53 protein-coding genes, 7 tRNA genes and 1 pseudogene (2 of these 61 only partly in view) are annotated in these 55,008 nt (G+C 72.5%); 20 read left to right on the top strand and 41 right to left on the bottom strand.

Annotated features, from left to right (window positions below):
• The 6 genes from pdxT to pgsA form a co-directional block, all read right to left on the bottom strand.
• Positions 1-430, bottom strand: the 5' portion of a protein-coding gene (pdxT, locus tag ACH4MY_RS23030; protein ID WP_398005586.1) for a pyridoxal 5'-phosphate synthase glutaminase subunit PdxT. 161 nt of this gene lie to the left of the window's left edge; 430 of the gene's 591 nt are visible here — the first part of the coding sequence; its start codon is at positions 428-430; its stop codon lies beyond the left edge, outside the window.
• A gap of 6 nt (positions 431-436) precedes the next feature.
• A complete protein-coding gene (gene pdxS / locus ACH4MY_RS23025; RefSeq protein ID WP_317874515.1) occupies positions 437-1,351 on the bottom strand; it encodes a pyridoxal 5'-phosphate synthase lyase subunit PdxS in 915 nt (304 codons plus the stop codon).
• Between the two features lie 113 nt (positions 1,352-1,464).
• Positions 1,465-2,007 carry a hypothetical protein gene (locus ACH4MY_RS23020; protein ID WP_398005585.1) on the bottom strand — a complete coding sequence of 181 codons (543 nt, stop codon included), beginning with the start codon at positions 2,005-2,007 and terminating at the stop codon, positions 1,465-1,467.
• Between the two features lie 180 nt (positions 2,008-2,187).
• On the bottom strand, positions 2,188-3,339 hold the full coding sequence (locus ACH4MY_RS23015; protein ID WP_398005584.1) for a glycosyltransferase family 4 protein: 1,152 nt from the start codon (positions 3,337-3,339) through the stop codon (positions 2,188-2,190).
• Positions 3,336-4,280, bottom strand: a complete 945-nt coding sequence (locus tag ACH4MY_RS23010) for a phosphatidylinositol mannoside acyltransferase (RefSeq protein WP_398005583.1) — start codon at positions 4,278-4,280, stop codon at positions 3,336-3,338. The genes ACH4MY_RS23015 and ACH4MY_RS23010 overlap by 4 nt, the downstream gene beginning before the upstream one ends.
• Positions 4,277-4,939: a phosphatidylinositol phosphate synthase gene (pgsA, locus tag ACH4MY_RS23005; RefSeq protein WP_398005582.1), complete on the bottom strand. Its 663-nt coding sequence runs from the start codon at positions 4,937-4,939 to the stop codon at positions 4,277-4,279. Before pgsA ends, ACH4MY_RS23010 begins: the two co-directional genes overlap by 4 nt.
• Before the next feature lie 313 nt (positions 4,940-5,252).
• Between pgsA and ACH4MY_RS23000 the strand changes: the two genes are divergently transcribed.
• The gene (locus ACH4MY_RS23000) at positions 5,253-7,448 is read left to right on the top strand and encodes an elongation factor G-like protein EF-G2 (protein ID WP_398005581.1); all 2,196 of its coding nucleotides are present in this window, start codon (positions 5,253-5,255) and stop codon (positions 7,446-7,448) included.
• 187 nt (positions 7,449-7,635) lie between these two features.
• On the top strand, positions 7,636-9,294 hold the full coding sequence (locus ACH4MY_RS22995; protein WP_398005580.1) for a hypothetical protein: 1,659 nt from the start codon (positions 7,636-7,638) through the stop codon (positions 9,292-9,294).
• Between the two features lie 91 nt (positions 9,295-9,385).
• Here ACH4MY_RS22995 and ACH4MY_RS22990 read toward each other — a convergent pair whose 3' ends face one another.
• Positions 9,386-9,949, bottom strand: coding sequence for an HIT family protein (locus ACH4MY_RS22990; protein ID WP_398005579.1), 564 nt, complete (start codon positions 9,947-9,949; stop codon positions 9,386-9,388).
• A gap of 65 nt (positions 9,950-10,014) precedes the next feature.
• Here ACH4MY_RS22990 and ACH4MY_RS22985 point away from each other — a divergent pair, with 65 nt between their 5' ends.
• A complete protein-coding gene (locus tag ACH4MY_RS22985) occupies positions 10,015-10,692 on the top strand; it encodes an ion channel (protein WP_329276779.1) in 678 nt (225 codons plus the stop codon).
• Between the two features lie 18 nt (positions 10,693-10,710).
• Here the strand turns inward: ACH4MY_RS22985 and thrS are convergent, their stop codons facing one another.
• From thrS to ACH4MY_RS22970, 3 genes are all read right to left on the bottom strand, one after another.
• Entirely contained in the window at positions 10,711-12,687 is a 1,977-nt protein-coding gene (gene thrS / locus ACH4MY_RS22980; RefSeq protein WP_398005578.1) for a threonine--tRNA ligase, read from the bottom strand.
• A gap of 149 nt (positions 12,688-12,836) precedes the next feature.
• A complete protein-coding gene (locus ACH4MY_RS22975; protein ID WP_398005577.1) occupies positions 12,837-14,156 on the bottom strand; it encodes a hypothetical protein in 1,320 nt (439 codons plus the stop codon).
• Complete coding sequence (locus tag ACH4MY_RS22970) at positions 14,156-14,722, bottom strand: DUF4365 domain-containing protein (protein ID WP_398005576.1); 567 nt, start codon at positions 14,720-14,722, stop codon at positions 14,156-14,158. The genes ACH4MY_RS22975 and ACH4MY_RS22970 overlap by 1 nt, the downstream gene beginning before the upstream one ends.
• A 121-nt stretch (positions 14,723-14,843) precedes the next feature.
• On the opposite strand from ACH4MY_RS22970, the gene ACH4MY_RS22965 reads away from it, so the two are divergent.
• The gene (locus ACH4MY_RS22965; protein WP_398005575.1) at positions 14,844-15,572 is read left to right on the top strand and encodes a 3'-5' exonuclease; all 729 of its coding nucleotides are present in this window, start codon (positions 14,844-14,846) and stop codon (positions 15,570-15,572) included.
• Positions 15,573-15,620: 48 nt separating this feature from the next.
• Here the strand turns inward: ACH4MY_RS22965 and ACH4MY_RS22960 are convergent.
• Both ACH4MY_RS22960 and ACH4MY_RS22955 read right to left on the bottom strand, forming a co-directional pair.
• Positions 15,621-15,692: transfer RNA gene (locus tag ACH4MY_RS22960), tRNA-Val, on the bottom strand.
• A 39-nt stretch (positions 15,693-15,731) separates the two neighbouring features.
• Positions 15,732-16,178, bottom strand: a complete 447-nt coding sequence (locus ACH4MY_RS22955) for an SRPBCC family protein (protein WP_398005574.1) — start codon at positions 16,176-16,178, stop codon at positions 15,732-15,734.
• A gap of 92 nt (positions 16,179-16,270) precedes the next feature.
• Here ACH4MY_RS22955 and ACH4MY_RS22950 point away from each other — a divergent pair, with 92 nt between their 5' ends.
• Positions 16,271-18,946 (top strand): SCO7613 C-terminal domain-containing membrane protein, encoded by a 2,676-nt coding sequence (locus tag ACH4MY_RS22950; protein WP_398005573.1) that lies wholly within the window; start codon positions 16,271-16,273, stop codon positions 18,944-18,946.
• 50 nt (positions 18,947-18,996) lie between these two features.
• Here the strand turns inward: ACH4MY_RS22950 and ACH4MY_RS22945 are convergent.
• Positions 18,997-19,071: transfer RNA gene (locus ACH4MY_RS22945), tRNA-Val, on the bottom strand.
• A 54-nt stretch (positions 19,072-19,125) separates the two neighbouring features.
• Positions 19,126-19,548 (bottom strand): TIGR02611 family protein, encoded by a 423-nt coding sequence (locus tag ACH4MY_RS22940; protein WP_398005572.1) that lies wholly within the window; start codon positions 19,546-19,548, stop codon positions 19,126-19,128.
• Positions 19,549-19,738: 190 nt separating this feature from the next.
• Between ACH4MY_RS22940 and ACH4MY_RS22935 the strand changes: the two genes are divergently transcribed.
• Both ACH4MY_RS22935 and ACH4MY_RS22930 read left to right on the top strand, forming a co-directional pair.
• Positions 19,739-20,152 carry an SsgA family sporulation/cell division regulator gene (locus ACH4MY_RS22935; RefSeq protein ID WP_015032345.1) on the top strand — a complete coding sequence of 138 codons (414 nt, stop codon included), beginning with the start codon at positions 19,739-19,741 and terminating at the stop codon, positions 20,150-20,152.
• A 191-nt stretch (positions 20,153-20,343) separates the two neighbouring features.
• Complete coding sequence (locus ACH4MY_RS22930; RefSeq protein ID WP_398005571.1) at positions 20,344-20,901, top strand: CGNR zinc finger domain-containing protein; 558 nt, start codon at positions 20,344-20,346, stop codon at positions 20,899-20,901.
• Positions 20,902-20,957: 56 nt separating this feature from the next.
• Here ACH4MY_RS22930 and ACH4MY_RS22925 read toward each other — a convergent pair whose 3' ends face one another.
• Both ACH4MY_RS22925 and ACH4MY_RS22920 read right to left on the bottom strand, forming a co-directional pair.
• Positions 20,958-21,122, bottom strand: coding sequence for a hypothetical protein (locus tag ACH4MY_RS22925; RefSeq protein ID WP_398005570.1), 165 nt, complete (start codon positions 21,120-21,122; stop codon positions 20,958-20,960).
• 111 nt (positions 21,123-21,233) lie between these two features.
• Positions 21,234-21,647 (bottom strand): hypothetical protein, encoded by a 414-nt coding sequence (locus tag ACH4MY_RS22920; RefSeq protein ID WP_398005569.1) that lies wholly within the window; start codon positions 21,645-21,647, stop codon positions 21,234-21,236.
• Between the two features lie 173 nt (positions 21,648-21,820).
• On the opposite strand from ACH4MY_RS22920, the gene ACH4MY_RS22915 reads away from it, so the two are divergent.
• Positions 21,821-22,336, top strand: a complete 516-nt coding sequence (locus ACH4MY_RS22915; RefSeq protein WP_398005568.1) for a DsbA family protein — start codon at positions 21,821-21,823, stop codon at positions 22,334-22,336.
• 22 nt (positions 22,337-22,358) lie between these two features.
• Here ACH4MY_RS22915 and ACH4MY_RS22910 read toward each other — a convergent pair whose 3' ends face one another.
• Genes ACH4MY_RS22910 through ACH4MY_RS22900 form a run of 3 tightly spaced genes read right to left on the bottom strand, consistent with a single transcriptional unit; the run spans position 22,359 to position 25,135 of the window.
• Positions 22,359-23,198, bottom strand: a complete 840-nt coding sequence (locus tag ACH4MY_RS22910; RefSeq protein WP_398005567.1) for a GNAT family N-acetyltransferase — start codon at positions 23,196-23,198, stop codon at positions 22,359-22,361.
• A 42-nt stretch (positions 23,199-23,240) separates the two neighbouring features.
• Positions 23,241-24,071 (bottom strand): aminotransferase class IV, encoded by an 831-nt coding sequence (locus ACH4MY_RS22905; RefSeq protein WP_398005566.1) that lies wholly within the window; start codon positions 24,069-24,071, stop codon positions 23,241-23,243.
• Positions 24,068-25,135: a chorismate-binding protein gene (locus tag ACH4MY_RS22900; protein ID WP_398005565.1), complete on the bottom strand. Its 1,068-nt coding sequence runs from the start codon at positions 25,133-25,135 to the stop codon at positions 24,068-24,070. The genes ACH4MY_RS22905 and ACH4MY_RS22900 overlap by 4 nt, the downstream gene beginning before the upstream one ends.
• 231 nt (positions 25,136-25,366) lie before the next feature.
• On the opposite strand from ACH4MY_RS22900, the gene ACH4MY_RS22895 reads away from it, so the two are divergent.
• The 5 genes from ACH4MY_RS22895 (at position 25,367) to ACH4MY_RS22875 (ending at position 25,854) form a co-directional block, all read left to right on the top strand.
• Positions 25,367-25,439 (top strand) — tRNA-Gly (locus tag ACH4MY_RS22895).
• Positions 25,440-25,478: 39 nt separating this feature from the next.
• Positions 25,479-25,552, top strand: a tRNA-Cys gene (locus ACH4MY_RS22890).
• Between the two features lies 1 nt (position 25,553).
• Positions 25,554-25,625 (top strand) — tRNA-Val (locus tag ACH4MY_RS22885).
• 39 nt (positions 25,626-25,664) lie between these two features.
• Positions 25,665-25,736, top strand: a tRNA-Val gene (locus ACH4MY_RS22880).
• A 43-nt stretch (positions 25,737-25,779) separates the two neighbouring features.
• Positions 25,780-25,854 (top strand) — tRNA-Val (locus ACH4MY_RS22875).
• Between the two features lie 96 nt (positions 25,855-25,950).
• On the opposite strand, the gene ACH4MY_RS22870 is transcribed toward ACH4MY_RS22875, so the two are convergent.
• The 3 genes from ACH4MY_RS22870 to ACH4MY_RS22860 all read right to left on the bottom strand — a co-directional run bounded on the left by ACH4MY_RS22870 (position 25,951) and on the right by ACH4MY_RS22860 (position 27,650).
• A complete protein-coding gene (locus ACH4MY_RS22870; protein ID WP_398005564.1) occupies positions 25,951-26,247 on the bottom strand; it encodes a zf-TFIIB domain-containing protein in 297 nt (98 codons plus the stop codon).
• 45 nt (positions 26,248-26,292) lie between these two features.
• A complete protein-coding gene (locus ACH4MY_RS22865) occupies positions 26,293-27,333 on the bottom strand; it encodes a phosphotransferase family protein (protein WP_398005563.1) in 1,041 nt (346 codons plus the stop codon).
• A gap of 149 nt (positions 27,334-27,482) precedes the next feature.
• Positions 27,483-27,650, bottom strand: a complete 168-nt coding sequence (locus tag ACH4MY_RS22860; protein ID WP_398005562.1) for a hypothetical protein — start codon at positions 27,648-27,650, stop codon at positions 27,483-27,485.
• A gap of 502 nt (positions 27,651-28,152) precedes the next feature.
• On the opposite strand from ACH4MY_RS22860, the gene ACH4MY_RS22855 reads away from it, so the two are divergent.
• Entirely contained in the window at positions 28,153-29,310 is a 1,158-nt protein-coding gene (locus tag ACH4MY_RS22855; protein ID WP_398005561.1) for a serine/threonine-protein kinase, read from the top strand.
• Positions 29,311-29,331: 21 nt separating this feature from the next.
• On the opposite strand, the gene ACH4MY_RS22850 is transcribed toward ACH4MY_RS22855, so the two are convergent.
• The 8 genes from ACH4MY_RS22850 to ACH4MY_RS22815 form a co-directional block, all read right to left on the bottom strand.
• The gene (locus ACH4MY_RS22850; RefSeq protein ID WP_398005560.1) at positions 29,332-30,150 is read right to left on the bottom strand and encodes a TrmH family RNA methyltransferase; all 819 of its coding nucleotides are present in this window, start codon (positions 30,148-30,150) and stop codon (positions 29,332-29,334) included.
• Between the two features lie 146 nt (positions 30,151-30,296).
• Entirely contained in the window at positions 30,297-31,550 is a 1,254-nt protein-coding gene (cobA, locus tag ACH4MY_RS22845) for a uroporphyrinogen-III C-methyltransferase (protein WP_398005559.1), read from the bottom strand.
• A 325-nt stretch (positions 31,551-31,875) separates the two neighbouring features.
• Positions 31,876-35,487: a nicotinate-nucleotide--dimethylbenzimidazole phosphoribosyltransferase gene (gene cobT / locus ACH4MY_RS22840; RefSeq protein WP_398005558.1), complete on the bottom strand. Its 3,612-nt coding sequence runs from the start codon at positions 35,485-35,487 to the stop codon at positions 31,876-31,878.
• 325 nt (positions 35,488-35,812) lie between these two features.
• On the bottom strand, positions 35,813-37,060 hold the full coding sequence (gene cbiE / locus ACH4MY_RS22835) for a precorrin-6y C5,15-methyltransferase (decarboxylating) subunit CbiE (RefSeq protein ID WP_398005557.1): 1,248 nt from the start codon (positions 37,058-37,060) through the stop codon (positions 35,813-35,815).
• 70 nt (positions 37,061-37,130) lie between these two features.
• Positions 37,131-37,766: a GNAT family N-acetyltransferase gene (locus ACH4MY_RS22830; protein WP_398005556.1), complete on the bottom strand. Its 636-nt coding sequence runs from the start codon at positions 37,764-37,766 to the stop codon at positions 37,131-37,133.
• A gap of 195 nt (positions 37,767-37,961) precedes the next feature.
• On the bottom strand, positions 37,962-38,819 hold the full coding sequence (locus ACH4MY_RS22825) for a MetQ/NlpA family ABC transporter substrate-binding protein (RefSeq protein ID WP_398005555.1): 858 nt from the start codon (positions 38,817-38,819) through the stop codon (positions 37,962-37,964).
• A gap of 93 nt (positions 38,820-38,912) precedes the next feature.
• Complete coding sequence (locus ACH4MY_RS22820; protein WP_266964063.1) at positions 38,913-39,581, bottom strand: methionine ABC transporter permease; 669 nt, start codon at positions 39,579-39,581, stop codon at positions 38,913-38,915.
• Positions 39,578-40,645, bottom strand: a complete 1,068-nt coding sequence (locus tag ACH4MY_RS22815) for a methionine ABC transporter ATP-binding protein (protein ID WP_398005554.1) — start codon at positions 40,643-40,645, stop codon at positions 39,578-39,580. The genes ACH4MY_RS22820 and ACH4MY_RS22815 overlap by 4 nt, the downstream gene beginning before the upstream one ends.
• Before the next feature lie 574 nt (positions 40,646-41,219).
• On the opposite strand from ACH4MY_RS22815, the gene ACH4MY_RS22810 reads away from it, so the two are divergent.
• Together ACH4MY_RS22810 and ACH4MY_RS22805 are read left to right on the top strand one after the other, a co-directional pair.
• Positions 41,220-41,582, top strand: a complete 363-nt coding sequence (locus tag ACH4MY_RS22810) for a hypothetical protein (RefSeq protein ID WP_398005553.1) — start codon at positions 41,220-41,222, stop codon at positions 41,580-41,582.
• 2 nt (positions 41,583-41,584) lie between these two features.
• Positions 41,585-42,037, top strand: a complete 453-nt coding sequence (locus tag ACH4MY_RS22805) for a hypothetical protein (RefSeq protein ID WP_398005552.1) — start codon at positions 41,585-41,587, stop codon at positions 42,035-42,037.
• Position 42,038: 1 nt separating this feature from the next.
• Here the strand turns inward: ACH4MY_RS22805 and ACH4MY_RS22800 are convergent, their stop codons facing one another.
• The 3 genes from ACH4MY_RS22800 to ACH4MY_RS22790 all read right to left on the bottom strand — a co-directional run bounded on the left by ACH4MY_RS22800 (position 42,039) and on the right by ACH4MY_RS22790 (position 44,453).
• Positions 42,039-42,533: a GNAT family N-acetyltransferase gene (locus tag ACH4MY_RS22800; RefSeq protein ID WP_398005551.1), complete on the bottom strand. Its 495-nt coding sequence runs from the start codon at positions 42,531-42,533 to the stop codon at positions 42,039-42,041.
• 37 nt (positions 42,534-42,570) lie between these two features.
• On the bottom strand, positions 42,571-43,167 hold the full coding sequence (locus tag ACH4MY_RS22795) for a sigma-70 family RNA polymerase sigma factor (protein WP_398005550.1): 597 nt from the start codon (positions 43,165-43,167) through the stop codon (positions 42,571-42,573).
• Between the two features lie 107 nt (positions 43,168-43,274).
• Complete coding sequence (locus tag ACH4MY_RS22790) at positions 43,275-44,453, bottom strand: glycerophosphodiester phosphodiesterase (RefSeq protein ID WP_398005549.1); 1,179 nt, start codon at positions 44,451-44,453, stop codon at positions 43,275-43,277.
• Between the two features lie 220 nt (positions 44,454-44,673).
• Here ACH4MY_RS22790 and ACH4MY_RS22785 point away from each other — a divergent pair, with 220 nt between their 5' ends.
• Positions 44,674-45,345: a lysophospholipid acyltransferase family protein gene (locus tag ACH4MY_RS22785; RefSeq protein ID WP_398005548.1), complete on the top strand. Its 672-nt coding sequence runs from the start codon at positions 44,674-44,676 to the stop codon at positions 45,343-45,345.
• A gap of 80 nt (positions 45,346-45,425) precedes the next feature.
• On the opposite strand, the gene ACH4MY_RS22780 is transcribed toward ACH4MY_RS22785, so the two are convergent.
• Complete coding sequence (locus ACH4MY_RS22780) at positions 45,426-46,970, bottom strand: MFS transporter (protein ID WP_398005547.1); 1,545 nt, start codon at positions 46,968-46,970, stop codon at positions 45,426-45,428.
• Positions 46,967-47,518: a TetR/AcrR family transcriptional regulator gene (locus ACH4MY_RS22775; RefSeq protein ID WP_398005546.1), complete on the bottom strand. Its 552-nt coding sequence runs from the start codon at positions 47,516-47,518 to the stop codon at positions 46,967-46,969. Before ACH4MY_RS22775 ends, ACH4MY_RS22780 begins: the two co-directional genes overlap by 4 nt.
• 43 nt (positions 47,519-47,561) lie before the next feature.
• Between ACH4MY_RS22775 and ACH4MY_RS22770 the strand changes: the two are divergent.
• Positions 47,562-47,903 (top strand): annotated as a pseudogene (locus tag ACH4MY_RS22770) (hypothetical protein); the annotation flags it as partial.
• A gap of 28 nt (positions 47,904-47,931) precedes the next feature.
• Here the strand turns inward: ACH4MY_RS22770 and argH are convergent.
• Entirely contained in the window at positions 47,932-49,359 is a 1,428-nt protein-coding gene (gene argH, locus ACH4MY_RS22765; protein WP_398005545.1) for an argininosuccinate lyase, read from the bottom strand.
• Positions 49,360-49,726: 367 nt separating this feature from the next.
• Here argH and ACH4MY_RS22760 point away from each other — a divergent pair, with 367 nt between their 5' ends.
• Positions 49,727-50,326: a pyridoxamine 5'-phosphate oxidase family protein gene (locus ACH4MY_RS22760; protein ID WP_398005544.1), complete on the top strand. Its 600-nt coding sequence runs from the start codon at positions 49,727-49,729 to the stop codon at positions 50,324-50,326.
• 64 nt (positions 50,327-50,390) lie between these two features.
• A complete protein-coding gene (locus tag ACH4MY_RS22755) occupies positions 50,391-51,080 on the top strand; it encodes a L,D-transpeptidase (protein WP_398005543.1) in 690 nt (229 codons plus the stop codon).
• A 10-nt stretch (positions 51,081-51,090) separates the two neighbouring features.
• On the opposite strand, the gene ACH4MY_RS22750 is transcribed toward ACH4MY_RS22755, so the two are convergent.
• The 5 genes in view from ACH4MY_RS22750 to argC are tightly spaced (at most 7 nt apart) and all read right to left on the bottom strand, a layout consistent with a single transcriptional unit that may run on beyond the window.
• Positions 51,091-51,621, bottom strand: coding sequence for an arginine repressor (locus tag ACH4MY_RS22750; RefSeq protein WP_189832391.1), 531 nt, complete (start codon positions 51,619-51,621; stop codon positions 51,091-51,093).
• Between the two features lie 7 nt (positions 51,622-51,628).
• Positions 51,629-52,843, bottom strand: coding sequence for an acetylornithine transaminase (locus ACH4MY_RS22745; protein ID WP_398005542.1), 1,215 nt, complete (start codon positions 52,841-52,843; stop codon positions 51,629-51,631).
• Entirely contained in the window at positions 52,843-53,790 is a 948-nt protein-coding gene (argB, locus tag ACH4MY_RS22740) for an acetylglutamate kinase (RefSeq protein WP_398005541.1), read from the bottom strand. The genes ACH4MY_RS22745 and argB overlap by 1 nt, the downstream gene beginning before the upstream one ends.
• Positions 53,787-54,953, bottom strand: coding sequence for a bifunctional glutamate N-acetyltransferase/amino-acid acetyltransferase ArgJ (argJ, locus tag ACH4MY_RS22735; RefSeq protein ID WP_398005540.1), 1,167 nt, complete (start codon positions 54,951-54,953; stop codon positions 53,787-53,789). The genes argB and argJ overlap by 4 nt, the downstream gene beginning before the upstream one ends.
• A protein-coding gene (argC, locus tag ACH4MY_RS22730; RefSeq protein WP_398005539.1) for an N-acetyl-gamma-glutamyl-phosphate reductase crosses the window boundary here: on the bottom strand, positions 54,950-55,008 show its end. 970 nt of this gene lie beyond the right edge of the window; 59 of the gene's 1,029 nt are visible here — the last part of the coding sequence; the start codon falls outside the window, past its right edge; its stop codon occupies positions 54,950-54,952. Before argC ends, argJ begins: the two co-directional genes overlap by 4 nt.

Raw genomic sequence — 55,008 nt, 5'->3', positions numbered from 1 at the left:
CCCAGGGGGCCCGGATGAAGACGCCCTCGACGGGTCCGTCCTCGATGCCCGCGACGGTGACGCCGGCCTCGAAGGACTCGTTCTGCCGCCCGAAGGCGTTACGGCGGACGATCATGTCGATGCCGCCGAAGGTCTCCTGGCCCGAACGCGGGTCGAGGATCTTCTCGGCGAGCATGATCAGACCGGCGCAGGTGCCGTAGACCGGCAGGCCGGCGGCGATGCGCTCGCGCAGCGGCTCCGTCATGCCGAACAGCTCGGCCAGCTTGGAGATGGTGGTGGACTCCCCACCGGGGATGACCAGACCGTCGATCTCGGCCAGCTCCTCGGGGCGCCGGACCGGCCTGGCCACGGCGTCAGCCGCGGCCAGGGCGATCAGGTGCTCCCGTACGTCGCCCTGGAGTGCCAGGACACCGATCACGGGTGTGCTCATGTGTGACTACCAGCCGCGGTTGGCGTAGCGCTCGGACTCGGGGAGGGTGTCGCAGTTGATGCCGACCATGGCCTCGCCCAGGTTGCGGGAGGCGTCCGCGATGATCTTCGGGTCGTCGTAGAAGGTGGTGGCCTTCACGATGGCGGCGGCGCGCTTGGCCGGGTCGCCCGACTTGAAGATGCCGGAGCCGACGAAGACGCCCTCGGCGCCGAGCTGGCGCATGAGCGCGGCGTCGGCGGGGGTGGCGACGCCACCGGCGGAGAACAGCACGACGGGGAGCTTGCCGAGCTCGGCGACTTCCTTGACGAGCTCGTACGGGGCGCGGAGGTCCTTCGCCGCGGCGAACAGCTCGTTGTTGTCGAAGCCGCGCAGGCGGGCGATCTCGTTCTTGATCTGACGCAGGTGGCGGACCGCCTCGACGACGTTGCCGGTGCCGGCCTCGCCCTTGGAGCGGATCATGGCCGCGCCCTCGGCGATGCGGCGCAGGGCCTCGCCCAGGTTGGTGGCACCACAGACGAAGGGGGTCGTGAAGGCCCACTTGTCGGAGTGGTTGACCTCGTCGGCCGGGGTGAGGACCTCGGACTCGTCGATGTAGTCGACACCGAGGGACTGCAGGACCTGGGCCTCGACGAAGTGGCCGATACGGGACTTGGCCATGACCGGGATGGACACCGCGCCGATGATCTCTTCGATCATGTTCGGGTCGGACATGCGGGCCACGCCGCCGTCCTTGCGGATGTCCGCGGGGACCCGCTCCAGGGCCATGACGGCCACGGCGCCGGCGTCCTCGGCGATCTTCGCCTGCTCGGCGTTGACCACGTCCATGATCACGCCGCCCTTGAGCTGCTCGGCCATGCCGCGCTTCACACGGGCGGTGCCGGTCTCGGGGGACTGGGGGGAGGGGGAAGGCGTGGTGGACACGGGTACCTCACTCGTGACAACGGGTTGACGACTACGTCGAGGAAACAGTCCACCCGCGGTCCACAGCAAGGGCCAATGTGGACCCGGTGGATCGTTTTCGCAGGCCGTGGGTGTCACGCCGGACGATCAGCAAGGGCCACCGGCGGCTCGTCGTCCATTTCGAAGGCCAGCGGGAAGGACGCGTGGCCCGCGAGCCGGAACCAGCGGACCGTGCGGTGACGGCGCAGGGCGCGGGCGGCCCGTACGGCGTCGTTGTGGAAACGGCGGGCCATCGGCACCCGTCGGACGGCCTGCGCCAGCTCCCCGGCGGCCTCCTCGCCCCCGGGCGCCTCCCGTACGAGCTCCACCTGCTCCGGCTCGCCGAACACGGCCCGCAGCGCCTGGCTGAGCTCGCTCTCGGCGACCTCCCGATGGTCCTCCTCGGCCTGCCGGGCCGCGTGCGCGGCCTCGTACAGCACGATCGAGGCGGCCGGATCCAGAACACCGGAGGTGGCCAGCTCCTGGGTGACCGAGGCCCGGCGCAGCAGCTGCGCGTCCAGGGCCGCTCGGGCGGCGTCGATACGGGAGTGCAGCCGGTCGAGCCGTCCGGCGGTCCAGCTGAGATAGACGCCGATGAGGATCAGCGCGACGACGGTCCAGATCAGGGTTTCGGTCACGGGCGCAAAGGCTACCGGGGCGGCGGCGACGCCCCTTCCCGAAGGTCACGGTCCTGGGCGAACAGGACGCGCGCGGGACGGCGCCCTTGGCGGCGCGGCCGCCCCCGGTGCGCCTGACCCGCACCACCAGTGCGTCGCACAAGGGGTGCGGGTCAGGGCACGGAAGGCCTGGGCCCGCCCCTACAGGCCCAACCGTGCCCTCAGCCTCACGCGTTCGTCCGTGTCCACCGCCGCCGCGCCGTCCGTCACCGTCTCGTAGACCGCGAGGATGTCCGCGCCGACGGTCGTCCAGTCGAAGCGGCGCACATGGGCCGAGCCCCGCGCGCTCAGTCCCGCCCGGCGCTCCTCGTCGCCGAGGAGGCGGATCGCCGCGTCGGCGAGCGCGCCGGCGTCCTCGTTGGTGAAGAGATCGCCCGCCGCGCCCTGGTCGAGGACCTGCGCGAAGGCGTCCAGGTCGGAGGCGAGGACCGGCGCGCCGGCCGACAGCGCCTCGACGAGGATGATGCCGAAGCTCTCACCGCCGGTGTTGGGCGCCACGTACACGTCGACGCTCCGCAGCAGCCGCGCCTTGTCCTCGTCGCTGACCATGCCGAGGAACTCCACCCGGGAGCGCATCTCGCGCGGCAGCGAGGCCACCGCCTCCTCCTCGTCCCCGCGCCCGGCGACGAGGAGCCGGGCTCCGGGCCGCTCGGCGAAGATCCTGGGCAGCGCCCGCATGAGGACGGGCAGGCCCTTCCTCGGCTCGTCGATCCGGCCGATGAAGCCGAGGGTCTCGCCCTGCCACTCCTTCTTCGGCTCGGCGCGCGCGAAGAAGTCGACGTCGACCCCGTTGGGGATGACGACGGCGTCTCCGCCGAGGTGCTCGACGAGCGTGCGGCGCGCGTACTCGCTGACCGCGATCCGGGCGCTGATCTTCTCCAGGGCGGGCTGGAGGATCGGGTACGCGGCGATCATGGCCCGGGAGCGCGGGTTCGAGGTGTGGAAGGTGGCGACGAGCGGCCCCTGCGCCGCCCAGCACGTCAGCAGCCCAAGGGAGGGCGAGGTCGGCTCGTGGATGTGGACGACGTCGAAGGTGCCGTCGTGCAGCCAGCGGCGGACCCGCGCGGCCGAGAGGAAGCCGAAGTTGAGCCGCGCCACGGAGCCGTTGTACGGCACGGGGACGGCCCGGCCGGCCGAGACCACATAGGGCGGCAGCGGGGTCTCGTCGTCGGCGGGGGCGAGGACGGAGACCTCGTGGCCGAGCCTGATGAGGTGCTCGGCGAGGTCGCGGATGTGGAACTGGACGCCGCCCGGCACGTCCCACGAGTACGGGCAGACGATCCCGATCTTCACTCGCCGCGCTCCCCGCCCCGCTCGGCACCCACCGCGGGTTCCGGGCGCTCGTCGAGATCCGCGAGCCACAGTCGTTGCAGCATGTGCCAGTCCTCCGGGTGGTCCGCGATGCCGCCGGCGAACGCGTCGGCCAGCGCCTGTGTCATCACGGACGTCTTCTCGGCCCGCGTACCTGACTCGGGTACGTCGACGGGGCCGTGGATGCGCCCCCGCATGACCGCCGTGTCGTCGTACCAGAGCGTCACCGGCAGCAGCAGCGCGCCGGTCTGCTGGGCGAGGATCGCGGGTCCGGCCGGCATTCGCGCGGTGTCGCCGAAGAACGTGACCTCGGTGCCGGAGGCCGACAGGTCGCGGTCGGCGACCAGGCAGATCAGGCCGCCCGCCCGGAGCCGTCGCGCCAGTGTGCCGAAGGCGGAGCCCCCGGTGTGCGGGAGTACCTCCATGCCGAGGGACTCGCGGTAGGCGACGAACCGGTCGTACAGCGTCTCCGGCTTGAGCCGCTCCGCGACCGTCGTGAACGGCACGCCGAGGCAGCGGGTCACCCACACCCCGGCCAGGTCCCAGTTCGCCAGGTGCGGCAGCGCCAGGATGACGCCGCGCCCGGCGGCGAGGCCTTCCCGCAGGTGGTGGGCGTCCTTGATGTCCACCCCGTGCTCGACCTTCTCCGTGCTCCAGGTCGGCAGCCGGAAGGACTCCATCCAGTACCGCATGTACGAGCGCATGCCGGCCCGCGATAGCTCGGCGAGCCGCTCGGGCGTGGCGTCCGGCACCACGCGCGCGAGGTTGGCCTCCAGGCGCAGGACGCTCTTGCCGCGCCGCTTCCACGCGAAGTCGGCGATCCGCCGGCCGAGGCCCGCGGCCACCGGCTCGGGGAGCTTCTTGACGGTCGCCCAGCCGGCGCCGTACAGCCCGTCGCTCAGTCTGTCCTTGAACGTGCTCACGACGTCGCCCCGCTCCCACCGGCCGCGGCGGCGTCCGCCTCGGCCGATTCACGTCGTACGGTCACCACGCGCTGCCCCAGGGTCACGGCGCTGCCGACCGCCACGATCCACAGGGCGATCGGGAGCAGGATCTGGATCCCGGGCACCCCGAAGGTGTGGAGGCCGGCGAGTCCGGCGGCGACCAGTGAGATCACGAGCCGTTCGGCGCGTTCGATCAGACCGTTGACGGCGACGGGCAGGCCAATCGATTCGCCTCGGGCCTTGGTGTACGACACGACCTGGCCGCTCGCCAGGCAGAAGATCGCCACGGCGCACAGCACGTTGTCGTCGCCCTTGCCCGCGTACCAGAGCGCGAAGCCGCCGAAGATCGCTCCGTCGGCGACCCGGTCGAGCGTCGAGTCGAGGAAGGCGCCCCAGCGGCTGGAGATCCCCGCCTGCCGGGCCATGTTGCCGTCGACGAGGTCGGAGAAGACGAAGAGGGTGATGACGATGGTGCCCCAGAAGAATTCCCCGCGGGGGAAGAAGACCAGCGCACCGGCCATCACTCCCGCCGTGCCGATGAGCGTGACCGCGTCGGGACTGACGCCCCTGCGGAGCAGAAACGCGGCGAACGGTGTGAGGACACGCGTAAAAAATGCACGCGCGTACTTGTTCAGCATGGCCTTCCCGAGGTTCGGTGGGCCGCGCGGCCCCAACGACCACCGGCTCACCCATCGTAGCCACGCGCGCCCCGGCGTACGGGCGGGCACCCGCCTCGCCGCGTCGGCGTCCCCCCGAGGGCCCTCCCCCGGAGGACGGATGGACGTGCCGGGACGCCCGAGGCGACCCGGCACCGTACGACGTATGGACGGGTCCTGGTGTCGGTGCAAAGCTCGAAGAACACCGCGGGCACCGCCGGAGCCGTACCGCGAGACACCACTCCCCCACGCCCGCGTCCCCGCCGCACCGTGCGAGCAGTCGGGAGGACACATCATGGGTGACAAGGCGAACACGGCCGCCGGGGCCGCCGGCAGGGCTTTGACGGCCGACCGGCCCACGGCCGTACGGAACGTGGTGCTGGTCGGCCACAGCGGATCCGGCAAGACGACGCTGGTGGAGGCGCTCGCGCAGACCGCAGGGGCGCTGAACCGGGCGGGCCGGGTCGAGGACGGCGGCACCGTCTCCGACTACGACGAGATCGAGCACCGCCAGCATCGCTCCGTACAGCTCTCCCTCGTTCCGGTCGGCTGGGACGGGTACAAGATCAACCTCCTCGACACCCCCGGGTACGCCGACTTCGTCGGGGAGCTGAGGGCCGGTCTGCGTGCCGCGGACGCGGCCCTCTTCGTCGTCTCGGCCGCCCAGGAGGCCGACGCGATCGCCGCCTCCACCCGGATGGTCTGGGAGGAGTGCGCCGCCGTCGGCATGCCCCGCGCCATCGTCGTCACCCACCTCGACACCGCCCGCACCGACTTCGACGAGCTCGTCGCCGTCTGCGCCGACCTCTTCGGCCATGACGATCCGGACGCCGTCCTGCCCCTCTACCTTCCGGTGCGCGGCGACGAGGGCGCCGACGGGCACGCGCCCGTCACCGGTCTGGTCGGCCTGCTCTCGGAGCGGGTCTTCGACTACTCCACAGGGGTGCGGCGGGAGGGCCCGCCCGACGAGGGCCGGCGGGAGCCGATCGCCGAGGCCCGCGCCCGGCTGATCGAGGGGATCATCGCCGAGAGCGAGGACGAGACCCTGATGGACCGCTACCTCGGCGGCGAGACGATCGACGTGAAGACGCTCGTCGACGATCTGGAGAAGGCCGTCGCCCGGGGCGCCTTCCACCCGGTCCTCGCGGCCGCCCCCGCCGCCGCCGGAGGCACCCAGGGGCTGGGCACCTTGGAACTCCTGGAGCTGGTCACCGGCGGCTTCCCGTCGCCCCTGGAGCACGAGCCGCCCTCCGTGACCACCCCGGAGGGGCAGCCCCGGCCCGCGATCACCTGCGACCCCGAGGGCCCCCTGGTGGCCGAGGTCGTCAAGACCACCTCCGACCCCTACGTGGGCCGGGTCTCCCTGGTCAGGGTCTTCTCCGGCACCCTGCGCCCCGACGAGACCGTGCACGTCTCCGGCCACGGGCTGGCCGACCGGGGCCACCAGGACCATGACGTCGACGAGCGGCTCGGCGGCCTCACCTCCCCCTTCGGCAAGCAGCAGCGCCCCATGGCGCACTGCATCGCGGGGGACCTCGCCTGTGTGGCCAGGCTCGGCCGCGCCGAGACCGGCGACACCCTCTCCGCGAAGGACGATCCGCTGCTGATCGCGCCGTGGCCGATGCCGGAGCCCCTGCTGCCGCTCGCCGTCCAGGCCCACGGCAAGGCCGACGAGGACCGGCTCTCGCAGGGCCTGGCACGGCTGGTCGCCGAGGACCCGACCCTGCGTCTCGAACAGAACCAGGACACCCGGCAGGTGGTGCTGTGGTGCCTGGGCGAGGCCCACCAGGACGTCGTCCTCGAACGCCTCCGGGGCCGGTACGGCGTGCAGGTCGACGCCGTGCCGTACAAGGTGGCGCTGCGCGAGACCTTCGGCGGCGCCTCGGCGGGCCGGGGCCGGCACGTCAAGCAGTCCGGGGGCCACGGCCAGTACGCCATCTGCGAGATCGAGGTGGAGCCGCTCCCGCCGGGCAGCGGCATCGAGTTCGTCGACAAGGTCGTCGGCGGGGCGGTCCCCCGCCAGTTCGTGCCCTCCGTCGAGAAGGGCGTACGGGCCCAGGCCGCGCGGGGCGTGGCCGCGGGCTATCCGCTCGTGGACGTCCGGGTCACCCTGAGGGACGGCAAGGCCCATTCGGTGGACTCCTCCGACGCCGCCTTCCAGACGGCCGGGGCGCTCGCGCTCCGGGAGGCGGCCGCCGAGGTCGCCGTCCAGCTCCTGGAGCCGGTCGCCGAGGTCCAGGTCCTGGTGCCGGACGAGTACGTCGGTCCCGTGATGAGCGATCTGTCGGGGCGGCGGGGCCGGGTCGTCGGCACCGACCAGGCCGGTCCCGGTAGGACCCTGGTCCGGGCGGAGGTGCCGGAGATCGAGATCGGGCGGTACGCGATCGACCTGCGGTCGGTCTCGCACGGCACCGGCCGGTTCGACCGTTCGTACGTACGCCACGAGCCGATGCCCGCGCATCTCGCCGGGAAGGTCCGTGAACAGGCCTGAAAGGGACGCCGGTTGACGGAGTGACAGGGGTGGCGGTCCGCCCGGCACATGGCGGGCGGATGTCATTCGGCCGCGATATCCACAGGCGGTGACGCACACGACGGTCCCCGGTTACGCTGTGGTGCCCAGCTCAGAAGGTGTGCGGGGCGCGGCAGTTGGGAACAGCCCGCACAGGTACTCGCGCGCGATGGGGGCGGCAGTGGCGATCGATGGCTTCGGACCCGGGGCGCAGGTCCCCCTCATGGGTACGGGTGGTGGTACGGGCGCGACGAACGCGCTCGCGTCCGCCGCGTACCGGGACAGCCCGCTCAAGACGATTCAGGAGGCCGACAACGACCTCTACAAGACGGCCGTCAAGGAGGGGAAGTGGGAGAAGCTCTTCCGTCCCGACCTCGGTGAGGCCTTCTCCCGTGCCGTGCAGGTCCGGATGCTCGGCGGCGGCCGCAAGGCCCTCATCCAGTCCTTCGGCGCCGAACCCCAGCCCGTGGTCGAGCACTGTCTCGCGGCCACCCACATCCGCCGGCAGCGCGACGCCCGGCTGACCCTGGTCACCTTCGTCTGCGGTGTCCTCTTCCTGCCCGGCATGCTGCTCTGGCTCGGCGTCATCCACCTCCGTCGTATCGCCGCCGGCTCCGAGAACAAGCGGACCAGCCTCATCGGTACCGTCCTGCTGTGGGCGGCCGTGATCCTGGCCGCTCTCGTCGTGCTCAAGCTGCCCTTCGACGGAATCCTGCCGAACTACGTGCGCGCCATGATCGTGGCCCCGGTCGTCGGCTGGTTCCTCGCCCGCAGGATCTGCGAGACCTCCGCCGTCGATCTGCGCGCGCGCTGGACCGCCCTGCTCAGTGGGGGCGGCGTGGGCCCCCAGGTTCCCAAGTCCGTTCCCCAGGACCCGGGCGAGAAGTCGGCGGAGGAGCTCCGGCTGAATCTGGAGAAGCTCTCCGCCGAGCAGCAGTCCAACATCGCCTTCTACGCCGGCAGCAAGGGAATCCTCGGTCTCGGCACCCGTTGGGGCAGCTGGACCCTGGCCGAGGAGCTCATCCCCCAGGCCGGCCGGGAGATCCACGACTTCCGTGCCTGGGACGTCATCCGCAAGATCCACGACCAGCTCGCGCTGCTCGAGCGCGGCTCCCTCAAGACCGGTTTCCCGAAGCCGACCGTCAAGCACTGGATCGTCTCCGCGGTCGGCGAGGGTGCCGACGAGGTCACCCGCCCCGAGGGCGACAGCATCGTCCACTTCCAGGTCAAGCCGCACGAGATACAGCGCATCTGCAACGACCAGCAGTTCGGTGCGGGCAATCGTCACTATCTCGGCGTGCAGTTCACCCTCTGGGACGGGAACCTCGTCCTCACCATGATGGTGACGGTGACCTCGCTCCACCACACGCTCAGGATCGAGGTCACCGGTCACGCGCTCGGCCCCGTGCACGGCCTCTTCACGGCGAAGCCGAAGGCCAAGACGAAGGAGGTCTCCAAGACCGTCCGCTTCTGGGAGACCCGGGAGATCCAGCAGCCGGTGCTGGAGACCGACGACATCGTGCGGCTCGCGGTGCGCGCCCCGCTCACCTGGTACCCGCCGGTCCTGGAGTTCCTCGGCGGCAAGATGGTCCTGCCCGAGCCCTTCGGCCTGCGGCACGTCTGGGCCGGTCCGCTCTGGAAGAACCGCTTCATGGCCGACGACGCCATAAGGATGGCGACGCCGGTCCTCCGCGCGGTCCACTCCGCCACGCTCAAGATGCTCGACGAGCACGGCGTGGACACGGAGCGCTTCACCAACCGCTCGCTGATCCTCGGCGGCGGCGTCCAGGAGCCGGGCCCCAAGAAGGCCGACGTCTACGACGCCTGACGGGGACCCGCGCGGTACGACAGAGCCGTACGACGAGGGGCCCGGGCCACGATCGTGGCCCGGGCCCCTCGTCGTACGGAGCGCAGACGGATCAGACGGTGGCCGGCCAGGCGTCGGCCAGCATCTTCCGGGTGTCGGCGAGGAGCTGGGGCAGCACCTTGGTGTGCCCGACGACCGGCATGAAGTTGGTGTCCCCGCCCCAGCGCGGCACCACGTGCTGGTGCAGATGGGCGGCGATGCCGGCGCCCGCGACGGCACCCTGGTTCATGCCGATGTTGAAGCCGTGGGCACCGGAGGCGGCCCGCAGGGCGACCATCGCGCGCTTGGTGAAGTCGGCGAGCTCCGCCGTCTCCGCCGCGTCGAGATCCGTGTAGTCGGCGACATGACGGTAGGGGACGACCATGAGGTGACCGCCGTTGTACGGGTACAGGTTGAGCACGGTGTACACGCTCTCGCCCCGCGCGACGACCAGACCGTCCTCGTCCGACTTCGACGGAATCGAGCAGAACGGACAGCCGTCCTCGGCGCCCGGCCCGGTCGGCTTGTTCTCGCCCTGGATGTACGCCATTCGATGAGGCGTCCACAGGCGCTGGAACGCGTCCCGCGTCCCGACTCCGATCTGCTGCTCCGGCTCAGTCGTCATGCTGTGCAGCATATTGCGTCGCCCGTTCGGAACGTGTCGCCGGGGCGGAAGATCCATGCAGCGGCCATGCTGATCCGATGGACGTGAGACCCGAGAAGCAGGAGCGCTGGGACCGTCGCATGGAGAAGCCGCTCGCGGTGGCGTCCCTGCTCTTCCTCGCCGGGTACACGGTACGGGTGCTCGCCCACGGCATGGACCAGGTCTGGCTGGACCTCTGCCTGGCGGTCACGCTCGGGTCGTGGGGCGTCTTCGTCCTCGACTACGTGGTGCGGCTCCGGCTCAGTGGCCTCGGTCCCCTGCGCTTCCTCCGCGCGCATCTCCTGGGCACCGTCGTGCTGCTGCTGCCGCTGCTGAGGCCGTTGCAGATGGTGAAGATCTACGAGCAGATCCAGCGCCGCCACGACAAGCCGCGCCTGACCCTCTACGCCCGCGTCATGGCCTACTCCAGCCTCACGGTCGCGCTGCTCGGCTTCGCGGGCGCGCTCGCCGTCTACCAGCACGAGCGCGGCGCCCCGGGGGCCACGATCCGCACGTTCGGCGACGCCCTCTGGTGGGCGGCCGAGACGCTGACGACGGTGGGATACGGGGACGTGACCCCGGTGACCGCGATGGGCCGGTTCATCGCGGTGGGCATGATGGCGTGCGGAGTCGCCCTGATCGGGGCCGTCACGGGTTCGTTCTCGTCCTGGCTGATCCAGACGTTCAGGCGGGAGGACGAGAAGAGGCCCCCGGGGGGTACCCCGGGGGCCTCCTGAGTCCGTGCGACCGGCGGATCAGACCTGGACGCGGTCCTCGACGACCTTGGCGATCTTGGCGATGGCCTCGTCGACGGGGATGCCGTTCTCCTGCGAACCGTCGCGGTAACGGAAGGAGACGGCGCCGGCGGCCATGTCCTCGTCACCCGCGATGATCATGAACGGGACCTTCTGCTTCTGCGCGTTGCGGATCTTCTTCTGCATCCGGTCCGAGGAGGAGTCGACCTCCACCCGCAGGCCCTGCTTCTTCGCCTTGACGGCGAACTCGTGCAGGTAGTCCACGTGCGCGTCGCCGATCGGGATGCCGGTCGCCTGGACGGGCGCCAGCCACGGCGGCATCGCACCCGCGTAGTGCTCAAGGAGCACCGCGAAGAAGCGCTCGATCGAGCCGAACAGCGCGCGGTGGATCATGACCGGGCGCTGCTTGGTGCCGTCCGGGGAGGTGTACTCCAGGTCGAAGCGCTCGGGCAGGTTGAAGTCGAGCTGCACGGTCGACATCTGCCAGGTCCGGCCGATGGCGTCGCGCGCCTGCACCGAGATCTTCGGGCCGTAGAACGCGGCGCCGCCCGGGTCGGGGGTGAGCGGGAGGCCCTGCTTCTCGGCGACCTGCTGGAGGACCGCGGTGGCCTCCTCCCAGATCTCGTCCGAGCCGACGAACTTCTCCGGGTCCTTGGTGGACAGCTCCAGGTAGAAGTCGGTCAGGCCGTAGTCGCGCAGCAGGTTCAGGACGAAGGTGAGGGTCTTGTCGAGCTCCTCCGCCATCTGCTCCTTGGTGCAGTAGATGTGCGCGTCGTCCTGGGTGAAGCCGCGGGCACGGGTCAGGCCGTGCACGACGCCCGACTTCTCGTACCGGTACACGGTGCCGAACTCGAAGAGGCGCAGCGGCAGTTCACGGTACGAACGGCCGCGCGCGTCGAAGATCAGGTTGTGCATCGGGCAGTTCATGGGCTTGAGGTAGTAGTCCACGCCCTCGTCGAGCTGCATGGGGGGGTACATGCCCTCGGCGTACCAGTCGAGGTGACCGGACTTCTCGAACAGCTTGCCCTTGGTGGCGTGCGGCGAGTAGACGAACTCGTAGCCCTCCTCCTCGTGGCGCTTGCGCGAGTAGTCCTCCATGACCCGGCGGATGATGCCGCCCTTGGGGTGGAAGACCGCGAGGCCGGAGCCGATCTCGTCCGGGATGGAGAAGAGGTCGAGCTCGTTGCCCAGCTTGCGGTGGTCGCGCTTCTCGGCCTCGGCGAGGAAGTCGAGGTGGGCCTTCAGCTCCTCCTTCGACGGCCAGGCGGTGCCGTAGATGCGCTGGAGCATCGGGTTCTTCTCGCTGCCGCGCCAGTAGGCGGCGGCGTTGCGCATCAGCTTGAACGCCGGGATGTTCCGGGTGGTGGGCAGGTGAGGACCGCGGCAGAGGTCCTTCCAGCACAGGTCACCGGTCTTGGCGTCCAGGTTGTCGTAGATGGTCAGCTCGCCGCCGCCCACCTCGACGCTGGCGCCGTCGTCGGTCGACGCCGAACCCTTGATGCCGATGAGCTCCAGCTTGTACGGCTCGTCCGCCAGCTCGGCGCGGGCGTCCTCGTCGGTCACCACACGGCGGGCGAAACGCTGGCCGCGCTTCTGGATCTCCTGCATCTTCTTCTCGATGACCTTGAGGTCCTCGGGAGTGAAGGGCTTCTCGACGTCGAAGTCGTAGTAGAAGCCGTCGCGGACCGGCGGGCCGATGCCCAGCTTGGCCTCGGGGAAGAGCTCCTGCACGGCCTGGGCCATGACATGGGCGGTCGAGTGGCGCAGGATGTCGAGACCGTCCGGGGAGGAGATCTCGACGCCCTCGACGAGATCGCCGTCGGCGAGCTCGTACGACAGGTCCTTCAGCTCGCCGCCGACGCGGGCGGCGACGATGGTGCGGTCGTCGGCGAACAGGGCGCCGGCGGTGGTGCCCGCGCTCACCGCCCTCTCCTCTGCTTCCGAGGCGGACTGGACGGTCACACGGACATCAGACACGGGTACTCCGTACATAGGGGCGCAAGCAGACACGAGGTGCCGGCGCCGGCGGTGCGCGACAGAGACGAGGTGCCGCGCACCGCTGATCCTACCGAGGCGACCGACCCGCCCGCGAAACGGTTTCTCCCAGCTCGCCGCCGGTGCCGCCGCTATCCCTCGTCCGGGCCGCACGCCTCCTCGAAGAAGTCGAGGTTCTCCTGGAGCGCCTTCATCAGCCGGTCCCTCTCCGTCTCGTCGACCTGCACGGGGACGACCCCGGACGCGTCGGTGAGACGGCGGAAGCCGCCCCGGCTCTCCAGCCGCCCCACCACCCGGATCGGGAGGCCGACGAGATGGGCGTGCCCGGCCGTGCGGTACGCCTCCTCGTCCAGGCTGACGCGGACGTGCGGGACCTCCGCCCCGCCGAGCACCCGGAGGCGTACGGTGCCCTCGCCGCGCGGCCCGGAGCGGCGCATGCGGACGACGGCGCCGGTGAGCCGGACCGGTACGGAGGGCTCGTCGGTCAGGTAGCGGGCGCTCGCCTCGCGCAGGGCGGGCAGGTCGCCGGGTGAGAACTCGACCGGTTCGGGCCGGGTGGCGCAGCCCTCGGGCGCCCCGGCGGACGGGGCCCAGGCCAGAGCGATCCGGGCGCCCTCGGTGCCGCGGACGAGCGCGACGAGGGCCTCGGTGAGTTCGCGGCTGACGCCCGCCCCGACGGCGGCGTCGAAGGCCTCCATGCCGCCGGTGGCCCGCTGGTAGTCGGTGGCCTCGCGGGCCGCGTGGAGTGCGTGGTAGAGCCGGACGGCGATCGGACGTCCGGGTTCGACGGGCAGGAAGGCGGTGAGGCCGCGCCCGCCGGGTGCCGCGGCGACGACGACGGTCTCCAGGGAGGCCTGGGCGGGGCGCCGGTGCCGGGCCCCGTAGTAGCCGGCCCGGCCCCGTACGGCGAGGGCGCCGGCGAGGAGGAGCTGGCGGGCGGCGGATCTGAGCTGTTCCTGCACGGTCCAGGGGACGGTGCCGGCGGGGCCCGGGGGCACGTCGCGCCACCAGCGGATCTCGTCGCTGGGCACGGCGAGGCCGGTGAGGACCTCACGGGCGGAGGGCGTGGCGCTGCGGGCGAGGGCGGTGAGCGCCTCGCCGATCAGGTCCTCGCAGTCCGGGAAGGCGCGGCTCTCCGGGACGAGGAGGCTGGTTCCGGTGCCGCTGCCGGGCGGGGTCCAGCGGCTGTAGCGGCCGGCCGCCCCGCCTTGCCGGCGCCATCCGTGGCGGGCGAGGAGGGCGCCGAGGACGCGCGGGTCGACCCTGCCGGGGTCGGGTGCTCCCTGGCTCTCGGCCCAGGGGCCGATGGGCGGGGCGGGCACCCCCGTCCAGTGGCCGGGGGTGTCGCCGGGTGCCGGATGGGGCCGGTAGGGCGGAGGAACGGGGGCGGGGCCGCGCCCGGCCCCGCCCCTCTCGTCCCCGAACCCCGGTTCGTCGATCGGTCGGTGCATCAAGGTCTCCCTCCCACGCCGACCCGGGTCATGATCTCGCAGAGCGCCCGGTCGTCGAAGATCCGCGTCGTCGGGATGCGCACGGTGGTCCGGCGCCGTCCCGTGACCGGGTGTCCGGCCAGGTTGGTCCAGTAGCAGCAGTGCCGCAGGTCGAGCCGGTCGTGGTCCGCTCTCAGCCAGTCGTCCTGCGACCTCGGGACGAGCATCACGACCAGGATCTTGTGCACGGACACCGGGGACCTGGCGAGTTTCACCAGGTGGTCGTTGTCGAGGGTGAACGAGAAGGTGCTTCCGGGCGGGCGCGGCGGGATCTGGTAGGTGCATTTGAGCTGCACCTTGATGGTCACCTCGTCGTCGACCGTGTGGCCGGGAGAGCCGTGGCTCACGTGCCAGTCGATGCCGTTGTCCGGAAAGGGCTGGGACAGCGAGCAGCCGGCCGCGGCGGCGACGGCGTGCAGGTATCCCACCTGAAGGGTCTCCATGCAGGCGGTGGTGGCGAGTGAGCCGCGCGTCGGTGCCAGCCGCTGGGGCGGCAGCCCTCCCGACTCGGGCTGGGCGAGCGCCATGTCGATTTCCTTCCCCGTCCCTTCTGTTGTGACCGGTCCGCGTACGGCGCAAACAGTCCGGGTATCACCGTTTCGGGGCAGGGGGTTGGCCATCTGCCGCACGTGTGCAGGGAGTTCAGGGATGACGATGCACTGGTACGAAGGGCCCCTGGCCGCTTTCGACACGGAGACCACGGGAGTCGACGTCGAGGGCGACCGGATCGTGTCCGCCGCCCTCGTCGTACAGGACACGGCCGGGGCACGGCCGCGAGTGACGCGTTGGCTGGTCAACCCGGGCATACCGGTGCCCGAGGGGGCCACCGCCGTGCACGGGCTGACGGACGATCACCTCCAGCGCAACGGCCGGTGGCCGGCTCCGGTGATGGAGGAGCTGGCGCGCGCGCTGGCGGAGCAGACCGCGGCGGGGCGCCCGCTGGTGGTGATGAACGCGCCGTTCGATCTGACGATCCTCGACCGCGAGCTGCGCAGACACCGGGCGTCCACGCTCGGCGACTATCTGGCGAGCTCTCCGCTGTGCGTCCTCGACCCGCGGGTCCTGGACAAGCACCTGGACCGCTACCGGAAGGGCCGTCGGACGCTGACGGACCTGTGCGCGCACTACGAGGTGGAGCTGGCGGGGGCGCACGACGCGGCGGCGGACGCGACGGCGGCGCTCGATGTCGTACGGGCGGTGGCGCGGCGTTTCTCGTCCCGGCTCGAACGGCTGACGCCGGCGGAGCTCCACACGCTGCAGTCGGTGTGGCACGCGGCGCAGGCGCGGGGGCTCCAGGCGTGGTTCACCCGGCAGGGGACGCCGGAGACGGTGGATCCGTCGTGGCCGCTGCGGCCGGAACTGGGCACGGCGGCCTGACACATGACAGAGGCCGGTCCGTCTTTCGACGGACCGGCCTCTACCCGGTGGGCGATACTGGGATCGAACCAGTGACCCCTTCGGTGTGAACGAAGTGCTCTCCCGCTGAGCTAATCGCCCGGGAACGGGTTGAACCATACAGGCCGTCGCGCCGTTCGTTCAAACCGATCGCAGGAGGGCGGCGAGCCCCCGCCGGCCGCCGCGCATCATCAGGGCGTGGTTGGCGCGGAAGACGGGCCGCCCCGGGACGGCGAGCGCCCGCAGGAGACGGGCGCGGACCTCGACCTCCTGCTCGTACACCGCGCGGCTGCCGGCGCCCTCCGGCATGACGGTCCAGCGGGCCCAGCCCTCCAGGTCCCCGCCGAGCCCGACCTCCAGGACCCGGTCCACGGGGTCGCGGCGCAGGGCGCGGGCGGTGACGACGATGTCGTACGGGAGCAGGGAGCGGAAGCGGGCGGTGCCGGTGGTGTCGTCGACGGGGACGACCTCGCGAACCTGCCGCCACCAGCGGGGATACTCCTCGGCGCGTTCGAGGACGGCGTAGACGGCGTCCGGCGGGGCGGCGAGACGCCAGACGCTGCGGAAGCGGTACCGGCACCAGTCCATGCCCCCAGTGTGGGGGTACTCAGGCCGCGGGGACCGGAAGATGAGTACCGGGACGCATACCCGCCCGGTGTGTCCGGGGCCACACTCCGGTCATGGACAACTCCCTGCCGCCCGCGGACGAGCTGGTGCTCGTCGACCGTGAGCTGGCCCAACTCGACGCACGCCGGTCCCAGTTGCTGGCCCGGCGGGCCTGGCTGATCCGGCTCCTCCACGCGCCGGTCGCGTCGGGGGCGCCCCATCCGCGCCCGCCGGTGGCGGACTCCACGCCGCGGAGCGCGCAGAACGTGCTGCTGACGCTCGGCGGCACCCTGCTGACGATCGCGGCGGTCGCCTTCACTTTGGTGAGCTGGGGGTCGATGGGGATCGGCGGTCGCGCGGCGGTCCTGTCCGTGGTGACCTCGGCGGCTCTGGCGGCGCCGGTGGCACTCCTGCGCCGGAGCCTGGTGTCGACGGCCGAGGCGGTGGCGGCTCTCGGCCTGGTCCTGATGGTGCTCGACGCGTACGCGCTGCACCGGGTGGCGCTGCCGGGGACGGACGGTCTCGGGTACACGGCGGTGGCCGCCGCGGTCCTCGCCGCCGCGTGGACGGCGTACGGCTCGGCGCTGTCCCGGCTGCGGATCCCGCTGCCGGTGGCCGTGGTCGCGGGGCAGCTGCCGCTGCCGCTGGGCGCGCTGGCGGCCGGCGGCGGGCCGACCGCCTTCGCGTGGGCGGCGCTGGTCACGGCCGCCGCGGACGGCGCGGTGGTGCTGTGGGCGCGGCCCGCGGCGGTCCGGATCACGGCGGTCACGGGTGCGGTGGCCCTCGGCGGCTGGGCGCTCCTGACGGGCGGCATGCTCTCGCTCACCTCGCCCTGGGACGGCGCGCCGCTGCTCCTGGCGGGCGTGGCGGTGACGCTGTACGTGGTGTGGCGTGCGCCCGCGCTCGCGGTGGCGGCCTCGGCGGTGGCGGGTCTCGCGGCGGTGGCGGCCGTGGGCGGCCTGCTGCGCGCCGCCGTACCGACGGACTGGGCGGTGCCGGGGTACGTGCTCTGCGGGCTGGCCCTGGCGTCGGTGTGGCGTCTGCGGGCGGCGACGAAGGAGACGGCCGGCCCGTCCTCGACGGGTGCTCCGGCGCCGGAGGCCGGAACGCGCGCCGACGGCTCCCCGGCGGGCACCGCCGGGGCACGGCTCCCGGCCGGTGTCCGGCTCGGCCTCGCCTGCGCCGGGGCCGGAACGGCGGCCCTCGGGGTCGTGTGGGCGCTGCCGCCGGTGGCGGCCGGGCTGCTCGGGCCGATGGCCCGTACGACGGAGGTCTGGTCGGGCGAGCACGCCGGGCGCGCCCTGGTCTCGTACCCCGGGACGGCCGTCCTGGTCCTGGCGGTGGCCGCCGGCGCACTCGCGGCCCTCCCCCGGCTCTGGGCCCGCTGCGGTGCCCTCGCGCTGGCCTGGGCGCTCCTGACCGCGCTGCCGGTCTCCCTCGGGCTGCCGTACGCGGCGACGCTCGCCCTCCAGCTGCTGACGAGCGCGGCGGCGCTGTGGATCGCCGTCCGACCGGGCGGGACGGCCCGCGGCCTGCGCACGGCCGGGGCGTCCGCCGGACACCCGGGCCCGGGCGCTCCCGGGACGGGGTCCCCCGCCGGTCCGGCCGCTCCGGAGGCCGCCGGTCCGGCCGCGGCGCAGCCCTCGGGCGCGCCGACTCCACCGGCCGCCGTTCCCTCCGCCCCGTCGGCCACCGGCCACTCCGCGCCGCCGGTCTCCGGTCCCGGGACCTCCTGGCCCGGCTGGGCTCCCTCTCCGCCCCGGCCGCGGGTTCCCGTGACCGACCCCGGGACCGTCCTCGGGTGGAGCGCGTACGTCGGGGGGCTCGCGTCCGCCGTGAGCGCGGTCGCCCTGGCCCTGGACGTCCGGGTGGCCACGTTCCTCACGCTCGGGGTGGTGCTCGGACTCTGCTCCGCGGTGGCGGTGCTGGGCGCGGACGCGCGCCGGGTGGTCTCGGCCTGCGGGGCGGTGCTCTCGGCGACGGGGCTCGTGTTCGCGGTGGCGGCCGCCGGCGGGTTCGAGGACCAGTGGACTGCGCTCGCCCTGCTGCTCGTCCCGGCGGCGACCGCCGCCCTCGGCTCCCGGGCGCCGCGCCCGGTGGCCCTCGCGGTCGAGATCACGGGTGGGGCCGTGGGGCTGCTCGCCCTCGGGATCGCGGCCTCCCGGCCGGCGTTCCTCGCGCTCTCCCTGGCTCTCGGCGGGGTGATCGCGGCGGCGACGGCGGTGCGGCCCGAGCGGCGGCGGTTCGCCGCGTGGACGGCGGCGGTGCTGTTCCTGCTGGCCACCTGGGTGCGGCTCGCGGTCTGGGAGGTGGCGATCCCGGAGGCGTACACGCTGCCGGTGACCGTGCCCGCCCTCGTCGTCGGGTTCCTGCGGCGGCGCCGGGCCCCGGAGGCCTCCTCCTGGACCGCGTACGGCCCCGGTCTCGCGGCGACGATGCTGCCGAGCCTCTTCGCGGCCTGGACGGACCCGGAGTGGGCGCGCCCGCTGGCCCTGGGGGTCGCGGCCCTGGCGGTGACCCTGCTCGGTGCGCGCTTCCGCCTCCAGGCGCCGCTGGTCCTCGGCGGCACGGTGCTGGCCCTGGACGGGCTGCACGAGCTGGCGCCGTACGTGGTGCAGGTGGTGGGCGCGCTGCCGCGCTGGCTGCCGCCGGCCCTCGCCGGGCTCCTGCTGCTCGCGGTGGGCGCCACGTACGAGCAGCGGCTGCGGGACGCCCGGCGGCTCCGGGACCGGGTCGCGCGGATGCGGTGAGACGCCGAAGGCCCGGAGACGGTGTTCCGTCTCCGGGCCTTCGGACCGGGTGGTGGGCGATACTGGGTTCGAACCAGTGACCCCTTCGGTGTGAACGAAGTGCTCTCCCACTGAGCTAATCGCCCCGGTGCACCGCAAACATTACCGCATGTCAGCGGGGCTCCTGAACCATCCGAGGGTCACTCGTCGATCTTCCACGGCATGACGAAGCCGAACTTCCAGAGGTAGATGCCGAGCAGGGCGGCGATGATCACCAGGCCGACGGCGGTGAGGATGATGTTCCTGCGCCGGACCTTGGGATCGAGGGCGCGCTGGGCGGCCTCGGTGACCTTGCGCTTGGTCCAGCGGAGCACGAGCTGCGCCCAGACGAACTCGGTCGCCCAGATCGCCATGCCGCCGAAGATGACCAGCCAGCCGGGGCCCGGCAGCGGCAGCATGACCACTCCGGCGCCGACCACGGCGAGTCCCACGATGAAGACGCCGACCTGCCAGCTCAGATGCAGGCCTCGCCGGGACTTGATGAACTCCGGTGCGCGGGATCCCAGTTCGGCTTCCTGGCCGTCTGCGGACTCCCCGGTGCGCTCGTCACTCTCCGCATTCATGGTCCCCAACTTACCGGACGCGGAGCTCTCACCGGAATGGCGGTATTACCCCAGGTCACACGCGCCCATACGAGCTACCTGAACGATCACAAAACCGACAGAGGGGTTTACAACGGCACTGGAGGTGGCATGTCGATTTCGCCGACGTGCGAATCCCCGAGCGCACACTGAGCGAAAGGCCCTGGCGCTTATGAACACCACGGTCAGCTGCGAGCTGCACCTGCGCCTCGTTGTGTCGAGCGAGTCCTCACTGCCTGTACCCGCGGGCCTGCGGTATGACACGGCCGATCCCTATGCCGTGCACGCCACCTTCCACACCGGAGCCGAGGAGACGGTCGAGTGGGTCTTCGCCCGCGACCTTCTCGCCGAGGGGCTGCACCGGCCCACCGGCACGGGCGACGTCCGCGTCTGGCCATCCCGTAGTCACGGTCAGGGAGTCGTCTGCATCGCGTTGAGTTCTCCCGAGGGAGAAGCCCTGCTCGAGGCCCCGGCGAGGGCCCTGGAGTCGTTCCTGAAGCGGACCGACGCCGCCGTGCCACCGGGCACCGAGCACCGGCACTTCGATCTCGATACGGAGCTCTCCCACATCCTGGCCGACAGCTGAGCCAGGCCGAGAGCCGCACGGCGCCGTCCGACTCGGGGCGACGGCGCCGCGCGGGCAGTCACATAGGCACGACAACGGCGCTCCCCACCGCGCAGCCGGCGCGGTGGGGAGCGCCGTTGTCCTTTTCCCGGTCGCGCTAAAGTCAGCGCCATTCCGCGGGCACCCGCCCGCGGCCGGCCAGGGAGCGAATCGTGCTGATCCCTCACGACACCCGGATCGCCCTCGACACCGTCGTCGATCTGATGAACACCGCGCCGCAGGGCGACCGCGCCGACGAGCTCGCGGACATCCCGGGGCTGCGGATCTTCGTCCACGCGCACAAGATCAGCGGCGTGGGCGAGCTGGGCCCCGCCGATCTGCGGGCCGTGCGCGAGGTGCGCGAGAAGTTCGCGGCCGTCTTCTCCGCCCCCGAGGCCCGGATCGCCGCCCCTCTGATCAACCAGCTGGTGGCGGGAGCGGGCACCACGCCCCAGCTCACCGACCACGACGGCTACGACTGGCACGTGCACTACTTCGCGCCGGGCGCCTCGGTGGCGGACCACCTCGCGGCCGACTGCGGCATGGCGCTGGCGTTCATCGTGGTGGCGGGCGAGCAGGAGCGGCTGCGGCGCTGCGAGGCGCCGGACTGCGGCCGGGCCTTCGTCGACCTCTCCCGCAACCGCTCGCGCCGCTACTGCGACAGCCGCACCTGCGGGAACCGGCTGCACGTGGCCGCGTACCGGGCGCGCCGCAAGGAGGCCGCGGGCTGAGGCCCGGGCCGTCGCGACCCGGGGGGTCGCGGGCGGGAGAGCACCGGCCCGAGGAGTCACAGCACGAAGAGATCGTGCACGGCGGCCATCAGCAGCAGACAGCCGATCACCCCGAGAAAGATCATCAGGGGTGGCTGGGAGAGCGCGAACAGGCAGCCGCGCGGCTCTTCGGCAGGGGCGTCGGTGGCGGCGGGAACGGCGTCCCGCGAGGTATCCAGCATCTCGGGGGGATGATGGCGCACCCGGGACCCGGGAAATCCCGCAACACGCCCCACCGCAGGGGCAGTTCATCCCTTCCCGTGGATCATGGGAAAGGGAATCGCCAGAAGCGGTCAGATTCCGTGCTTCTTCAGAATCGCCTCGATGTCACTGAAGTCCTCTCCGGCGCTCGCGCCGGCCTGCGGCTTCGCCGTCACGGCACGGGAGGGCGACGACGCCGCCGGGGCCACGGCACCCGGCTCGGCTCCCCCGGTGGTCACCTTGCGGCCGCCCCTGCGCCGCTCGACGGCCCGGGTGGACAGGAAGAGCAGCAGGGCCAGACCGAGGACACCGAACCCGGCCCAGGCGACGGGGCTGAAGGCCGTGTCCACGATCCACTCGACCGCCCCCGTCATCACCAGGCCGAGCGGGACCAGGGCGTAGGCCGCGGTGCGGGCGGCGGACAGGAAACGCTTCCGGTACGCCATGATCGCGGCGATGCCCAGGCCCGCCACGGACACCGCGGAGCAAATGGTCTCGGCGAGCATGCGGTCCTCCAGATCCCGGGTGATACGTCCCTTCCATCCTGCACCGCCGATGCCGTCCGGGGCCATGTCCCGGGCCCGGTCTCAGGGAGATCTCCGGGTCGCCCCCGCCGGATCTCCTCCCCAGGTCCCGGTGGGGGAGACACCCGTCCCTCCCCGTGAGGGAGACTGCTGTCATGAGTGACTCCACCACCGCACCCGCCTCCCCCGTCGTCCTGGAGGCGTGGTTCGACCTCCAGTGCCCCGACTGCTTCCAGGCTCTCGACGACGTCCGCGCGCTCCGCGAGAAGTACGGCGACCGGCTCGACGTACAGCTGCGCCACTTCCCGCTCGCGAAGCACAAGCACGCGTACGCCGCCGCGCAGGCCGCCGAGGAGGCCGTCGAGCAGGGCAAGGGCTGGCCGTACGCGGAGGCGCTGCTCGCCAGGACCGCCGAGCTCGGCGAGCGGGGCGAGTCGGTCCTCATGGAGGTCGCCACCGAACTGGGCCTGGACGCCGAGGAGTTCGACACCGCCCTGATCGACGGCCGGCATCTGCTGACCGTCGACGCGGACGAGGCCGAGGGCAAGGCGATCAAGGTCACCGGCACCCCGACCTATGTCATCGACGGCCGGCGCCTGGACGGCGGCCAGAGCCAGGACGGCCTGCGCGAGCGCGTCGAGGAGATCGCCGACCGCCTCCTGGGCGCCTGACCGCCCACTCCCCCACCGGCCCCTATCGCAGCTCCTTGGCGCTGTTGACGTGGGTCGTGCGGTAGCCGAGCGACTCGTAGAGCCGGATCGCCGGGGTGTTGCCCGCGAAGACGTGCAGTCCGAGCAGGTTCTCCCCGGCCTCCCGCGCGACCCGCTCGGCGAGCAGCATGAGCGCCCGGCCGTAGCCGTGGCCGCGCTGCCCCTCGTCGACCTCGATGTCGTACACGAAGGCCGCCCACCGTCCCGGTTCCAGCTCGATCCGGCCGGTCCACAGGTGGCCGGCGGGCCGTCCGTCCCGGACGACGACGTGGATCGCGGCACCGGGGGTGGCCAGTCCCTCCGGGAGGTGCTTCGTGTAGCTGCTCTCGGACTTCGCGCGGGCCTGGTCCTCGGGGACCCCGCGGTCGATCCAGCTCTGCGCGAAGGCCGCCTTGGCCCGCGCCTGCCACACGACGTACTCGGCCTCGGCCATCGGCCGCACCTCGACGCCCTCCGGCAGGGCCGGCGGCTCGTCGGGCAGTTCCTTGACCATGTTCCGGCTGCGCTCGGTGTAGCCGAGCGAGCGGGCCATCCGCAGCGCAGCGGCGGCCTCGGCGGGCACCGATATCTGCACCTCGGCGCAGCCCCAGCCCCGCAGCACCTCCTCGGAGGCGAGCGCCGCGACCGTCCCCCTGCCCCGCCCGCGGTCCGGCTCGTCGACCCGGAGCAGGCCGATCACGCCGGAGGCGGCGCCGAACCCGGGGTCGGTGGAGAGGTGGACGGAACCGACACGGCGGCTGTTCACACACACGTCGTAGGTGCGGGAACGGCCGCCGTCGGGCGTCTGCTGAAGCGGCTCGGCCGGCCGCAGAGTGGTGGTCATCAGTGGTGTTCTACCCACCCCGGGGCCGTCCGTCATCAGGTTTTACGCGAGGCGCGGATCCCGGTCCCGGGACGCGTTCTCGTCGAAGGTCCGCATGGCCTTGGCCGTGACCGGTCCGGGCTCCGCCGTCAGCTCGCGGCCGTCGACGCGGTGCACGGCCTGGACGTCGCGGAGGGTCGAGGTCAGGAAGATCTCCTCGGCGCTCTCCAGCACGTCCAGCGGCAGATCGGTCTCCTGCGCGCCGGTCCACTCCACGGCGAGGGCGCGGGTGATGCCGGCGAGACAGCCGGAGGAGACGGGCGGGGTGAGGATCCGGCCGTCGACGACCACGAAGACGTTGGAGCCGGTGCCCTCGCAGAGCCGTCCCACGGTGTTGGCGAAGAGCGCCTCGCTGGCCCCCCGCTCGCGCGCCCGGGCGAGGGCGACCACGTTCTCGGCGTACGAGGTGGTCTTGAGGCCGGTGAGGGCGCCGCGCTCGTTGCGGGTCCAGGGCACGGTGATCACCGCGGTGGAGTCGGCGCGACGGCCGGTCTCCCCGAGGGCGACGACCAGACTGGCCCCGGCGTCACCGCGCTCCGAGCCGAGCGGGGAGAGACCGCCGGTGTACGTGACGCGGAGCCGGCCCAGCTCCATCGGGTTCGCCTCGATGACGGCGGCGCAGGCGCGGCGGACCTCGTCGAGGTCCGGGTCGGGCAGACCGAGACCGCGTGCGGAGCGGGTGAGCCGCTCCAGGTGGAGGGTGAGCGCGAAGGTCTCGCCGCGCTCCACCTTGACCGTCTCGAAGATGCCGTCGCCGACGGTCAGACCGTGGTCCAGCACGGAGACCAGGGCGGTCTCCGCTTCGTGCAGCCCGCCGTTGACCCAGAGTTTCATCGAGAAATGGCCTTTCCACTCGCCTCGAGGGCGCCTGACTCATAGGCGCCCGACGCTATCGCGACCAGTCGGGCCGCCTTTAGCTCGGTCTCCTCCCACTCGCGCTCCGGATCCGAACCCCAGGTGATCCCGGCGCCGGTGCCGAAGCGGAGCACTCCCTCGGGGCGGTCGATCCAGAAGGTCCGTATGCCGACGGCCAGCTCCGCGGTGCCCGTGTCGGCGTCGACCCAGCCGACACCTCCGCAGTAGGGGCCGCGGGGGGCGGTCTCCAGGGCCTCGATGATCCGCAGCGCGCTCGACTTGGGCGCGCCGGTGACGGAGCCGGGCGGGAAGGTGGCGTCGAGCAGCTCGGGCCAGCCGGCGTCCTCGCGCAGCAGCCCGGTGACCGTGGAGACGAGGTGGACCAGACCGGGGTGCTCCTCGACCGCGCAGAGGGCGGGAACGGCGACGGAGCCGGTCTCGCTGACGCGCCCCAGGTCGTTGCGGACCAGGTCGACGATCATCACGTTCTCCGCGTGGTCCTTGGGGAGGAGGTCGGCGGCGGTGCGTCCGGTGCCCTTGATGGGGCCGGAGGAGATCAGCGCCCCCTCCCTGCGGAGGTAGAGCTCGGGGGACGCGGTGGCGACCTCCACTCCGTGGGCGGGCAGGCGGATCGTTCCGGCGTACGGGGCGGGGTTGCCGCGGGCGAGGAGCGCGGTGAGGGCGTCGACGTCGGCCGCGGCCGGTTCCGGCAGTGGCGCGGTCAGCACCCGGCAGAGGTTCGCCTGGTAGACCTCGCCGCGCGCGATGTGCTCGCGCACGCGCCGGACGCCCGCGATGTACGCGGCGCGGTCGAGGGAGGACGTCCAGTCACCGGCGGAGGGACCGCGCCAGGCGCCCGGGACGGGCGCGGGGACGGGGTCGGGCCGCACGTCCCCGAAGCGGGCGCAGGTCAGACGCCCTTCGAAGTCCGCACAGACGGCCCAGAAGCCCGTGGAGTCCAGGGCTTCGGGGTCGTGGGTGACATCCCGGAGGTCGGTCGCGACGAGGCCGCCGAAGCGGGCCAGGGGAGCAAGGTCGTACACGCATCGAGTCTAGGTCGGCCGGAGGAGGGACTGCGGGCGCGTACGAGGAGGGCTCCCCGCCACCCGGGGAACACGACGAGTGAACGTGGCGCGAACCCTCCGGGACGCCGGGCCGGGCACCCTGATCGGCCCGCAGGTCAGCACGCTGCGGAAACGCGTTTTTGTGCTGGCCCAGGAATCCGCTAGAGTTCAACACGTCGCCGGGACGCGCAAGCGAAACGGAAACGACAAGCGGACGTGGCTCAGTTGGTAGAGCATCACCTTGCCAAGGTGAGGGTCGCGAGTTCGAATCTCGTCGTCCGCTCGATGTGGGGGATCTTCCCGAACCCCTGTATTCACTCCTGGTGGAGTGGCCGAGAGGCGAGGCAACGGCCTGCAAAGCCGTCTACACGGGTTCAAATCCCGTCTCCACCTCCAAGCGCGATTAGCTCAGCGGGAGAGCGCTTCCCTGACACGGAAGAGGTCACTGGTTCAATCCCAGTATCGCGCACGCAGAACAACCGAAGATCCGGTCCGTACGGACCGTCCCGCGCGATTAGCTCAGCGGGAGAGCGCTTCCCTGACACGGAAGAGGTCACTGGTTCAATCCCAGTATCGCGCACGCAGTACGCACTACCTCCGGGTAATGTTCGTGTGCACCACCCGCGCGATTAGCTCAGCGGGAGAGCGCTTCCCTGACACGGAAGAGGTCACTGGTTCAATCCCAGTATCGCGCACCATCAAGAAGCCCCCGGCCGCATCTCGCGGACGGGGGCTTCTTCGCGCTCCCGGTGCGCACACCGGTGCGTGCACCGGGAGACCCGGTGCACTTCCGGTCAGGAGGAGAAGAGCATCCGGCCGAAACCGCGCTGACGGTAGTGGCCGCCACCGTGGTGACCGCCACCGTGGTGCGGGGCACCCCAGGCGGGGGCGGCGGGGGCGGGCTGCGCCGGGTAGGCCTGCGGGGCGGGCGGGGCCGGCGGGGCCTGCTGGACCCACTGCGACTCCAGGCGGGTCAGGGACTCCAGCTCGCCGTAGTCCAGGAATATGCCGCGGCAGCCGCTGCACTGCTCGATCTGGACGCCGTTGCGGTTGTACGTGTGCATGGCCGCATGACACTTGGGACACTGCATGCTCGGCTCAACTCCCTGACTTCGCCGTTCGAATGGTCCTTCACCTTACGTGGACGCCGAAGCGGCCGACTCGGTTCGGTACCCGGCGATACGGGCGCAGGTGTCGATCATCACCTGCTCGACCTCGTCGAGCGGCCGGTCCTCGGCCGTCGACTTGGCGAGGGCCAGGGCGGCCGTCTGGACCGTCAGGGCACGGGCGGGCACATCGAGTTGCACCCAGGGATCGGCGCCCACGGCGGGACCGGCCGCCTCCTGGTAGGCGCCGAGGAACCGGGACCAGACCTCCGGAGGGAGGATGCCGGCCGCGAACCAGGCGGCGGGCCGGGCCAGATCCCACGCCGGGTCGCCGAGTCCGAGGTCGTCGATGTCGATGAGTCGCCACGGGGACGGAACGGACGGGGCCGAAAGGAACGGGGCCGAAGCGGACGGGGGCGACGACGGCGGTGCGGACGCGCGGTGCTGCGACGGCACGGACCCCATCGCCCTGACCAGTTGGCCCAGGTGGAAGTCGCCGTGGCAGAGCAGCCGGGGGCCGCCCGCCGGTACGCGGTCGGGAACCGACCGCCAGGCGGCCAGGACGGTCGCGGTGGCCGGGTGGTCCGGTGCCGTCCGGCGCATCCGCTCCACGGCGAGGGCCGCCTTGACGGGGGCCCGCATCTCCGGGAGCCGGTCGGCGGTACCGGCGGGAGGCGGGGTGCGGTGGAGCAGGGCGAGAAGCGTCGCCGCCTCCTCCCAGGGGGCGGCGTCGGGATCCGCCGGGTCGACGGGCGGTCCGTACGGCCACACGGTGACCGGCCGGCCGTCGAGTTCGCCGGGGGTGGCCGCGGGCGGGAGCGGCGGGAGGAGGACGTCGCGGACGTCGGCGTGGGCGGCGAGCGCGAGCCGTGCCCGGTGCGCCTCGGGGTCGGTGCCGGGGGCGTGCGCCTTCGCGACCAGCCGCCCGTGGCGTACGACCGTCCCGTCGTCCCGGTCCGCCAGCACCCCGACGAGGTCGCCCGCGCAACGGCAGGGTGCGCCGGGCCGGTGGGCGGCGGCGTGCGCGTACGCGGCGAGGCGGTCGAGGAGGGGCCGGTCGGGAGAGTCCACGGGGGCGAGCGTACGGGGCGGGAGCGCGCGAGGGCCGGTCAGCTCCCCAGCTGACCGGCCCCACGCTGCCGTCCGCCGCACCCCCGTCCCCACGGGGTTGATGGCCGGATGTCCCGACCCGGGCCGCTCTCCCGGGTCCGGGGCGCCTGTCAGCGCCCCAGCATCACGCCCACGGACGACGCCTGTGTGACCACCGCTTCCCAGCCGCCGAAGACGACCACGAGCAGGGCCGCGAGAGGGAGGACCATGGCGGTGGCCACCAGGGGGTGACGCCGGCCCGAAGGCCGGGGGCTCGTCCGCGGTGCCGTGAAAGCCATGGTTCCTCTCCTGTCGTGTCTGGCGCGGCGGGTGCTTGACCTCGGGGGACGAGTGCTGCACCCGCCGCTCACCAACAACTCTAGGGAGCGGGAGGGGCCCGGACGTCATGCCCGCGTACCGACTTACGGGCCTCCCGGAGGATGACGCCCGGCCGGACGGAGTACTCCCCTGGGTGGAGACACGGGCGCGGAACCCGGGGTCTTCCCCGAGGGGTACCCGCCGGAGGGGGTACGGGCGTGACTTCGCTCACTTCCCGGGGCGTCCCGCGAACGCCCTGGTCCGAAGAGCGTGCGGGGCCGCTCCGGGACCCTCGCGGCGCCCTCGCGACCGATCGTCAACTGGGCTGGCGCGGCCGGGGGTTGAGGAGGCTCCCCGCGTCGGGCCTCCGTCGCGTGTACCCCTCAGCACTGACAATCGATCCCGGTGCGAGGGCGCGGCCTATGAGCGCGTACGGGCGCCACTACGTAAGCTGTGCCACGTCGAACGGACGAGGGGACGGACATGGCGATGATGCGGCTCCGGCGCGAGGATCCGCGGATCGTCGGGTCGTTCCGGCTCCACCGCAGGCTGGGGGCCGGCGGAATGGGCGTCGTGTACCTGGGGTCCGACCGGCGCGGCCAGCGCGTCGCGCTCAAGGTGATCCGGCCGGACCTGGCCGAGGACCAGGAGTTCCGCTCCCGGTTCGCCCGCGAGGTCTCCGCCGCCCGGCGGATCCGGGGCGGCTGTACGGCCCGGCTCGTCGCCGCCGACCTGGAGGCCGAGCGCCCCTGGTTCGCCACCCAGTACGTGCCCGGGCCCTCGCTGCACGACCGGGTCGCCGAGGAGGGCGCGCTGCGCGCCGCCGACGTGGCCTCCATCGGGGCCGCGCTCTCGGAGGGCCTCGTCGCCGTCCACGAGGCGGGGGTCGTGCACCGGGACCTCAAGCCGTCGAACATCCTGCTCTCCCCCAAGGGCCCCCGGATCATCGACTTCGGCATCGCCTGGGCCACCGGCGCCAGCACCCTCACCCATGTCGGCACAGCCGTCGGCTCCCCCGGCTTCCTCGCCCCCGAGCAGGTGCGCGGCGCGGCCGTCACCCCCGCCACCGACGTCTTCTCGCTCGGTGCCACGCTGGCGTACGCGGCGATGGCCGACTCCCCCTTCGGGCACGGCAGTTCCGAGGTCATGCTCTACCGGGTGGTGCACGAGGAACCGCAGCTGCACGGAGTGCCCGACGCGCTGGCGCCCCTCGTCCGGGCCTGTCTGGCCAAGGACCCGGAGGACCGGCCCAGCACCCTCCAGCTGTCGATGCGGCTCAAGGAGATCGCGGCGCGCGAGGCACAGGGGCTGCCGGTCTCACGGCCGCCCGTACAGCGGGAACGGACCGAGGAGCGGAACGTCGCACGGCCCACCGAGCGCTACACCGAGCGGGACGTGCCCGGCCGTGCGCCGGAGCGGAGCGCCGAGCGGGGCCAGGGGCGCGGGCCCGGGCCGTCGTCGCGGCCGTCCGGCGGGCCGCGCACCGGAGGCCGTCCCGCGACCCGGCCGGGAGCCCGCTCCACGTCCACGGGGCGCCGCCCCGCCAATCCTCGACTGCTGCGCCAGCGGCTCTTCGTCTTCGTCGTCGTGACCCTGGTCGTGGCCCTGGGCATCGCCGCCGCCCAGGCCCTCCAGGGGTAGGGCCCCGAGGGGCCCCGGCGGTCAGGACTCCGGCCGGCCCGTCGCGACCGCGTAGAAGGCGACCGCCGCCGCCGCGCCCACGTTCAGCGAGTCGACACCGTGCGCCATCGGGATCCGCACCCATTCGTCGGCGGCGCGCAGCGCCTGCGTGGACAGGCCGTCGCCCTCCGCGCCCAGCATCAGGGCCACCCGCTCCAGGCGGTGCGGGGCGGCCTCGTCGATCGACATCGCCTTCTCGGCCGGGGTCAGCGCCAGCAGCTTGAAGCCCGCCTCCCGTACCTCCTCCAGGCCCCGCGGCCAGCTGTCCAGACGCGCGTACGGGACGGAGAACACCGCGCCCATCGACACCTTCACCGAGCGCCGGTACAGCGGGTCGGCGCAGTCCGGCGACAGCAGCACGGCGTCCATGCCGAGGGCCGCCGCGCTGCGGAAGATCGCACCGATGTTGGTGTGGTCGTTCACCGACTCCATCACGACCACCCGGCGGGCACCGCCGAGCAGTTCCGCCGCCTCCGGGAGCGGCTTGCGCTGCATGGAGGCGAGGGCGCCCCGGTGCACGTGGTAGCCGGTGACGCGCTCCGCGAGGTCCGGCTGGATCGCGTACACCGGCGCCGGGACCTCGTCGATGACGTCCCGCATCACGTCGACCCACTTGGCGGAGAGCAGCATCGACCGCATCTCGTACCCCGCCTGCCGGGCCCGGCGGATGACCTTCTCGCCCTCCGCGATGAACAGGCCCTCGGCCGGCTCCCTTCTACGGCGGAGTTCGACGTCGGTCAGACCGATGTAGTCGCGCAGGCGCGGGTCGTCGGGGTCGTCGATCGTGATGAGTTCGGCCACGAGGTGATACTGCCTTGTCCGGGGTGAGGTGCCAATGTGTGCGTCGGGGTTCGGGGAACCCCTCGGGCGGTGAGCCCGGGGACGGGTCGCCCCGGCATCCCTGGACGGGGTGCCGGGGCTCGCCGGTCGTCATGTCGGCGGGGTGGTCACGTGACCAGGCGGTCGGGGCCCTCCGACACCACGTCGCCGATCACGATGACCGCCGGCGGACGGACCTCCTGCGCCTTGACGGTCTCCGCGACCGTCGCCAGCGTGGCGTCCACCCGGCGCTGCGCGGCCGTGGTGCCCTCCTGGATCAGGGCGAGCGGCGTCTCCGGGTTCTTGCCGTGCGCGACGAGCGCCTCGGCGATCTTCCCGATCTTGTCCACGCCCATCAGGATCACCAGGGTGCCGGTCAGCTTCGCGAGCGACGCCCAGTCGACCAGGGAACGCGGGTCGTCCGGGGCCACGTGCCCGCTGACGACCGTGAACTCGTGGGCCACTCCGCGGTGCGTGACCGGGATGCCGGCCGCGCCCGGGACCGAGATCGAGCTGGAGATGCCCGGCACCACCGTGCAGGCGATGCCCTCGGCGGCGAGCGCCTGGGCCTCCTCCATGCCCCGGCCGAAGACGAACGGGTCGCCGCCCTTGAGCCGGACGACCGACCTGCCCGCCTTCGCGTGCTCGATCAGCGCGTTGTTGATGGCCTCCTGGGCCATGAACCGGCCGTACGGGATCTTCGCCGCGTCGATCACCTCGACGTGCGGGGGCAGCTCGTCCAGGAGGTCACGGGGGCCGAGCCGGTCCGCGATGACCACGTCCGCCTCGGCGAGGAGCCGTCGGCCGCGCACCGTGATGAGGTCCGGGTCGCCGGGGCCGCCGCCGACCAGGGCGACGAAGGGGGTACGCGCGCGGTGCTGCGGCGCCGCGATCGAACCGTCCCGCAGGCCCTCCAGGATCGCGTCCCGCACGGCGGCGGAGCGGCGCGGGTCGTGGCCCGTGAGCACGGCGACGGTGACGCCCTCGCCGCGGCCGGTGGCCGGGGTCCAGGCGGTGGCCGCCTCGGCGTCGTCGGAGCGCACGCACCAGGTCCGGGTCCGCTCGGCCTCGGCGGAGGCGGCGGCGTTCGATGCCGGGTCGGTGGTCGCGACCAGGGCGTACCAGGCGTCGGCGAGGTCACCGTCCTCGTACCGCCGCTTGACCCAGGTGATCTCGCCGGCCTCGGCCATCGCCTCCACGGAGGGCGTGGCGGAGGGGGAGATCAGGGTGATGTCGGCGCCCGCCGCGATCAGGGCGGGGAGCCGGCGCTGGGCGACCTGGCCGCCGCCCAGGACGACGACGCGGCGGCCGGCCAGGCGCAGGCCGACGGGGTAGGCGGGGTGCGTCGTCGCCGGCGCGGTGTGATCGGCGTGCTCGGCCATGGGTGAGCGGCTCCTCGGAGGGCGGGTGCTGGCCGCTGCTGCGGTGAAGCGGCTGGTGGGGCGGCGCCGGGCGCCTGGGGACCACGATATCGGTGGCGCGGGCACGTCACGCTGTGACGGATGTCCCGGATCGGGCCGTGACGGCTCCGCCGGTGGGTCCGCGGCGATGCCGCCGGTGGATCCGTGACGGTCTCCCCGGTGGATCCGTGGCGCTCTCCCCCGGTGGGCCCCCGCGGGGTTCCCGTGGGATCGTCACGCTCCGCGTCCCGCACACGAGCCCGGCGCGTCCCCCACGTCCGTGAGGGGTGGGGGACGCGCCGGGGTGCTACTTCTCGGTGACGCCCGCCGAGTCGAACGTGGCCACCTCGTGCATCGCGCGGGCCGCGCTCTGCACCAGCGGGAGGGCGAGCAGCGCGCCCGTGCCCTCGCCGAGACGGAGGTCCAGGTCGACCAGGGGACGCAGGCCCAGCTTGTTGAGCGCGGCCACGTGGCCCGGCTCGGCGCTGCGGTGGCCCGCGATGCAGGCCGCGAGCGACTCCGGCGCGATCGCACGGGCCACGAGGGCCGCCGCGCCGGTGGACACGCCGTCGAGGATGACCGGGGTACGCAGGGAGGCCGCGCCCAGGATCAGGCCGACGAGCGCCGCGTGCTCCAGGCCGCCGATCGCCGACAGCACGCCGATCGGGTCCGCCGGGTCCGGCTTGTGCAGGTCGAGGGCGCGACGGACCACGTCCACCTTGCGGGCGTGCGTCTCGTCGTTGATGCCCGTGCCGCGGCCGGTGACCTCGGTCGGGTCCACCCCGGTGTAGACCGAGATCAGGGCGGCGGACGCGGTCGTGTTCGCGATGCCCATCTCGCCGGTGAGGAGCGCCTTGTTCCCGGCGGCGACCAGGTCCCGGGCCGTCTCGATACCGACCTCGATCGCGGCCAGGACCTCTTCGCGGGTCATCGCGAGACCCGTGGTGAAGTCGGCGGTGCCGGGGCGGACCTTGCGGGGAAGGAGGCCCGGGGTCGCCGGGAGTTCGGAGGCCACGCCCACGTCGATGACGCAGACCTCGGCGCCCACCTGGTTGGCGAAGGCGTTGCAGACCGCTCCCCCGCCGAGGAAGTTGGCCACCATCTGGCCGGTGACCTCCTGCGGCCAGGGGGTCACGCCCTGGGCGTGGACACCGTGGTCGCCCGCGAAGATCGCCACGGCCGCGGGCTCCGGGATCGGCGGCGGGCACAGCCGGGAGAGGCCGGAGAGCTGGGCGGAGATGATCTCCAGCATGCCCAGGGCCCCCGCGGGCTTGGTCATGCGCTTCTGGCGCTCCCAGGCCTCGCCGAGCGCCTTGGCGTCCAGCGGGCGGATGTTGGCGATGGTCTCCTGGAGGAGGTCGTGCGGCTCCTCGCCGGGCAGGGCGCGGCGGCCGTACGTCTCCTCGTGGACGACCCACGCGAGCGGGCGGCGCTTGGACCAGCCCGCCTGCATCAGTTCGGGCTCCTCGGGGAACTCGTCGACGTAGCCCACGCAGAGGTACGCGACCACTTCGAGGTGGTCGGGGAGGCCCAGGGTGCGGACCATCTCGCGCTCGTCGAAGAAGCTGACCCAGCCGACGCCGAGGCCCTCGGCGCGGGCGGCGAGCCAGAGGTTCTCGACGGCGAGCGCCGAGGAGTACGGAGCCATCTGCGGCTGGGTGTACCGGCCGAGGGTGTGGCGGCCGCCCCGGGTCGGGTCGGCGGTCACCACGATGTTGACCGGGGTGTCGAGGATGGCCTCGATCTTCAGTTCCTTGAACTGCTTCGCCCGGGCCTTGGGGAGCGACTTGGCGTACGCCTCGCGCTGCCGCTGGGCCAGCTCGTGCATCGTCTGCCGGGTCTCGGCGGAGCGGATGACGACGAAGTCCCAGGGCTGGGAGTGACCGACGCTGGGGGCCGTGTGGGCGGCCTCCAGGACGCGGAGCAGCACCTCGTGCGGGATCGGGTCGGAGCGGAAGCCGTTGCGGATGTCGCGGCGCTCGCGCATGACGCGGAGGACGGCCTCGCGCTCGGCGTCGTCGTAGCCGGGGGCCGGGGCCGACTCCGCGACCGGGTCGGCGGCCGTCTCGGGGTCGGACTCGGGGTCGGAGTCGAGGAGCGGGGCCTCGTCGTGGGCGACGGGGGCCGCTTCGGGGGCCGGGGCGCTCTCGGCGTCCGCCTCGTCCTCCTTGAGCGCCTCGGGGGCGTCCGTGAGGGCGGTGGCCTCTACGGGCTCGACCGGCGCCGGCTCCGCCTGCGGAGCCTCGTCGGTGGCGGCCGCCTCGGCCTCGGGGGCCTGTGCGGGCAGTTCCTCGGAGGTCTCCGCCGAGACGAGCGGGACCTCCTCGGCCACCGCTTCCACGGGGGCCTCCTCGGGGGCCTGCGCGGTTGCCTCGTCGGGAGCCTGCTCGGGCGTGCGCTCCTCCGCCGGGGCCTCGGCGGCCGTGATCGCCTCGGCCGGAGCCTCGACGACGGCCACGGTCTCGGCGGCGGGCTCCGTCGGCTCCTGGGACCGGATCTCCGGCTGGGCCTCGGCCTCGACTCCGGCCGTGGGCTCGGGGGTCCGCTCGGGCTCCGGTGCCGGGTCGGCGACGGGCTCGTCGGCGGCCACGGCCGTGGGCTCGGGAGTCTCGGCCGTCGGCTCGGGAACCTCGGCAGCGGGCTCTCCCTCGCGCGGGGCGGGGACCATGACCGGGGCCTCGGTGATCTCCACCTGGGACTCGGGGGCGGCCTCCGCGACGGCGACCGGGGCCTCGGGGGCCGTCACGGGCGCGGAGGGCTCCTCCGTCCCGGTCGGCGGGGCCGGCTCGGGCGCCATCTGCGGCTCGGCCGCCGGGACCGGGGCCAGGTGGGGGGCCGTGGGGACGTTGCCCTCGACCTGTACGAACTGGCCGCTCTGCGGGACGACCGTTTCTGCGGGGAAGGCCGTGGCCTGCGGGGCCGTCGGCTCCTGCGGCTGCGCGGCCCACGGTTCGGCGCCCTGCGGCGTCACCTGCTGGTCCTGCGCGATGTCGAAGTACTCGGGACCGGTGGTGGGCGGGCCCGGGTTCCGTACCGGCATCGGCGCGGGGGCCGTGGCCACGAGCGGCTCGGGTACGGGGGCCGCCGCGGGCTGCGGAGCCGGAGCGGGCGCGGCGGCGGGGCCGCGGTCGGCCAGCGAGAGCACGACGCCGCCGGCCTCGGGCACCTGCGGACCCATGTGCAGCGGACGGCGCGCGTGCTGCGGCGCCGGTGCCGCGGCGGGCGGGGGCACCCGGACGCCGCCGAGGTCGACGGAGCCGGAGTCGCGGCCGGCGGCCTCGTGCGCCCCGGTGTCGAGGATGCCGGGCTCGTAGCCGTGGTCGGTGGGGACCTGCTCCTGCGGCGCCACGGGGAAGCCGTGCGCGGGGGTGCCGGTCTGCCGGTCGAGCGGGACGCCGTGGGCCGGGGTCCCCGCGAACAGGTCCGTCGGAACGCCGTGCGCCGGGGTGCCGGCCGGCTGGGCCGACGGGACGCCGTGGGCGGGGGTGCCCGCGAGCGGGACGCCGTGCGCCGGCGTGCCCATGGGCACGCCCTGCGGCGGGGTCTGGTGCTGCGGGGCCGTCAGGACGTCGGCGAGCGCGACGGAGTCCAGCGGCGCCGTGAGCGGGTCCGGCAGGGGGTCGGTCAGCGGGTCGCCCATCGGGGCGGGCGCGTCCTGGGCGGCCGGGTGCGGCACGCCCTGGTTCGGGACCGAGGGTGCCGGCGGCGGCACGGCGACCGGCGGCGCGGGTGCGACGCCCGGCGGGTGCTCGCTCCAGGCGCCCTGGGCGCCCGGCATCAGAAGCAGGTCGTCGTCCTCGGTGGTGTGCTCGGAGGGGTCCAGGAAGGTGTACGCGCCCGGTGCGGGGATGCCCGGCTGCTCGACCATGCCTGCGTTCTCCGGCAGCCCCTCGCCCGGGACCTGGCCGGTGTCCGTCATGCGTACCCCTCGCCCATCGCTTGTGCTCCTTCAGACCTGCGCCCGTCGACAACAACGAGCGGGCGCGCCGCGCGGCACGAAGGACACGCGGACACCCACTCATTGTCGCGGCACTCGGCCATCGTGGCAGGGAGATTTGCCACGGTGCGCTGTGGACTGCGCCACGTCGCGCGGTCCCCCCTTGTCGCGTACCACGTCAGCGGCGCAATGTGGCCACCAATTCAGGACATTGACGAACGAAGCGCCGAACATCCGGATGCGGTACAACAATCGGCCAGCCTACCTGCCCCGGCGGGCGGCACCGTCACGGGTGGGGGTGGTCCGGTTACGCGTGGGAGGTGTCGGTCCTGCGGCCGGACAGCAGGAAGACGACCGACCGCTCGCGTTCCGACCAGTCGTGCGGGTCGAGCCCCACGGTCTGCAGCAGGAGGCTCTCGACGGTGTAGCCGCCGTCGGCGAGGGCGGCGCCGATCGCCTCGGCCTCGTCGCGGGTGGAGGCGTGGGCGACGATGCGTTCCGGCCGCCGGTCGGTGCAGGCGGTGACGACGGGGACTCCGCCGGCCGCGATCCGTACGACGTCGGGCTCGGGCAGGCTCTCCAGGACGTGCGGGGCCCGGCCCGGGACGGCCTGGAGGGACACGCCGTAGCGACGGGCGGCCTGCTCGGTGCGGGCGCAGGCGGCCGGGTCGATGTCCACGGCGATGACGGCGGCGCCGAAGCGGGCGGCCTCGACGGAGAAGGCGCCGCCCGCGCAGCCGATGTCCCAGACGAGGTCGCCGGTGCGGGGTCCGAGCCGGGCGAGCTGGGCGGCGCGCAGGGACGGGTCCTCGCCCTCGCCGGTCCGTGCCCGGCCGTGCGGGGTGGGGCCGGATCCCTCGGGGTCGTACTCCCCCGCGGGCAGGGCCCAGCCTCGGACGGGCCGCGCCGCCGGGTCCTGGCCCGACAGCCAGGGGGTGACGGGGGTGCCGCCGGTGCCGCCGATGACGAGGACGACGTTCGGGTCGCGCCAGTTGTGGTCGGCCGCCTTGTCCGAGGTGAGGACGGAGACCTGTTCGCGGTCGGTGCCGAGCTCCTCGCAGACGACGAAGGTGCGGTGGACGCCGTCGAGGAGGAGGGCGAGTTCGGCGGGGCCGGCGCCGGGCGAGGTGAGGACGGCGACCTTGGGGTGGGCGCGGCAGACGTTCACGGCGCGGCGCAGGGTGCGCTGGTGGGCGACGACGATCCGGGCGTCCTCCCAGGGCATCCCGGCCCGTGCGAACGCGGCGGCGACGGAGGAGACGGCGGGGACCACCTCGACCTCGAGGCCGTGCTCGGGGGCGCGCAGGGTGCGGACGACGCCGAAGAAGCCGGGATCGCCGTCGGCGAGGACGACGGCGGTGCCGCGGTGGCCCGCGATGCGGCGGGCGGCGAGATCGACGCTGCCGAGGCGGATGCGTTCGGCGCCGGGCGGCACTTCGGGCAGCGCCAGGTGGTGGGCGGCCCCGGCCACCAGGGTGGCGGCGGAGAGCGCGGACCGGGCCGCCGCGGTGAGGGGCGAGCCGTCCCAGCCGATCACCGTGACGCGGTCGGCCATCGTCGTCGTCTCCTGGTGTCGTCGCAGGTCGGGGGCGTGCCGAGCGTACCCCGGCGTGGCTTGTGGGGGCTCAGCTCCAGTCGGTGTACGAGGAGTATCCGGCCTCGGCCATCTGGTCGGCGACGCCGTCGAGGTCCTCGGGGAGGAGGCCCCAGAGGATGAAGTCGGTGCGCAGCTCGGTCCAGCTGCCGTCCTCGGTGCGGGTGCGGGCTATGCAGGCGTTGCGCAGGACGCCTTCGCTGATGCAGCCGATCTTCTGGGCGACCTGCTGGGAGGCGGTGTTGTCGGCGGCGGTGCGCAGTTCGAGGCGCTCGAACTTCTGGTCGCCGAAGAGCCACTGGGCGGTGGCGAGGGCGGCTTCGGAGGCGTATCCCTCGCCGCGGGCCCAGGGGGCGACGATGTAGGAGATCTCGGTGGAGCGGACCTTCCAGTCGGTCTTGGCCAGTTGGATGACGCCGACCAGGCGCTGGGTGAGGAACTCGGTGACGGCGAGGTCGATGCCCCGGCCCGCGGCGCGTTCGGCGGGCGCGTACTCGGTGATCCAGCGGCGGGCGGCCGGCTCGGTGAAGGGCTGGGGCACCGCGGTCCAGGCGGCGACGAGTTCGTCGTTCATCATCTCGGCGAGCGCGGGGGCGTCCGCGTCCTCGAGCGCGCGCAGCACCAACCGGTCCGTGTTGATGGAGATGTCCGGAAAGGTGGTAGTCATGCGCAGCTCCATGCCGTGGACCGTCCGAATCGACCGTGAACGCACAGCATGCAGCATGGGAGCGCCGCTGTGCATGGCCGGGTCGGTGTCGGTCGGGGGTGTGGCGAAGGCCCCGCGCACCGGACGGGGTGCGGGGGCCTTCTGCTCAAGGACTGTACGGGGGAGCCGGTCTGACGGCCCCTCGGACGCGCGAGTCTACTCGGCGGCGCCGAAGGCCGGGATGACCGAGCCCTTGTAGGTGTCCTCGATGTACTCCTTCACCTCGGGCGAGTTGAGGAGCTTGGCGAGCTTCTGCACGCGGGCGTCCTTCTCGTTGCCCTCCTTGACGGCGAGGAAGTTGGCGTACGGGTTGCCGTCGGCCTTCTCCAGGGCGATGGCGTCCTTGGCCGGGGAGAGCTTGGCCTCGATGGCGTAGTTGCCGTTGATGACGGCGGCGTCGACGTCGTTCAGGGCGCGGGGCACGGTGGCGGCCTCCAGCTCCTTGAACTCCAGGCCCTTCTTGTCGGTGATGTCGGAGATCTTGGCGTTGGTTCCGACACCCGGCTTGATGGTGATCAGGCCGTTCTCGGCGAGCAGCTGGAGCGCGCGGCCGCCGTTGGTGGTGTCGTTCGGGACGGCGATGGTCTGGCCCGCCTTGATGTCCTTCACCGACTTGAGGTTCTTGGAGTAAAGACCCAGGGGCTCCAGGTGGACGTCGACCACCGGGACGATGTGGGTGCCGTTCTTCTTGTTGAAGTCGTCGAGGTACGGCTTGTGCTGGAAGAAGTTGGCGTCGACCTGGCCGGATTCGGTGGCGGTGTTCGGCAGGACGTAGTCCGTGAACTCCTTCACCTCCAGCTTCAGGCCGGCCTTCTCGGCCAGGTTGTCCTTGACGTAGTTGAGGATGTCGGCGTGCGGCGTCGGGGACGCGGCGACGACGAGCGCCTTGGAGGTGTCGCCGGAGCCGGCCGAGTCCTTGGACCCGGGGTCCGAGGAGGTGCCGCAGGCGCTGAGGCCGAGGGCGAGGGCGGCGGTGGCGGCGATACCGGCGGTGAGCTTGATGTTCTTACGCACGAAGAGTGCCTCTTTCCGGTGGTGCGGTGGTCGCCTGGACAACAAGTCCGGGCTGTTCTTCGAAAGGACGAAGTCTGGGGGGCCGGGGGGCCGTTACGCGGTACGGCCCCGGCGGGCGAGGAGCCGTACGACTCCGTCGCCGATGAGCTGGACGACGGTCACGATCAGGACCAGGACGACGACGGTGACCAGCATGAAGGTGGTGTCGAAGCGCTGGTATCCGTAGGTGACGGCCTTGGAGCCGAGGCCTTCGCCGCCGACCGCGCCGGCCATCGCGGAGTAGCCGATGAGGACGATGACGGTGGTGGTGACGCCCGAGACCAGCGAGGGAAGGGCCTGCGGGAGCAGCACCTTGCGGACGATGGTGGGGATGCCGCCGCCCATGGCCTGGACGGCCTCGACGAGTCCGTGGTCGACCTCGCGGACGGAGGTCTCGACGAGGCGCGCGAAGAAGGGGATGGCGCCGATGGCGAGGGGCACGATCATCGCGGTCGGGCCGATGAAGGTGCCGACGACGAGGGTGGTGAAGGGGATCAGGGCGATCAGCAGGATGATGAAGGGCAGCGAACGCCCGATGTTCACGATCGCACCGACGACCTTGTTGACCGGCAGGTTCTGCAGCAGTCCGCCCTTGTCCGTGAGGACGAGGAGGATGCCGAGCGGCAGGCCGCCGAGCACGGTGACGACGGTGGCCCACAGGACCATGTAGAGCGTGTCGACGGTGCCCTGCTCCAGCAGGGGCTGCATCTCGGCCCAGGTCACTTGGCACCTTCCTTCACGAGCAGGGTCGCCGCGTCCTGGGCAACCGTTTCTTCGGTGAGCGTCTCCTCGACGACCTCGACCTGGAGGCCCTGCTCGCGCAGGAAGCCGACCGGGACGACGTTGTCCTCGTACCGTCCGGGCAGCTCGATCCGCATCCGGCCGATCTGCTTGCCGCCGACCGTGTCCATCGCCGCCCCGAGGATCGAGATGTCGATGTTGTACGTGCGGGAGAGCTGCGAGATGACGGGCTGCGTCGCGGCGTCGCCGTGGAAGGTGACGTCGACGACCGTGCGGTCGGGGCCGGTGTGGGCGCCGCTGACCGGGAAGAGCTCGGCGGCCAGCTGGGAGCCGGGAGTGGCGAGCAGTTCGCCGACGGTGCCGGTCTCGACGACACGGCCGTGCTGCATCAGCGCGGCGGAGTCGCAGATCGTCTTCACGACGTCCATCTCGTGCGTGATGAGCAGGACGGTGAGGCCGAGCTGCCGGTTGAGGTCGCGCAGCAGCTGGAGGATGGAGCGGGTGGTCTCCGGGTCGAGGGCGCTGGTGGCCTCGTCGGAGAGCAGCACCTTGGGCTCGCCGGCCAGGGCGCGGGCGATGCCGACGCGCTGCTTCTGGCCGCCGGAGAGCTGGCCGGGGTAGGCCCTGGCCTTGTCGGCGAGGCCGACCAGGTCGAGGAGTTCGAGGGCCCGGCGGGAGCGCTCGGCGCCGGAGACGCCGAGGATCTCCAGGGGAAGTTCGATGTTGTCCTTCACCGTGCGGGAGGACAGCAGGTTGAAGTGCTGGAAGACCATGCCGATGCTGCTGCGCGCCCGGCGCAGGTCCTTGCCCGCGCGGCGGCCCTTCCCGGCGAGGGCGGTGAGGTCGACTCCGTCGACGGTCACGGTGCCGGAGGTGGGGCGCTCCAGGAGGTTGACGCAGCGGATGAGCGAGGACTTGCCGGCGCCGCTCTGGCCGATCACGCCGAACACCTCGCCCTCGCGGACGTGGAGGTCGACGCCGTCCAGAGCGGTGACCTGCCGGCCGCGCGACTCGTAGACCTTGGTCAGGCCCGAAGTGGTGATCACAGGGGTTTCCGTCACTGTCGAGTGCGCGACGCGGGGTCCGTCGTGCACGGGGCATTCGTCTTCGGACAGTCAGGCGCACGGAGGCCGCTCCGGCGGGTGGCCGGGAGGGGGCGTGGTGCGCGGGGCGGGCACGGTCCATCGCCTGTCGGCGGGAGGAACGGCACGGCCGTCGGGTCTCGCTTCGGGGCGCGAAACTCAGGCGGGGGCCCTCAGAAGGCGCACATTCGACACATACAACGAGCACCGGGCGTCGTGATCGCCTCGGTCGCAAGGATGCGGCTGCTCGTCGTGGTCATGTCTGCAAGTAAAGCATGCGCAGGTGCGAACGAAAGGGGGCTGTCCGAATAGCGGACGTCATTGAGACGCCATACGGACACCCGGGAGGCCGCCCCTCCGTTCCTTCCTTCTTGTGTGGCCTGCGGGGAAGGGGCCGCTCCCGCGGTGACCGCGCGGGGTACGCCGGAGCCTTCGGGGGCCCCGTTTGTGGCCAAGGCCACGGTCCTCGTGGGGACACCCCGCGGAGGCACGGGGGGCGAGCGCATCGGGCCTTTCGGACCGTAATACCCTCGGGCGCATGCTTGACGCCCTGACGGTCGCGGTCTCCGTGGCCGCGCTCGCCCTCGCCGCCTGGTGCGGCTTCGCCGCCTTCCGCGACCAGTCGACCAAGGACTGGCACTTCATCGGCATGGCCGTGGTGACCTTCCTCGTCCTGGTCCAGCTGGTCGTCGGGATCGTGCAGCTGGTGCGCGGCGAGAAGGCCGAGGAGGGCACGACGATCTTCGTCGCCTATCTGCTCGGGGCGCTGTGCGCGGTGCCCGTCGCCGGCTTCATGTCGCTCACGGAGCGCAGCCGGTGGGGTTCGGCCACGGTGGCCGCCGGCGCGGTCGTCCTGGCCGTGCTCGAAGTGCGTCTCTACGACATCTGGACGGTGGGCTGACCATGACCGCGACACAGGAGAAGCGGGGAACCGAGGAGCCGGCCGGCGGCGGTTCGCGGACCCGTCTGGTCTCGGGCCCGGGCATCCTGCTCGTCTGGCTGTACGGCGTGATGTCGGTGGGAGCGGTCTCCCGCTCGATCTACCAGATCGCGACCGAGTTCGACCGGGCCCCGCTCGCCTACACCCTGTCGGCGGTGGCGGCGGTCGTCTACGCCTTCATCACCTACACGCTGGTACGGGGCGGGGAGAAGGCCCGCAGGGCGGCGCTGGTGTGCTGCGCCGCCGAGCTCGCGGGCGTACTGGTCGTCGGGACCTGGACGCTGGTCGAGCCGTCCGCCTTCCCGGACGCGACGGTCTGGTCGGACTACGGCTACGGCTATCTCTTCATTCCGGTGCTGCTTCCGCTGACCGGCATCTGGTGGCTGCGCCGGTCGCGCGCCGCGGTGGCCGCCTGAGTCAGGCGGCGTCCTTCTCCAGGGTCACCAGGGTGAGTCCGGGGCCCACCTCGCGGGTGCCGACCTGCGCGTACCCCTTGCTGCGGTAGAGGCGCAGATTGCCCTCGCTGCGGTGACCGGTGAAGAGCTGGAAGCGCTTGGCGGGCGGCGCCGGTCGGGCGGTGGTGTCCGCGAAGTGGCGCTCGATGCCGTCGAGGAGCCGGCCGCCGAGACCGTGCCGCCGCATGCGCGGGTGGACGATCAGCTTGGCGATCCGCACCGTGCCGTCCTCGTCGAGGCGGGCCCGTACGGAGGCGACGACCTCGTCACCGAGGCGGGCCACCAGCCCGTACCCCTCGTCCAGTTCGGCGCGCAGGGCGTCGAGCGACTGGGTGAGCGGTTCGATGGACCAGTCCCCGTACAGCTCCGCCTCGCTCTGGTAGCAGAGGTACTGCAGCTTCAGAATGTGCTCCGCGTCCTGCGCGTCCGCTGCTGAGATGGTCACACTCAGGCCCATGTGTGCACGCCTCCCGCTCATCTGGTCGATCATCGGTTTACCGCACCCTTCCCCGTCGACCGGGGGCGGGAACCTCTGCAGCCAGCATTCTGCGCAGGCATCCCAGGCAACGGGAACGCATCGGCCCCAGACTGCCCTGTGAGATACCCAACTCTCCTGCGATTTCCCGGTAGGTGTGGTCCTCGGGATCGAGCATCGCGGTCAGCACGCGAGGGCAGCGGCCGGGCGTCCGGGTGACGGCGGCGCGCAGGGTGCGGCGTCCCTCGGCGGCCATCAGGGAGTGCTCCGGGGAGCCGTGGGGCTCCGAACCGCCGGCCTCGTGGGCGGGCTCGTCTCGGTACGGGCGCTCGCGGTCGCTGGTCCTGCGGGCGCGGCGGGCCTCCGCGCGGACGGCCCGGCGCAGCCATTCGGCGGGCCGCTCGGGGGCGGCTCCGGTCTCCCGGAGCTGCTCCAGGAGTCGGAGCCAGACGGCCTGTTCCAGGTCGCCGGGGTCCATGCCGGCGGCCGGCGCCTCGGCGTCCGACTCGGCGGCGAGCAGCGGGGCGAGCGCGGCGAGGAGCCCGGGGGTGGCGGCCGCGTGGCCGGTCCCGGGAGTGGCGGAAGCGACGGGGGTGGTGGTGCCGGGGGTGGTCATGACCGGCACGATGCCGGGGCACGCGTGCGTGGTTGCGGTGCGCGGGCTAAACCACCCGGGAGGACGGTGTGCGGGCCCGGTCGCCGGGCCCGCACACCCCACCCGGCTCAGTCGCGGGCGGTGAAGTCCGCCGCTCCGAGCAGAGCGGTGTCGGGGTTGTCGGAGAAGATGCCGTCGATCCCCGTCTCCAGGTACCGCTTCAGGGCCCCGAAGGAGTCGCCGTACGCCGTCGGGTCCGTCCCGCGGCGGAAGTCCGCGGGGAGGAAGCTGTTCTCGTTGCGGTGCGTGTACGGGTGGAGGATCAGGCCCTGCGCGTGCGCGTCGCGGACCAGGGTGGTCGGGTCGCCGAGACGGCCGCTCGCGTCCTTGGGGATCACCAGGTCGAGGGTGGGACCGATACCCCGCGCGTACGAGGCGATCCAGCGCAGGCCCTTGGGCGTGACCAGGTCGGCGACCGTGCGCGGGTCCCCGGACTGGACGAAGTCCCAGGGGCGGCTGCTCGCGCCGGAGAGCAGGACCACGCCGGGCGAGTCCACCAGCTTCGCGAGGCGCTGGATGCTGCTGGGCTCGAAGGACTGGAGGAAGACCGGGGAGTTCGCGCGGTGGCGGCCGTAGCGGCGCAGCAGCTTGGCGAGCCGCTCCTCCAGACCGAGGCCGAGGGAGCGGAAGTAGGTGGGGTGCTTGGTCTCGACGTGGAGCCAGATCTCGCGGCCCCGGCGGCGGCCCTCCTCCTCGGCCCAGCGCAGGACCTCCTCGAAGGTGGGGATCGTCCAGCGGCCGTCGTAGAGGGTGTTCTCCTGGCGGACGGCGGGGATGCGCTCCTTGGCCCGCAGCGTCCTGAGCTCGGCGAGTGTGAAGTCCTCGGTGAACCAGCCGGTGTACGAGACGCCGTCGACGCTCTTGGTGGTCTTCCGGGACGCGAACCCGGGGTGGTCGGCGACGTCGGTGGTGCCGGTGATGTCGTTCTCGTGGCGGCAGACCAGGTGGCCGTCCTTGGTGGGGACGAGGTCCTGCTCGATGACGTGGGCACCGAGGTCGAGGGCGTGCCGGTAGGAGCCGAGGGTGTGCTCGGGGCGGTAGCCGCTGGCGCCGCGGTGGGCGATGACGGTGGGGACGGGGAGGGAACGGTAGCCGCCGTGCCCGTGGCCCGCCGCGGAGGGCCGCGTCCCGGCCGCCTGCGCGGTGCCGGCGCCGGCCGCGAGGGCCGTGGAGGCGCCGAGGACGGTGGCGCCCGCCGCTCCGAGAACCGTGCGCCGGGCCGGGATCCGGCGTTCGCCCTGGGTCATGAAGTGTCCTCCTGTGTCATGTCCCGCACCTGTCGACGGGTGCCCCCGACGCTAGGCACCGGGCCCCTACGGATGGCAGACCTCCGCCGAACATGGCGGAAACACACGTCAACACTGCGTATCCACTCGGTGAACCCGATGTGCGCGCGGACGTGACCCGCGAGTATCGTCGCCAGCTGCACCGTCAGCTCGACTGACCCGCATCCCACCGGAGGAACCGTTGTCCCGTCTCGCGATCATCAAGGCCGTGCTCGGACCGGTCATGCGCCTGATGTTCCGCCCCCGCGTGGAGGGCGTCGAGAACATCCCGGGGACCGGTCCCGTCATCCTCGCGGGCAACCACCTCACCTTCATCGACTCGATGATCATGCCGATCTGCCTGGACCGTCCGGTCTACTTCATCGGCAAGGACGAGTACGTGACGGGCAAGGGCGTCAAGGGCCGGGCGATGGCCTGGTTCTTCACCAGCGTCGGCATGATCCCGGTGGACCGGGACGGCGGCCGCGGTGGTGTGGCGGCTCTCATGACCGGCCGCCGGATCCTCGAGGAGGGCAAGATCTTCTCGATCTACCCGGAGGGCACCCGCTCCCCCGACGGCCGTCTGTACCGGGGCCGTACGGGCATCGCACGGCTCACCCTGATGACGGGCGCGCCGGTCATCCCCTTCGCGATGATCGGCACCGACAAGATCCAGCCGGGCGGGGCGGGCTTCCCGCGGCCGGGCCGGGTGACGGTCCGCTTCGGCGAGCCGATGGAGTTCTCCCGGTACGACGGGATGGACCGCGACCGCTATGTGCTGCGAGCCGTGACGGACTCGGTGATGGCCGAGGTGATGCGCCTCTCGGGGCAGGAGTATGTGGACATGTACGCCACCAAGGCGAAGGCCGCGTAGTCCCGCACACGACGTGAAGGTGCCCCGTACAGCCCTTGCTGTACGGGGCACCCGCGTATGCGGGAGCGTGTTCCCGGGCGTCAGTGCTCGACGCCGTCCTCCAGCTTCTGGCCCCTGAGCAGGAACCAGGCCGCGACCGCCGTCGCGAGGAGAACGACCGCGCCGACACCGGCCGCGATCCGCAGTCCGTCGACGAAGGCCTCCTGCGCGGCCGACACCAGGGCAGTCGCCGTGTCCGGGGCGAGGCCGCCGGAGGCCTCGACCGCGCCGCCGAGCGATTCGTGGGCGGCGGACGCGACGTCGGAGGGCACACCGGCCGGGGTGGCGAAGTCCCGGTAGACGCCGGTCACGATCGAACCGAGGACGGCGATGCCGAGCGCGGCGCCCAGTTCGTATGCGGTCTCGGAGACCGCGGAGGCCGATCCGGCCTGGTCCTTCGGGACGGTGGAGAGGATGACGTCCGCGGTGACGGTGAAGGCGAAACCGGCGCCCACGCCGACCACGAGCAGGGCGGCGCCGAGCAGCGGGTAGCCGGTGTGCTGGTCCAGGGTCGTCAGGACGGCGAGGGAGAGACCGACCGCCGCGAGACCGCCGGCCACCACGGACCGCACCGAGAAGCGACGGGCCACGAGGCCCGCGATCAGGCCCGCCGTGACGGCGCCGACGGCCGCCGGGAGTTCGGCGAGTCCGGCCTCCAGGGGCTGGCGGCCCTGGACCAGCTGGAAGAACTGGGACAGGAAGAACACCAGGCCGGAGAGGCCGAGGATGGTCAGCAGGTCGGCGAGGACGGCGCCCGAGAAACCGCGGTGGCGGAACAGCCGCATGTCCAGGAGCGGCGCGGGCAGGGTCAGCTGCCTGCGGACGAACCAGGTCAGGGCCGCGGCACCGGCGAGGGCGGCGACGCCCGCGTCGAGGGAGAGACCGTGCGAGGCCAGCTCCTTGATCGCGTAGACGACGCCGATCAGACCGACGAGGGAGAGCCCGACGCTCGGCAGGTCCCAGGGGCCCGGGGCGGGGTTCTTGGATTCGGGGATCAGCTTGATGCCGACGAGGACGAGGACCGCCATGACGGGCAGGTTGATGAGGAAGACCGAGCCCCACCAGAAGTGCTCCAGGAGGAAACCGCCGACGACCGGGCCGACGGCGGCACCGGCCGAGGCCATGGCACCCCAGATGCCGATGGCGAGGCTGCGCTCGCGCGGGTCGTGGAAGAGGTTGCGGATGAGCGCCAGGGTGGACGGCATCAGGGTCGCTCCGGCGACACCGAGCAGCGCACGGGCCGCGATCATCATCTCGGGGCTGGTCGCGTAGGCGTTCAGCACGGAGACGGCGCCGAAGGCGGTGGCACCGATCAGGAGCAGCTTCTTGCGGCCGATGCGGTCGCCGAGGCTGCCCATGGAGACCAGGAGTCCGGCGATGACGAAGGAGTAGACGTCACCGATCCAGAGGAGCTGGGTGCCGGAGGGCTTCAGGTCCTCGGAGAGGAAGGGGGTGGCGAGTCCGAGCACCGTGGCGTCGACGGCCACGAGGAGGACGGCCAGGACGAGAACGGAGAGGGCGAGCCACCGGCCGGGGCGGCGCACGCCCTCGGTATGGCCCGCGGTCTTGAGGGTGCTGGTGGTCACTTCTCCACGCTCCTGCGCGCTCCGCCGAGCAGCAGCTCGGCGATCATGTACTGGAAGTCCTTGGCCGCGACCCGGCCGTCCTGCACGGCCCAGGCCCCGGAGCCGACGAGCCCGTAGAAGGCCTCGGTGAGCCAGGCGGGGGTCAGGTCGATCCGGAAGACGCCGTGCTCCTGGCCGCTCCGGAAGAGCGCGGAGACGCGGGCGTCGATGCGCGCCCAGCCGACGTGCTGCTGGTCTCCCTCGAAGAGCTGGTTCTCGGTGACGAGGAACGACAGCAGCGGTGCGACGTGCTCGACCTCGGCGATGAGCCGGCGTACGACCTCGTCCTCGGGGCCGTCGTCGAGCCTCGCCCGGTCGAGGGCCGCCTCCATCTCCTGGAGTCCGAGCTCTTCGAGCGCCCGCACCAGGGCGTCCCGCCCGGCGAAGTGCCGGTGCAGGGTGGCACGGCCGATCCCGGCGGCCCGGGCGACCTCGTCCATCGTGGCGGTCGCCTTGCGGGAGAGCAGGGCGGCCGCGTCACGGAGCACCTGGGTGCGATCGACTGACATGAGACGACCATACACCGAATGAGACATCAATGTCTCATCTAAGCTCGCGCTGGCCGAGGCGTACGAGCTGGTCTGGGCGACGACCTGGAAGGGTGAGGCGAACGAGTGGATCGGGCCCCACCTCGGGCTGCCCGAGCCGCCCTGGATCGACTGGCCCCAGATGCACGGAAAGGCCCCTCGCGGGACCTTCTGGAAGACGCGGTACATCCTGGAGTACGCGGCGGGGCGGCCGTTCGCCTGGGTCGACGACGACATCACCGCGTACGACCACGAGTACGTGGAGCAGAACCACCTCGCCGCCGCCCTGCTGCTGCACGCCGATCCCCGGATCGGGCTGATCCGGCCTGATTTCGACGCGCTCGCGGACTGGGCGGCGGCGCTGTGACGTCCTGAGCGGCCCGGCGGGCCGGGGGTCACTTCTTGGCGGTGGCCCAGGCGTGCTGGATCACCAGGTCCGCCTTGACCTCGACGAGCTGGACGGCGACCGCCGAGGGGGCGGTGCCGCCGCGGCCGTCACGGGAGGCGAGGGCGCCGGGGACGTCGAGGACCGTGCGGACCTCGGGAGTGAGGTGCTCGGAGATCTTGGCGAACTGCTCGTCCGTCAGCTCGTCCAGCTCCTTGCCCTCGGACTCGGCGACCTTCACGCACTCGCCGGCCACCTCGTGCGCCACCCGGAACGGCACGCCCTGCTTGACCAGCCACTCCGCGATGTCCGTCGCGAGCGAGAAGCCGGCCGGGGCCAGCTCCTCCATGCGCTCCCGGTTCACGGTCAGCGTGGCCATCATGCCGGTGAAGGCGGGCAGCAGGACCTCCAGCTGGTCGCAGGAGTCGAAGACCGGCTCCTTGTCCTCCTGGAGATCCCGGTTGTAGGCGAGCGGGAGCGCCTTGAGCGTGGCGAGGAGGCCGGTGAGGTTGCCGATGAGGCGGCCGGACTTGCCGCGGGCGAGCTCGGCGATGTCGGGGTTCTTCTTCTGCGGCATGATCGACGAGCCGGTGGAGAACGCGTCGTGGAGGGTCACGAAGGAGAACTCCTTCGTGTTCCAGATGATGATCTCCTCCGCGATCCGCGAGAGGTTGATGCCGATCATCGCGGTGATGAAGGCGAACTCGGCGACGAAGTCCCGGGAGGCCGTGCCGTCGATCGAGTTGCCGACCGAGCCGCGCTCGAAGCCCAGGTCCTTGGCGACCGCCTGCGGGTCGAGCCCGAGGGAGGAGCCGGCGAGGGCGCCGGAGCCGTACGGGGAGACCGCCGTCCGGGTGTCCCACTGGCGCAGCCGCTCGGCGTCCCGGGAGAGGGACTGGGCGTGGGCCAGGACATGGTGGGCGAAGAGCACGGGCTGGGCGTGCTGGAGGTGCGTACGGCCGGGCATGGCGACGTCCGCGTGCGCCTCGGCGAGGCCGACGAGGGCGTCCTGGAGGTCGGCCACGAGACCGCCGATGATCCGGGCGTGGTCGCGCAGGTACATCCGGAAGAGGGTGGCGACCTGGTCGTTGCGGGACCGGCCGGCGCGCAGCTTGCCGCCGAGGTCCGGGCCGACGCGCTCCAGGAGACCCCGCTCCAGGGCGGTGTGGACGTCCTCGTCGGCGATGGTGCCGACGAGGGAGCCGTCGGCGACGTCCGCCTCCAGCCGGTCGAGGCCGGCGAGCATCCCGGTCAGTTCGTCGTCGGTGAGCAGCCCGGCCTTGTGCAGCACGCGCGCGTGGGCACGGGAACCGGCGATGTCGTACGGCGCGAGGCGCCAGTCGAAGTGGACCGACGCGGAGAGCTTCGCCAGGGCCTCGGCGGGACCGTCGGCGAACCGTCCGCCCCAGAGCCGGACATCACCGTTGTTGCTGCTCACTGCTGCTCCTCAGTCTTCGCGACCATCGATATGCATGAGTATGCAGAACTCCGCATGATTCGTCAATGCGGGGTCCGCTCGGGCGAGAGGCGAGACAACCGCGGAGGGCAGGCGCGGGACGGCCACTCCGGTCCGGCACATGACACCGCCCGAACCCCTGCCGCCCCCGCCTCCCACCGAGCGCCGCTCTCCCGAAGAACGACCGCCGCGCGGAAAGGGCATCGCCGCGACCGCGGGAGCGGGCCGCGCCGAGGACGCGGCCGGGCTCGACCAGGGCGGCGAGGGGCCGCCGGGGCACGGACCACCGACGGACCGCTGGGCGAGACGCCCTCCCCCCGGTCACCGCCCGTCAGAAAGAATCAGGACCATGGGAAAAACCTACGAACGTATCGACGGGCGGCTCCGTGCCTTCATAGAGGCCCAGCCGGTGTACTTCACCGCGACCGCGCCCCTCTCCGGGGACGGTCACGTCAACCTCTCTCCCAAGGGCCGCCGGGGCACTCTCGTCGTGCTCGACGAACTGACCCTCGCCTACGTCGACTTCGGCGGGAGCAGCGCCGAGACGATCGCGCACCTGCGCGAGCCCGGGAACGGGCGGATCACCCTCATGTGGACGGCCTTCTCCGGACCGCCGACCGTCGTGCGCGTGCACGGCACCGGTGAGGCCGTGTTCCGGGACGACCCGCGCTGGCCTGAGCTGTTCGCCCGGTTCCCCGCCGAGGCCGTCGAGGGGCAGGGCAGCGCGCGGGCGATCGTCGTCGTGCACGCCCGGCGGGTCAGTGACGCCTGCGGATTCGCCGTCCCGCTGATGGAGTACCAGGAGGACCGGACCCTGCACGCCGAGTACTTCAACCGGAAGACCGACGCGGAGTTCAACACCTACTGCGAGGGCAAGGACCACATCGCCAGCAGCCTCGACGGGCTGCCCGCGCTGCCGCTGCCCCTGCCGCCGCAGCACGCCGAATAGCACCGCCCGCCGATCGGCCCCGTACCGCGCGCGTGGCCCGGCCCCGCGCCCTAGCCTCGCGGCCATGCGCACCCTTCTGCCGCTCGGCGCCGCCGCCCTGCTCTCCCTGGGCGCCGCGCCCGCCCCCGTACCGCTGCCCGCACGGATGGCGGACACCGGCGGCGGCTCCCAGCTGATCACCGCCGAGGCCGCGGACACCCGTGCCACCACCGGCACCCTGACCTGGTGGGACCGGCGCGGCGGCCGATGGGTGAGGGCGGGCTCCGCGCCGGCCCGGTTCGGGGCGAAGGGGCTCGCCGAGGGCACGCGGCGGCGGCAGGGCACGAACACCACACCCACCGGGCTCTACCGACTGCCGTACGCCTTCGGGATCGCGGCCGCGCCCACGGGGACCTCGTACCGCTACGTCCGGGTGACCGAACGGTCCTGGTGGTGCCAGGACAACGACTCACGGGCGTACAACCGCTGGGTCGAGGGACCGCCCCGGGACTGCCGGGCCGCCGAGGCCGAGCGCCTCGTCACGTACCGCCGTCCGTACACGCACGCACTCGTCATCGGCTTCAACTACGACCGTCCCGTACGCGGGCGCGGCGCCGGGATCTTCCTGCACGTCAACGGCAGCGGGGCGACCGCCGGTTGTGTGTCCGTACCGGCCGACGCGATGCGCGCGGTGCTCGCCTGGGCCGATCCCGCGCGCCGACCGCACATCGCCGTCGGAACGCGAGGCGGTCCGACGGCGATCACGCGCTACTGAACTCCGGGGCTCACTTCTGCGCCAGCTTCAGCAGATGGTCGGCGAGCGCCTGGCCGCCCGACGGGTCACGGCTGATGAGCAGCAGGGTGTCGTCACCCGCGATCGTGCCGAGGATCGCCCGGAGTTCGGCCTGGTCGATGGCCGACGCGAGGAACTGGGCGGCGCCCGGCGGGGTCCGCAGGACCACCAGGTTGGCCGACGCCTCGGCGGAGATCAGCAGCTCCCCGGAGAGGCGCCGCATGCGCTCCTCCTTGGCGGACTCGCCCAGCGGCGCCTGCGGGGTGCGGAAACCGCCCTCGCTGGGCACCGCGTAGATCAGCTCGCCGCCGGTGTTGCGGATCTTCACCGCGCCCAGCTCGTCGAGGTCGCGGGAGAGCGTCGCCTGGGTGACGCTCAGCCCGTCGTCCGCGAGGAGCTTGGCGAGCTGGCTCTGCGAGCGCACCGGCTGCCGGTTGAGGATGTCGACGATCCTGCGGTGGCGTGCGGTGCGGGTCTGCGGAACGGACGGCCCGCCGTGCTCATTTTCCTGCGCGTCGGTCATCGTCGTCTCATTCTCCGGTTCGTCCTTGCCCGTTCGCCACGTCGAGGACTCCCGGCAGCGCCTGGAGGAAGGCGTCCGCCTCGGCGTCGGTGAGGACCAGCGGAGGCATGATCCGTACGACGTCGGGGGCGGGCGCGTTCACCAGAAGGCCGGCGTCCTGAGCCGCCTGCTGCACCTGCGGTGCGAGGGACTCCGTGAGCACGATACCCAGCAGGAGGCCCGCACCACGGACGTGGGAGACCAGCGGGTGCCCCAGACCCTCGATTCCCTGCCGCAGCCGCTCCCCGACGGCCTTCACATGGTCGAGGGCGGCGTCGGCGCCGAGGGTGTCCAGGACGGCGAGGCCGGCGGCGCAGGCGACCGGGTTGCCGCCGAAGGTCGTGCCGTGGTGACCGGGCCCGAAGAGCTCCGCGGCCGGGCCGAAGGCGACGGTCGCGCCGATCGGGAGACCGCCGCCGAGGCCCTTGGCGAGGGTGACGACATCGGGCTCGACGCCCTCGTGGGCCTGGTACTCGAACCAGTGGCCGCAGCGTCCGATGCCGGTCTGCACCTCGTCGAGGACGAGGAGGGTGCCGGTGGCGCGGGTGATCTCCCGGGCCGCCTTGAGGTAGCCGGGCGGCGGGACGACCACACCGTTCTCGCCCTGGATCGGCTCGATGATCACGAGGGCGGTGTCCTCGGTGACCGCGGCGCGCAGCGCGTCGACGTCGCCGTACGGGACGTGGGTGACGTCGCCGGGCAGCGGCAGGAACGGGTCCTGCTTGCCGGGCTGGCCGGTGAGCGCGAGGGAGCCCATGGTCCGGCCGTGGAAACCGCCCCGGGTCGCGACCATGTGGGAGAGGCCGGTGAGCCGGCCGAGCTTGAAGGCGCCTTCGACGGCCTCGGCACCGGAGTTGCAGAAGAAGACCTTGCCGGGCCGGCCGAAGAGGGCGAGGAGCCTCTCGGCGAGGGCGACCGGCGGCTCGGCGACGAAGAGGTTGGAGACATGGCCGAGGGTCTGGATCTGCCGGGTGACGGCCTCGACGATCGCCGGATGGCCGTGCCCGAGCGCGTTGACGGCGATGCCGCCGACGAAGTCCAGGTACTCCTTGCCGTCGGCGTCCCAGACCTTGGCGCCCTCACCACGGACCAGGGGCAGCCGGGGGGTGCCGTAGTTGTTCATCAGCGAGCCCTGCCACCGCCGGGTCAGCTGCTCGTTGCCGGGCTCCGCGCTGTCGCTCATCAGTCCCCCTGTCCGTCCGGCACGACCATCGTGCCGATGCCCTCGTCGGTGAAGATCTCCAGCAGGATCGAGTGCTGGACCCGGCCGTCGATCACGCGGGCCGTGGTGACCCCGTTCCGTACGGCGTGCAGGCAGCCCTCCATCTTGGGGACCATGCCGCTGGAGAGCTCGGGCAGCAGCTTCTCCAGCTGGCTCGCGGTGAGCCGGCTGATGACCTCGTCGCTGCGCGGCCAGTCCTCGTAGAGGCCCTCGACGTCGGTCAGGACCATCAGCGTCTCGGCGCCCAGCGCCGCAGCGAGTGCCGCAGCCGCCGTATCAGCATTGACGTTGTAGACATGTCCGTCGTCCTGGGAGCGGGCGATCGAGGAGATGACCGGGATCCGGCCGTCCTCCAGGAGCGCCTGGATGGCGCCGGTGTCGATGGCGGTGATCTCACCGACCCGGCCGATGTCGATCCGCTCGCCGGCGATGACCGGCCGGTGCCGGGTGGCGGTGATGGTGTGGGCGTCCTCGCCGGTGAGCCCGACGGCGAGCGGGCCGTGCTGGTTGAGCAGCCCGACGAGCTCGCGCTGGACCTGGCCCGCGAGAACCATCCGTACGACGTCCATGGCGTCCTCGGTGGTGACCCGCAGGCCCGCCTTGAACTCGCTCACGATGCCGTGGCGGTCGAGGGCGGCGCTGATCTGGGGGCCGCCGCCGTGCACGACGACCGGCTTGAGGCCGGCCTGGCGCAGGAAGACGACGTCCTGGGCGAAGGCGGCCTTGAGGTCCTCGTCGATCATGGCGTTGCCGCCGAACTTGATGACGACCGTCTTGCCGTTGTGCCGTGTGAGCCAGGGCAGGGCCTCGATGAGGATCTGCGCCTTGGGGAGGGCGGTGTGTTTCCGGGTCGTGCTCTCGGCCGACGAGGCCGCGGGCTTCTCGGGGTCGCTCGTGGGGTCGCTCATGACGAGTACGCGCTGTTCTCGTGGACGTAGTCGGCCGTGAGGTCGTTCGCCCAGATGACGGCGGACTCGGTGCCGGCGGCGAGGTCGGCGGTGACGGTGACCTCCCGGTAGCGCATGTCGACCAGGTCGCGGTCCTCGCCGACGGAGCCGTTCTTGCAGACCCACACGCCGTTGATGGCGACGTTCAGCTCGTCGGGCTCGAAGGCCGCCGCCGTCGTGCCGATGGCGGAGAGCACCCGGCCCCAGTTGGGGTCCTCGCCGTGGATGGCGCACTTGAGGAGGTTGTTACGGGCGATGGACCGGCCCACCTCGACGGCGTCGTCCTCGGTGGCCGCGTTGATCACCTCGATGCGGATGTCCTTGCTGGCTCCCTCGGCGTCGCCGATGAGCTGGCGGGCGAGGTCGTCGCAGACCTCCCGCACGGCCTCGGTGAACGCGTCCTGCGCGGGAGCGGTCCCGGAGGCGCCGGAGGCGAGCAGCAGCACCGTGTCGTTGGTGGACATGCAGCCGTCGGAGTCGACCCGGTCGAAGGTGACACGGGTGGCGCCCCGGAGCGCGCTGTCCAGACCCGCGCTGTCGACGTCGGCGTCGGTGGTGAGGACGACGAGCATGGTGGCGAGCCCGGGGGCGAGCATGCCCGCGCCCTTGGCCATCCCGCCCACCGTCCAGCCGTCCCTGGTGACCACGGAGGTCTTGTGGACGGTGTCGGTGGTCTTGATGGCGATGGCGGCCTTCTCGCCACCGTGCTCGGAGAGCTCGGCCGCGGCCTTCTCGACGCCGGGGAGGAGCTTGTCCATGGGGAGCAGGAGGCCGATGAGGCCGGTGGACGCGACGGCGACCTCGCCGGCGCCGACGTCCGTGCCCTTGGCGCTCAGGACCTCGGCGACCTTCTCGGCGGTGGCGTGGGTGTCCTGGAAGCCCTGGGGTCCGGTGCAGGCGTTGGCGCCGCCGGAGTTGAGGACGACGGCGGTCAGCTCGCCGTCGGCGAGGACCTGCTGGGACCAGACGACGGGGGCGGCCTTGACGCGGTTGGAGGTGAAGACTCCCGCGGCGGCGCGGCGGGGCCCGGTGTTGACCACGAGGGCCAGGTCCGGGTTGCCGTTCTGCTTGATCCCGGCGGCGATGCCCGCCGCCGTGAATCCCTTCGCTGCGGTGACACTCACGGCGCCACTCCAATCGTGGAAAGTCCGGTGCTCTCGGGGAACCCGAGGGCGATGT

The organism is Streptomyces sp. NPDC017246 (assembly GCF_044331325.1).
Taxonomy (GTDB): Bacteria; Actinomycetota; Actinomycetes; order Streptomycetales; family Streptomycetaceae; genus Streptomyces.
The sequence above is the reverse complement of the archived record's forward strand: the minus strand, read 5'-3'. Positions and strand labels throughout refer to the sequence as shown.

Coding starts and splice junctions, on each gene's coding strand:
- ACH4MY_RS22940 (WP_398005572.1), bottom strand. CDS start 19,548: ATGAATGCGGAGAGTGACGAGCGCACCGGGGAGTCCGCAGACGGCCAG.
- ACH4MY_RS22800 (WP_398005551.1), bottom strand. CDS start 42,533: ATGGGCCTGAGTGTGACCATCTCAGCAGCGGACGCGCAGGACGCGGAG.
- ACH4MY_RS22925 (WP_398005570.1), bottom strand. CDS start 21,122: ATGCTGGATACCTCGCGGGACGCCGTTCCCGCCGCCACCGACGCCCCT.
- cbiE (WP_398005557.1), bottom strand. CDS start 37,060: ATGGCCGACCGCGTCACGGTGATCGGCTGGGACGGCTCGCCCCTCACC.
- pgsA (WP_398005582.1), bottom strand. CDS start 4,939: ATGCTGAACAAGTACGCGCGTGCATTTTTTACGCGTGTCCTCACACCG.
- ACH4MY_RS22805 (WP_398005552.1), top strand. CDS start 41,585: ATGACCGCGACACAGGAGAAGCGGGGAACCGAGGAGCCGGCCGGCGGC.
- ACH4MY_RS22965 (WP_398005575.1), top strand. CDS start 14,844: ATGACGATGCACTGGTACGAAGGGCCCCTGGCCGCTTTCGACACGGAG.
- ACH4MY_RS22975 (WP_398005577.1), bottom strand. CDS start 14,156: ATGCACCGACCGATCGACGAACCGGGGTTCGGGGACGAGAGGGGCGGG.
- ACH4MY_RS22855 (WP_398005561.1), top strand. CDS start 28,153: ATGGCGATGATGCGGCTCCGGCGCGAGGATCCGCGGATCGTCGGGTCG.
- ACH4MY_RS22915 (WP_398005568.1), top strand. CDS start 21,821: ATGAGTGACTCCACCACCGCACCCGCCTCCCCCGTCGTCCTGGAGGCG.
- ACH4MY_RS22910 (WP_398005567.1), bottom strand. CDS start 23,198: ATGACCACCACTCTGCGGCCGGCCGAGCCGCTTCAGCAGACGCCCGAC.
- ACH4MY_RS22795 (WP_398005550.1), bottom strand. CDS start 43,167: ATGACCACCCCCGGCACCACCACCCCCGTCGCTTCCGCCACTCCCGGG.
- ACH4MY_RS22905 (WP_398005566.1), bottom strand. CDS start 24,071: ATGAAACTCTGGGTCAACGGCGGGCTGCACGAAGCGGAGACCGCCCTG.
- ACH4MY_RS22860 (WP_398005562.1), bottom strand. CDS start 27,650: ATGGCTTTCACGGCACCGCGGACGAGCCCCCGGCCTTCGGGCCGGCGT.
- ACH4MY_RS22955 (WP_398005574.1), bottom strand. CDS start 16,178: ATGGACTGGTGCCGGTACCGCTTCCGCAGCGTCTGGCGTCTCGCCGCC.
- cobA (WP_398005559.1), bottom strand. CDS start 31,550: ATGGCCGAGCACGCCGATCACACCGCGCCGGCGACGACGCACCCCGCC.
- ACH4MY_RS22950 (WP_398005573.1), top strand. CDS start 16,271: ATGGACAACTCCCTGCCGCCCGCGGACGAGCTGGTGCTCGTCGACCGT.
- ACH4MY_RS22790 (WP_398005549.1), bottom strand. CDS start 44,453: ATGACCCAGGGCGAACGCCGGATCCCGGCCCGGCGCACGGTTCTCGGA.
- ACH4MY_RS22990 (WP_398005579.1), bottom strand. CDS start 9,949: ATGCTGCACAGCATGACGACTGAGCCGGAGCAGCAGATCGGAGTCGGG.
- argB (WP_398005541.1), bottom strand. CDS start 53,790: ATGAGCGACCCCACGAGCGACCCCGAGAAGCCCGCGGCCTCGTCGGCC.
- ACH4MY_RS22985 (WP_329276779.1), top strand. CDS start 10,015: ATGGACGTGAGACCCGAGAAGCAGGAGCGCTGGGACCGTCGCATGGAG.
- ACH4MY_RS22995 (WP_398005580.1), top strand. CDS start 7,636: ATGGGGGCGGCAGTGGCGATCGATGGCTTCGGACCCGGGGCGCAGGTC.
- ACH4MY_RS22920 (WP_398005569.1), bottom strand. CDS start 21,647: ATGCTCGCCGAGACCATTTGCTCCGCGGTGTCCGTGGCGGGCCTGGGC.
- ACH4MY_RS22755 (WP_398005543.1), top strand. CDS start 50,391: ATGCGCACCCTTCTGCCGCTCGGCGCCGCCGCCCTGCTCTCCCTGGGC.
- ACH4MY_RS22870 (WP_398005564.1), bottom strand. CDS start 26,247: ATGCAGTGTCCCAAGTGTCATGCGGCCATGCACACGTACAACCGCAAC.
- ACH4MY_RS22935 (WP_015032345.1), top strand. CDS start 19,739: ATGAACACCACGGTCAGCTGCGAGCTGCACCTGCGCCTCGTTGTGTCG.
- ACH4MY_RS23000 (WP_398005581.1), top strand. CDS start 5,253: ATGGGTGACAAGGCGAACACGGCCGCCGGGGCCGCCGGCAGGGCTTTG.
- cobT (WP_398005558.1), bottom strand. CDS start 35,487: ATGACGGACACCGGCCAGGTCCCGGGCGAGGGGCTGCCGGAGAACGCA.
- ACH4MY_RS22750 (WP_189832391.1), bottom strand. CDS start 51,621: ATGACCGACGCGCAGGAAAATGAGCACGGCGGGCCGTCCGTTCCGCAG.
- ACH4MY_RS22760 (WP_398005544.1), top strand. CDS start 49,727: ATGGGAAAAACCTACGAACGTATCGACGGGCGGCTCCGTGCCTTCATA.
- ACH4MY_RS22745 (WP_398005542.1), bottom strand. CDS start 52,843: ATGAGCGACAGCGCGGAGCCCGGCAACGAGCAGCTGACCCGGCGGTGG.
- ACH4MY_RS22970 (WP_398005576.1), bottom strand. CDS start 14,722: ATGGCGCTCGCCCAGCCCGAGTCGGGAGGGCTGCCGCCCCAGCGGCTG.
- ACH4MY_RS22775 (WP_398005546.1), bottom strand. CDS start 47,518: ATGTCAGTCGATCGCACCCAGGTGCTCCGTGACGCGGCCGCCCTGCTC.
- ACH4MY_RS22810 (WP_398005553.1), top strand. CDS start 41,220: ATGCTTGACGCCCTGACGGTCGCGGTCTCCGTGGCCGCGCTCGCCCTC.
- ACH4MY_RS22830 (WP_398005556.1), bottom strand. CDS start 37,766: ATGACTACCACCTTTCCGGACATCTCCATCAACACGGACCGGTTGGTG.